Here is a 55,812-nt window from a genome sequence, read left to right as displayed (position 1 = left end):
CGTCGTAACGCCAGACGCACAGCAGCGGGCCAAACACCTCTTCATCCGGCACGCTGCTCGCACCGCTCATCTCAACGATGCCCGGCGTCAGCAGCGAGGTACCCGGCTGAACCTGCTTCGGCTCCAGCAGGGTTTTCGCCCCACGCGCTACGTGGTCCTGCCAGGCGTTGAGCACGTTCAGCGCGGCCTGTTCGGAGATCAGCCCGCCGATAAACGGCTGCGGATCGGCATCCCACGCGCCAGGCACCAGCCGCGCGCTCACCTCTACCAGACGCTTCAGGAAGGCATCCCCCTGCGCGCCGCGCTTGACCAGCAGGCGGCGGGCGCAGGTACAGCGCTGTCCGGCGGTAATAAAGGCGGACTGGATCGTCAGGTGCACCGCAGCGTCGATATCGTCGGGATCTTCGACAATCAGCGGGTTGTTGCCGCCCATCTCCAGCGCCAGAATTTTCTCCGGCTGCCCCGCCAGCTGGCGGTGCAGCTGATAGCCCGTTCCGGCGCTGCCGGTAAACAGCAGGCCATCGATATCGCTCAGCGCGCTCAGCGCCTGGCCGGTTTCCCGTCCGCCCTGCACGAGGTTCAGCACGCCCGGCGGCAGCCCGGCCTGCTCCCACAGCTTCACCACCGCCTCGCCGGTTAACGGCGTAAGCTCGCTCGGTTTGAAGATGACGGTATTGCCCGCCAGCAGCGCGGGCACAATGTGACCATTCGGCAGATGCCCCGGGAAGTTATACGGGCCAAACACCGCCAGCACGCCGTGCGGACGGTGGCGCAGCGTGGCCGCGCCGTCCGGCATCTCGGTATGCTGCTCGCCGGTGCGGGTGTGGTACGCCTTAACCGAAATAGCGATTTTATTGATCATCGCCGTCACTTCGGTCGCCGCTTCCCAGCGCGGTTTGCTGGTTTCGGACGCGATGATGCGCGTCAGCTCGGCCTTGTTGGCCTCCAGCAGTCCGGCAAATTTTTCAATAAGCGCCTGGCGCTCGGCGAATGGCCGTTTTGCCCACGCGGGAAACGCGTGTCGTGCGGAACGGCAGGCCTGCTCGACCTGCGCGACGCTGGCGTCATTTCCCTTCCACAGCACCTCTTTTCCAACTGGATTGGTTTTTACGCGCTGTTCGCCTTCGCCCGTTACCCAGTCACCGTTAATCCATAATGTCATGCTGTTTTCTCCTCAGGGCAGAGACGCACCAGGCGAACCGTATCGCCGGCGTTACATTTCAGGGCATCCAGCTCTGCAGCTGTCAGCACCAGACGTTCACATTTCGGGTTGGTCCGCACCAGCATGGCGCGGAAGTTGGCGTAATTTTCGTTCGCCACCAGGCATGCCGGCCAGTCACCCGGCGCGGGCTGGCCTTCGGATACCTCAACCAGGCGGCTTTTACGGATGGCGCGCACGCGGTCGATATCGCACTCAAGCGTTGGCCCGCCGTCAAAGATGTCGACATAGTTACGGTAGCGGAAGCCCTCTTTCTCCAGCACCGCGCGGGCAGGCGCGGTTTGCGGATGCACTTCGCCAATTACCGCCTGCGCTTCCGGCGTTAAGAAATGGGTATAGATAGGATGTTTAGGCATCAGCTCCGCGATAAACGCTTTCTGGCCGGTGCCGCAGAGATAGTCCGCCCGGCTGAACTCCATCGAGAAGAAGCGCTCGCCCAGGCTCTCCCAGAAGGGCGAGTAGCCTTTGTCGTCGATCACGCCGCGCATCTCTGCCACCACTTTTTCGTTAAAGCGATCGCGAAAAGCGGCCATAAACATAAAGCGCGATTTGGAGAGCAGATAGCCGTTGCCCTCTTTGCGCCACGCCGGGTCGAGGAACAGCGTACAGAGCTCGCTGGCGCCCGTGTGGTCATTGCAGAGAAACAGCGTGGGCAGCGCGTTATAGACGTTTAGCTCTTTCGAGGCGTGAACCATCGTGCCGACGCGGTAGTTGTACCACGGGTCGTTAAGCCCGACGGCCACTTCAATGGCGCAGATCCCGGCCACGCTCCCCGTTTCGGTGTCTTCCAGCACGAACACGTAACCCTGTTCGCTTTTTGGCAACGTCCCCTGCCAGGTTTGCAGGGCGCGCTCAATGCGCGCCGACAGCGTTTTTTCATCGGCAGGAAGCGAGGTCAGCCCGCCTCCCGTCTTACCGGCAAGCTGCATGAGCCCGGCAATATCGCCGCGCTCAACGGGACGGATGACCATCATGATGACACCCCGGATTTCACCTTCTCACACGCCAGCGCAAAACGATCCAGACCGGTTTGTACCTCTTCCTCGCTGACAATCAGCGCAGGGGCAAAACGCACCACGTTGGCACCGGCAATCAGCACCATCACGCCCGCTTTTGCCGCTTCCTGTGAAATAAGCTTCGCTTTTCCGGCAAACTCAGCCGTGAGCTCGCAGCCGATCAACAGCCCCAGGCCGCGAATTTCTTTAAACAGGCCAAGCTTGCCGTTAATGGCGTTCAGGCGCTCAACGAACCACTCGTGACGCTGCTTAACGCCCTTCAGCACCTCAGGGGTGTTAATGATGTCGAGAACCTGTCCGGCGACGGCGGTCGCCAGCGGGTTACCGCCGTAGGTGGTGCCGTGGGTGCCCACGGTCATCACGCTGGCGAATTTATCGGTGGTCAGCGTCGCGCCAATCGGGAAGCCGCCGCCCAGCGCTTTGGCGGTAGAGAGAACGTCCGGCGTCACGCCGTAGTGCATATAGGCATACAGCTCGCCGGTGCGGCCCACGCCGGTCTGCACTTCGTCGAAAATCAGGACCGCGTCGTGACGGTCGCACAGCTCGCGCAGCCCCTGCAGGAATGCCTTTTGCGCCGGAAGTACGCCACCCTCGCCCTGCATCGGTTCGACAATCACCGCGCAGGTGGTGTCGTTAATCAGCTCGCTGGCGGACTGAAGATCGTTATAAACGCCGTGGCGAATATCCGGCGGCAACGGAGCGAAATCCTGCGAATAAGAAGGCTGGCCGCCCGCGCTCACGGTAAAGAGCGTGCGCCCGTGGAAAGCATTTTTAAACGCCACAATCCCGCTCTTGTGCGCCCCAAACTTGTCGTGGGCATATTTGCGCGCCAGCTTCAGCGCCGCTTCGTTGGCCTCCGCGCCGGAGTTACAGAAAAAGACTTTTTCGGCGAAGGTCGCGTCAATCAGCTTTTTCGCCAGGCGCAGTGCGGGCTCGTTGGTAAAGCCGTTACCGGTATGCCAGAACTTCGCCGCCTGGTCGTTCAGCGCCTGACGCAGCGCCGGATGGGCATGACCCAGCGCATTCACCGCAATCCCCCCGGCAAAGTCGATATACTCTTTACCCTGCTGATCCCACAGGCGTGAGCCTTCCCCGCGAACCGGAATAAAAGCCGCCGGAGCGTAAACCGGCATCATCCATTCATCGAAATTTTCACGCGTAATTGACAGAGACATAGCGACCTCATCCGGTAAATAAAAAGTTATTTGAATGTTAAATAATTGAGTGTTTGCACTGTGAATGTAGATTGCAGCCTTCGTGCCAGCCAGCGATAAAAATGCATAAACGGGGTGAGGTAACAGAATATCAATAGGTTACAATATGGAGTTATTCACTGTTAGTGCATAAAAAGTGAATATTTTTACGACAAGCGGCGCTTTGCCGCATGAAAATCAGAAAGAGTATGCACAGGCCAAATATAATTCTGGAATTGTGATCGCTCCCGAAATTTATCGGCCCTTTACGCCCTGTTTGAGGGCGAAGCGCGTCAGAATGGTGCAAATATTGCACCACCGGCATTATCTGTCGCAGTTATTGGTCGAACCCGGTAACAGTTGACGCAAATTCTGCTACCATCCATGCACTATTCACCTTGCACTGGCAGCGACTATGAAATTTGTCTCTTTTAATATCAACGGCCTGCGCGCCCGCCCTCATCAGCTAGAAGCCATTGTTGAGCAACATCAGCCAGATGTGATCGGCCTGCAGGAGACCAAGGTTCACGACGACATGTTCCCTCTCGAAGAGGTGGCGAAACTCGGCTACAACGTCTTTTACCACGGTCAGAAAGGTCACTATGGCGTCGCGCTGCTCACCAAAGACACGCCGGTTTCCGTGCGCCGCGGCTTCCCCGGCGACGGTGAAGAAGCCCAGCGCCGCATCATCATGGCGGAAGTGCCTTCCGCGCTCGGGAATATTACGGTCATTAACGGCTATTTTCCGCAGGGTGAGAGCCGCGATCACGAGACAAAATTCCCGGCCAAAGCGAAGTTTTATCAGGATCTGCAGAACTATCTGACGACCGAACTGAAAAAAGAGAATCCGGTGCTGATCATGGGCGACATGAACATCAGCCCAACGGATCTGGATATCGGCATCGGCGAAGAGAACCGCAAGCGCTGGCTGCGCACCGGCAAATGTTCTTTCCTGCCGGAAGAGCGTGAGTGGATGGAGCGCCTGCTGGGCTGGGGCCTGGTGGATACCTTCCGCAATGCCAACCCGGAAACGCAGGACCGCTTCTCGTGGTTTGACTACCGCTCGAAGGGCTTTGACGACAACCGCGGCCTGCGTATCGATCTGCTGCTGGCGAGTACACCGCTGGCGGAGCGCTGCATCGAAACCGGGATCGACTACGACATCCGCAGCATGGAAAAACCGTCGGACCACGCGCCGGTATGGGCTAAATTCAAGCTGTAATCGCGCGTGAACATACGAAAAACACTCTTCCTGTGCGCCCTTCTGGGCGCATTTCTTATGACATTTGTCATTCTGCCGCCTGACACGCTCTCTCTGGCAGGCATTAAAACCCACCAGCAGACGCTACTCTCCCATGTCGACCACGCGCCGCTGCGTAGCGCGCTGATCTTCTTTGCGCTTTACGTGGCGGTTTCCGCTCTCTCGATACCCGGCGCGGCGGTTCTGACCCTGCTGGGCGGGGCGTTATTTACGCTGTGGGAAGGCACCGTGCTGGTTTCGTTTGCCTCCACGCTCGGGGCCACGCTGGCGATGCTCGCCAGCCGTTACCTGCTGCGCGACTGGGTGCAGCGGCGGTTTGCCCGACAGATGGCAACGGTAAATGCGGGCATGGCGCGCGACGGCGCGGGCTATCTTTTTGCCCTTCGCCTGATGCCGCTGTTCCCGTTTTTCCTGGTGAATTTACTGATGGGGCTGACCCGCATCACGGTCCGGCGCTACTGGTGGGTCAGCCAGCTCGCCATGCTGCCCGCGACGGTTATCTTTCTGAACGCCGGGCGGGAGCTGGGAAATGTGGCATCGCTGCGCGATATTTTGTCGCCGGGCGTGGTATTCGCCTTTACACTACTGGGGTTATTACCGCTGGTTACGCGCCGGCTGTTTTCCCGCTATCTCCCTGCTGATAAAAAGTGAGGCATTATGCGCCGTGTGCGTTTTTGCACGTTTCTGACCGGTCTGCTGCTGGCAGCCCCCCTCTATGCCGCCGACGGCTGGCAAGCTATTCAACAGCAGGCCAAAGGCCAGACCGTCTGGTTTAACGCCTGGGGCGGCGATCCGGCGGTTAACCGCTACCTTGAGTGGGTCAGCGGTGAGATGCAAACGCACTATGCCATCACCCTAAAAATCGTCCCGCTGGCGGATGCCGCCGATGCGGTCAAACGTATTCAGACGGAAGCCGCCGCAGGGCGTAAGACCAACGGCTCGGTCGACCTCCTGTGGGTGAACGGCGAGAACTTCCGCACGCTAAAAGAGGCGAACCTGCTGCAAACCGGGTGGGCGCAGAGTCTGCCCAACTGGCGCTATGTCGATACCCGTAAACCCGTTACGGAAGATTTTGCGATTCCAACCGACGGGGCGGAATCGCCGTGGGGCGGCGCGCAGCTGACTTTTATCGCCCGCAAAGCCAGCATGCCAATGCCGCCGGAGGATCCGCAGGCGCTGCTGGCGTTCGCGCAGCAGCACCCGGGCAAGGTGAGCTATCCTCGCCCACCCGATTTTACCGGCACGGCCTTTCTTGAGCAGCTGCTGCTGACGCTTACAGCGCATCCCGAGGCGTTACAAAAAGCGCCTGATGATACGTTTGCCCAGGTTACGGCGCCGCTCTGGGCCTACCTCGATAAACTGCACCCGCTGCTGTGGCGTGACGGAAAAGACTTCCCTCCCTCACCCGCCCGGATGGATGCCCTGCTCGCCAGCGGAAGTCTGAACCTGTCGCTGACCTTTAACCCGGCGCATGCGCAGCAAAAAGTGGCGAGCGGCGAACTGCCTGCCGACAGCTATAGCTTTGGTTTTCGCGACGGGATGCTCGGCAACGTGCATTTTGTAGCTATTCCGGCTAATGCCAGCGCGAGCGCGGGGGCGAAAATGGTCGCCAATTTCCTGCTGTCGCCGCAGGCGCAGATCCGCAAGGCCGACCCGGCCATTTGGGGGGATCCGAGCGTGCTGGATGCGAAAACGCTGCCTGAAGGTGAAGCGAAACAGCTGCAGGCCCACACGCCTCAGGGGCTGCCGAAGGTGCTCCCGGAGCCGCAGTCCGCGTGGGTGAACGCGCTGGAGCAGGAATGGCTGCGTCGTTACGGCACCCGTTAGGCTGGCTTGTCTGGCTGGCGATGACGGTGATTTATCTGCCGATCCTGCCCGCTGGCACCGTGCTGTTCGCGCCGGCCTTTTCCGTGACGAACTGGCAGCGGCTGCTAAACGATCCTCAGTTGCCGCAGGCAGCCGTTGCCACGCTGGTCTCAACGCTTATCGCTACGCTGGGGGCCTTGTTTATCGCCCTTTCCCTCGTGGCTCTTTTCTGGCCCGGCACCCGCTGGCGGCGCCTCAGCACGCGCCTGCCGTGGCTGCTGGCGATCCCCCACGTGGCCTTCGCCACCAGCGCGCTACTGCTGTTTGCCGAGGGCGGACTGTTTTATCAGGTTTGTACCGTCTGTTCGCCGCCGTTTGACCGCTACGGCGTAGGGCTGGGCCTGACGCTCGCGGTCAAAGAGAGCGCATTCGTGCTGTGGGCCATTTACGCCGTGCTGCCGGAAAAAGGGCTCGCGCAGCAGAAGATCGTCCTGCAAACCTTTGGCTACGGGCGTTTTCAGACGCTCAGCTGGCTGATCCTTCCGGCGATCGCGCCCGTCCTCGGGGCGGTGATGCTGGCGGTGCTGGCGTGGTCGCTGTCGGTTGTGGACGTAGCGATCGTTCTCGGGCCCGGCAACCCGCCCACGCTGGCCGTGCTGGCCTGGCAGTGGCTGAGCCAGGGCGACGCGCAGCAGCAGGTGAAAGGAACGCTGCTGTGCCTGGTGCTCCTTCTTTTGCTGGCCGCGCTTGCCGCGCTGGGGTACGGCCTGTGGAAGGTCTGGCGTCGCGCGATTCCGGACCTGAGCGGGACGCGCCGCAGGTTGCATCTCGTCCTGCCTGAACGCGCATTCAGCGGCTTTTTGCCCGCATGCGGCCTCCTTTGCGCCGCCGTGCTGTTGATGCTGGCGCAGCGGGACGACGTAGGTCCCGTGGGAACCAGCCTCTCCTTCGGTCTGCTTTCGAGCCTTATCGCCCTGATCGTCATTTTTCTCTGGCTGGAATGGGGGCCGCAGCGCGGCGCGGCGTGGGTGTGGCTACCGCTCGCCCTTCCGGCACTGCCGCTCGTCACCGGGCAATACGCGATTGCTTTGCATCTGGGTCTCGACGGAGGCTTTATCGCCGTCCTCTGGAGCCATCTGCTGTGGGTGCTACCGTGGATGCTACTGGTGCTGCAGCCCGCCTGGCGGCGGATCGATCCCCGGCTTATCCTTACCGCCAGAACGCTCGGCTGGCGGCGGGCAAAAATTTTCTGCCTGCTGAAATGTCCCCTGCTGGTGCGTCCTGCGCTGCTGGCCTTTGCCACCGGCTTTTCCGTCAGCATGGCCCAATATATGCCGACCCTGTGGCTGGGCGCGGGACGTTTCGCCACGCTGACCACCGAGACCGTCGCGCTCAGCAGCGGAGGCAGCATCCCGGTTCTCGCTAACCGTGCCCTGGGATTACTGCTTGTTACGGGCGTCGTATTCGGTCTTGCTGCGCTGTTATCCCGGCTCGCGGGCCGCTACCGTCAAGGATTACGTTAATGCTGAAGGTCAACGATCTCACCATCGAACCGCTTTTCCGCAAGGTCAATTTTTGCGTACCCCGCGGGGAGATTGTCACCCTGATGGGGCCGTCCGGCAGCGGCAAATCGACCCTCTTTGCCTGGATGGTCGGCGCGCTGTCAGAGGATTTTCAGGCGCGGGGCGAACTGTGGATCGGCGAACGCCGCTGCGACGGTTTGCCCGTCGAATCCCGCGGTCTGGGGATTCTTTTTCAGGACGCGCTGCTGTTCGACCCTTTCAGCGTTGGGCAAAATTTGCTGCTGGCCTTGCCTGAGCGGATCGCGGGACGCGCACGGCGGGAAGCGGTCAAGCAGGCGCTGGATTCCGCCGGGCTTGGCGGTCATTACGACAGCGATCCGGCCACCCTTTCCGGCGGAGAGCGCGCCCGGGTGAGCCTGCTGCGCGCCCTGCTCGCAGAGCCGCAGGCGCTGCTGCTGGACGAACCGTTCAGCCGCCTTGATAAAGCGTTACGCACGACGTTCCGGGCATGGGTATTTGACGCCGTCCGCGCGCGCAATATTCCGGTGGTGCTGGTCACCCATGACGAGGACGATATTCCGCCCGGCGGCAAGGTGATGGAGATTTCTCGCTGGCAATAATGTGCTAACGCAATGTTTTCCGTTTCGGGAGAGACGACAATGCCCCCCTCTTTTACTGACGTCAGGTTATTCGATGAAACGTGTTTCTCAACTGACCGCGCTGGCCCTGATCTGCGGCCTCGCCTCTTTTTCCTCTCAGGCTGCTGATATGGCCAACGCGATGACGCTGTCTCAGCTTCAGGCGCAGCACGGCGCGGCAATCGACACCCGCCCCAGCGCCTTTTATAACGGCTGGCCTCAGACCCTCAGAGGTCCTTCCGGGCACGAACCCGCTGCGCTCAACCTGGCAGCCGCCTGGCTTAGCGCCATGAGCGACGAGCAGATTGCACTTTGGGCAAAACAGCATCAGCTTACCCCTGCGACGTCCATCGCGCTGTATGGCGACGAGAACGATAACCAGGCGGTGAAAGCCCGTCTGGAGAAAGCTGGTTACCGCCACGTTTCGCTGCTCAGCGATGCTCTGCAGACGCCCGACCGCCTGCAGCGCCTGCCCCACTTTGAACAGTTGGTTTACCCGCAGTGGATCCACCGGCTTCAGCAGGGCAAACCGGTGACCGCCGCGCCGGCGGGCGAATGGAAAGTCATAGAGGCGGCCTGGGGCGCGCCGAAGTTTTACCTGCTTAACCACATTCCCGGCGCGGGCTACATTGACACCAACGAGGTGGAAAGCGAGCCGCTGTGGAACAAAGTCTCCGACGACAGGCTGAAAGCAATGCTGGCAAAGCACGGGATCCGTCACGATACCACCGTCATTCTGTACGGGCGCGACGTGTATGCCGCCGCGCGCGTGGCGCAGATCATGCTCTACGCGGGCGTGAAGGATGTGCGCCTTCTCGATGGCGGCTGGAAGGCGTGGTCAGATGCCGGTCTGCCGGTTGAGCGCGGTACGCCCGGCAAAGTGGCTCCTGCCCCTGATTTTGGCGCGCCGATCCCCGGCCAGCCGCAGCTGATGGTGGATATGGAACAGGCGCGCGGCATGCTGCACCGTCAGGATGCCTCCCTGGTCAGCATTCGTTCATGGCCGGAGTTTATCGGCGAAACCAGCGGCTACAGCTACATCAAGCCAAAAGGTGAAATTGCCGGCGCCCGCTGGGGTCACGCGGGCAGCGATGCCACCCACATGGAGGATTTCCATAACCCGGATGGCACCATGCGCAGCGCTGACGACATCGCCGCCCAGTGGAAGCGCTGGAATATTCTGCCGGAACAGCAGGTCGCGTTTTACTGCGGCACCGGCTGGCGGGCGTCCGAAGCCTTTATGTACGCCCGGGCGATGGGCTGGAAAAATATCGCCGTCTATGACGGCGGCTGGTACGAATGGAGCAGCCACCCGCAGAACCCGGTCACCGCCGGAGAGCGCGGACCAGAGAGTGCTCTCTAACGGGTGAGTGACTTCAGCGTCACGTAGCCGCTCAAGATGCGCGTTGTGGTGGTCAACCAGCACAGCGCGCCGAATATCCACGCGAACAGCGTAAACTGTGCCGGAAACAGGCAGCACAGCACGAACAGCGCGATGGTCTCCGTCCCTTCCGTTAACCCGCCGATATAGTAAAACGACTTATGCGCATAGCCGGGGTTGTCGATATCGTGCTTCGCCGCCAGCGCGGCAAATCCGAGAAAACTGCTGCCGGTGCCGATAAACGCGAACAACAGCCAGGCCGCCGCCAGCGCATTCTCTGCGGGTGCAGCCAGCGCAAAGCCAAACGGCACCAGCGCATAGAACAGAAAATCGAGGGCGATATCGAGAAACCCTCCCGCATCCGTCAGCCCTCTCCGACGCGCCAGCGCGCCGTCCAGACCATCAAGCATGCGGTTCAGGACGATGGCGGCCAGCGCCGCCGGATACCAGCCGAGGGCCAGAAACGGCAACGCCAGCAGGCCGATGGCAAACCCGGCAAGCGTTAATCCGTCGGGCGTAACGCCCGGCTTATCCAGCACGGATACCAGACGGTCCAGAGCGGGCTTTACGCGCGGGTGCAGGTGACGGTCAAGCATCAGGCTTCCCTTTAAACGTGGCGCACAGCCCCTGTGCCGGTATATCCAGCGCGGCATTAAACCGGGCCGAGAGATTCTGAAAGGCAATGAGCGCCGTTATTTCAGTGATGGCATCATCCGTAAAGTGGCGTTTCATCGCCGTTTTGATTGCTTCATCCACCCGGGGCGGCGTGGCGGTCACCGCCTCCGCATAGGCCAGCGCCGCGCGTTCCTGTTCACTGAACACGTCAGAATCAGCCCAGCCGCTTACGGCCTGGACTTTATCCAGCGCGCCGCAGCGCTCGGCCAGACGCAGGCTGTTGGCGTCAATACAGAACGCACAGTGGCACAGCTGCGATACGCGCGTCATAAGCAGCGAGCGCAGCACTGGCGTCAGGCGCGCTTTTCTGCGCTCCAGAAACCCCACAAACAAAGCGACCAGCCAGAACAGACGCGGCATGCGTCCCCACCAGCGCGTGGGGTTCAGCACGGCGCCGAAGTGTTTTTGCTGCATGGCGGCAATGGGTTTTACGCTCGCCGGAAGGGTTGGGATGGGCTCTACCCAGGTGGACGTCTCTTTCACCTGATTCTCCTGATGGCTGGACTCTTTGAAAGGGCACGATAATATGGCGTTTTTCGCTATCAAGTATTGACGACCATGCTAAAAACAGTCGATGTCGTTGCGGCTATCATCGAAAAAGACGACAAAATTTTACTGGCGCAGCGCCCTGCTCACGCCGACCAGCCGGGAATGTGGGAGTTCGCTGGCGGCAAAGTGGAGGCCGGAGAAACCCAGCCTGAGGCGCTTATCCGCGAGCTGCGTGAAGAGCTGGGTATCGAGGCTCAGCCTGAGCAGTACGTGGCGAGCCATCAGCGCGAGGTATCACAGCGGTTAATCAACCTGCACGCCTGGCACGTACCCCGCTTCAGCGGAGAGTTAACGGCGCACTACCACAGCGCGCTGGCGTGGTGTACGCCGGAAGAGGCTTTCAGTTATGCGTTAGCTCCGGCGGATATTCCGCTGCTGGAGGCGTTTATTCTTTTACGCGACGCCAGACCAGCGGATTCGTGCTGATGGTACGTTCATCGCGCTGGCACTGCAGCAGCACGCCATCCGCCTTCACGACGGCCCCTTCAGAATAGTTTTGATCCTGGTAGATGCAGCACTGGTTACACGGCTGCGCGCGCTGGCCGCTGGAGCTAAACACCTCCGGCGGCACGTTCACTTCTACATCCGGGCGAATGCGGTCAGCCTGCGCGCCTGCGGTCAACATCAATGATAACGCGGCCATCACGTAACGGTTCATAGACTTCTCTTCCTGTTGTGTCCTGATAATGACTATAACGGTAAATCGGGCAGAATCTTTAATTTAGCGCGCCATCGCTTTTTGTTATGACGCGGCCCGGGTCATTAATTTCCCTTTCGGTCCACATTTCTGCTTGCTTCACAAAGCGGTACGGGTGGTATAGTCAAAAAAACAACACAAATCGCATAAGCAACATACATTAATGACTATAAGAGGTTCTTATATCTATGGATCAGACACGCTCTCTGGAAAGTTTCCTTGCCTATGTTCAGCAGCGCGACCCGCATCAAAGCGAATTTGCTCAGGCCGTTCGTGAAGTAATGACTACCCTCTGGCCGTTCCTTGAAGAAAACCCGCGCTATCGTCAACTGTCGCTGCTGGAACGTCTGGTTGAACCAGAGCGTGTGATCCAGTTCCGCGTGACCTGGGTGGATGACCGCAACCAGGTACAGGTCAACCGCGCCTGGCGCGTGCAGTTTAACTCCGCCATCGGTCCGTTTAAGGGCGGCATGCGCTTCCACCCTTCCGTGAACCTGTCGATTCTGAAATTCCTTGGCTTTGAGCAGACGTTTAAAAACGCACTCACCACCCTGCCAATGGGCGGCGGTAAAGGCGGGAGCGATTTCGACCCGAAAGGCAAAAGCGAAGGCGAAGTGATGCGTTTCTGTCAGGCGCTAATGACCGAGCTCTACCGCCACCTCGGCCCGGACACCGACGTACCGGCGGGGGATATCGGCGTGGGGGCCCGCGAAGTGGGCTTTATGGCCGGGATGATGAAAAAACTCTCCAACAACAGCGCCTGCGTCTTTACCGGCAAAGGGTTATCGTTTGGCGGCAGCCTGATCCGCCCGGAGGCGACCGGCTACGGCCTGGTTTACTTCACCGAGGCAATGCTCAAGCGTCACGGCTTAGGTTTCGAGGGGATGCGCGTGGCGGTCTCCGGCTCCGGTAACGTGGCGCAGTACGCTATCGAAAAAGCGATGCAGTTTGGTGCCCGCGTGGTGACGGCCTCCGACTCTAAAGGCACGGTAGTGGACGAAGCGGGCTTTACGGCGGAGAAGCTGGCGCGCCTGTGCGAAATCAAAGCCAGCCGCGATGGCCGACTTGCCGATTATGCCGCGGAGTTTGGCCTGACGTATCTGGAAGGCAAACAGCCGTGGGGCGTGCCGGTGGATATCGCCCTGCCGTGCGCCACGCAAAACGAACTGGACGCGGACGCCGCGCGCACGCTGATTAGCAACGGCGTGAAGGCGGTAGCGGAAGGGGCGAATATGCCGACCACTATCGAGGCGACGGATCTGTTCCTGGAGGCGGGCGTGCTGTTTGCGCCAGGCAAGGCGGCGAACGCGGGCGGCGTGGCGACCTCCGGCCTGGAGATGGCGCAAAACGCGGCGCGGCTCGGCTGGAAGGCGGAGAAAGTGGATGCCCGTTTACACCACATCATGCTGGATATTCACCATGCCTGCGTCGAGTACGGCGGCGAGGCATCGCAAACCAACTACGTGCGCGGGGCGAATATCGCCGGGTTCGTGAAGGTGGCGGATGCGATGATTGGGCAGGGTGTAATTTAAGGTTTATATCGTGCGGCCGGGTGCCCTTACCCAGGCCCTCTCCCACAGGGCTGAGGGTTCCCCAGAAAAATGAAAAGCACGATGAAGTGTGATCTACTGGTTGCGCTAACAAATCAGAAGAGACCTCATCGTGCCTTTACAGACAGTCTGCCAGAAATTTTTCTCCGCGTCTTTATCTGACATTCACAGCTTCCGGGTTAATGTCCTTGTTTCCATGGCCGTCGCGCTCACCCACGGCGCATCCCTGACCCTGACCAGCCTGGGGCGAACCCTTCCCGGCAGGGCGCACGTCAAAAATAAAATTAAACGTGTTGACCGTGCCCTGGGTAATGCCGCCCTTCACCGTGATATTCCCCGCATTCAGCACCTGCTCACACATACCATCACCTCCCTGATGCCCTTCTGCGTTATCGCTGTCGACTGGACCGGCTGGCATGACAGGAACTGGCATCTTCTGCGGGCAAGCCTGGTCTGTAATGGTCGTTCACTTCCGCTTATGAGTGAGGTTGTCCCCGCAGAGCTGGCGCAGAACAGTGATGTCCAGTGCCGCTTCCTTGACCGCCTGCATGCTGCCATCCCGAAAGATAAAGCCATTACCATCCTTACGGATGCCGGCTTTCGGACAGACTGGTTCCGGCATGTAAGTCAGCTGGGCTGGAGCTTCACTGGCAGAGTCAGGGGCTGTATCAGCTTCCGGCTGGACGGAGATAAAAAGTGGATGAAAATCAGCGAGCTTGAGGCTACCGGGCAACCGGTCTGCGTGGGTTACGGTGTCCTGTCCCGTAAACACCGTATCCCCTGTTACGGCCGGTTTTATCTGCACAAACGCCCGGAGGCAGGGCGTCGCGGAAAGGGAGGCATGCCAAAAACACAGCGGGAACACCGCAGCAGTGCGCGGGAGCCCTGGCTGCTGTTCAGTAATGCAGAAGGGCTGGAACCGCACCAGATAATGGCCCTGTACAGCCGACGAATGCAGATAGAACAAAACTTCCGGGACGACAAAAGCCCACGCTTCGGGTTCGGTCTGAGGCTGAGCCGGAGCCAGGGAAAAGGGCGACTGGAAGTGCTGAATATGGTCGCGGCGATGGCAAGTCTGGTGATGTGGCTGGCAGGTTACAGGGCAGAAAGGCAGTGTTTACACTGGCATTATCAGGCAAGCAGTATCAGGCACAGGCGGGTGCTGTCTTACCTGAGTCTGGCAGAAGAAGTGCTCCGGCATGAACCTGGAAAAGTGAGGCGGCTGAATATAGGTAACGAGATGAAAAAGCTGGGAAAAGAGTACAGTAATATGGTCATGGAGGCATGACCATATTACTGGGGATCCCTCAGCCCACAGGGAGAGGGAGAAAACCGGGCGTATCAAGCCGCGCTCTTTTTCTTTTTGAACGGTTTCTTCGCGCCACCACCGGGTGCAACCATGCCTCTGAACCGCTTCACCGGCGTGCTGCGCGCCTGATCGATCAGCTGGTAAAGCGTCCCCACCAGCGGCTGCATAAAGTCCTGATAGCGGCACTGCTTTTCGCTGATTTGCGTCAGCACGGATTCCCAGTGCGCGGTCATGTCCGGCCTTGCGGCCAGCTCCGGCAGAGAGTGTATGAGCGCCCGGCCCGGTTCCGTTGAGTGGATGTAGCGCCCCTTTTTCTCAAGAAAACCTCGCTTAAAGAGCAGCTCGATGATCCCCGCGCGGGTTGCTTCCGTACCCAGTCCATCGGTGGCGCGCAGGATCTTCTTCAGATCTTTATCCTGCACAAAGCGGGCGATCCCGGTCATGGCCGACAGCAGCGTCGCATCGGTGAAGTGGCGCGGCGGCTGGGTCTGACGTTCAACCACTTCGCCCTTCTCGCACAGCAGTTCGTCATCTTTAGCGACCACCGGCAGCGGCGTGCCGTCGTTCTCCTCATCGCGCTCTTTGTTACCGAGGAGCGTGCGCCAGCCCGCTTCCGCGAGGAAACGCGCTTTAGCGATAAACTTGCCTTTGGCAATTTCCAGCTCGATGACGCACTTGCGGAACACCGCGTCCGGGCAGAACTGCATCAGGTACTGACGGGCGATCAGGTTATAGACCTTCGCTTCGTTGTCGGTCAGGTTGACGCTGCTGGCGCGCGCCGTCGGGATAATCGCGTGGTGGGCATCGACCTTTTTGTCATCCCAGCAGCGGTTATGGGTGTCCGGGTTAACGACGGACTGCGGGAGCAGATCCGGCGCGTGGACGCCGATGGCATTCATCACCGAGTGGCGTCCGGCAAAGTGCTCTTCCGGCAGATAGCGGCTGTCCGAACGCGGGTAGGTGATCAGCTTGTGGGTTTCGTAGAGTTTCTGGCAGATATCCAGCACGTTCTGCGCGCTGAGGCCAAAGCGCTTCGCGGCCTCAATCTGCAGAGCAGAAAGGGAGAACGGCAGCGGCGCGGGTTCTGATTCCCGTTTATCGTTATAGCTGGTAACGATGGCCGGCTGGCCGGTAATGCGGTTAACCACATGCTCCGCCAGCGGACGATGCAGCAAACGCCCCTCTTCATCCTGGTACGACTCGCAGGCGTCGCTCGGCTGCCAGACGGCGGTAAAGCGCTCGTCTTTAGGCGTGACGATATGCGCTTTCACTTCAAAGAAATCTTTGGCGACGAAGTTCTCGATCTCTTCGTCGCGACGCACCACCAGCCCCAGCACCGGCGTCTGCACGCGGCCCACGGAGAGTACGCCCTGATAGCCCGCGTTGCGCCCGAGGATGGTGTAGGCGCGGGTCATGTTGATGCCGTACAGCCAGTCCGCTCGGGCGCGCGCTAAAGCAGAGACGCACAGCGGAATAAACTCGCTGTTGGAACGCAGGCGCGAGATCGCCCGCTCAACGGCCTGCGGGTTGAGGTCGTTGATCAGGCAGCGCTGCACCTGCTGGCGCTTTTCCGGCGCCAGCTCAAGATAGTCCAGCACTTCGTCCACCAGCAGCTGCCCTTCTCTGTCCGGGTCACCTGCGTGGACCACCTCCGTTGCCTCATGCAGGAAGCGCTTGATGACGTTGAGCTGTTTGGTGACGGACGGACGAGGCTGAAGACGCCACTTTTCCGGCACGATGGGCAGGTCCTTGAGGTTCCAGCGGGCGTAGCGGCTGTCGTAGACGTCCGGCTGCGCCTGTTCAAGCAGGTGGCCGATACACCAGGTGACCACCTGCCCGTTACCGCATTCGATAAAGCCGTCGCCTTTGCGATGCGGTTTAGGCAGCACGTCGGCGATGGCACGGGCCAGGCTCGGCTTTTCGGCAATAAACAACCGCATCGAATTAACGGATCTCAATCATCGGTCGGCCGCCGCGGGCGGTCACCAGTTCGCCGATCGCCGTCAGGGTGATGCCAAACTCGGCGGCGGTTGCCTGAACCTCGGCTTCGGATTCCGGCGTGACGGCCAGCAGCAGGCCGCCGGAGGTTTGCGGATCGCACAGCAGGTTGCGCCACGCCTCAGGCATTTCGCCCATCAGGTGACCGTAGCTGGCGAAGTTGCGCTGGGTACCGCCCGGAACCGCGCCCTGGGCAATGTACTCTTCCACGCCAGGCAGCTTCGGCACGTCCTGATACCAGACCTGCGCCTGCACGCCCGCCCCCTGACACACTTCAGAGAGGTGCCCCAGCAGGCCAAAACCGGTGACGTCGGTCATCGCCTTTACGCCGTCGATATTGGCGAACGCCGCGCCGGCGAGGTTCATCTGGCACATGACTTCCGTCGCCAGACCTTTGTGCTCCGGTTTGAGCAGGGATTTTTTCTCAGCGGTGGTGAGCACGCCAATGCCCAGCGGCTTGGTGAGGAACAGCTTGCAGCCCGCCTGCGCGGTGCTGTTGCGCTTCACGCGCTCGGTCGGCACCACGCCGGTAACGGCCAGGCCGAAGATCGGCTCTGGCGCATCAATCGAGTGGCCGCCGGCAAGCGCAATCCCCGCCTGCTGGCAGGCGAAACGCCCGCCATCAATCACCTCGCGGGCGATTTCCGGTGGAATGGTGTTGATCGGCCAGCCCAGAATGGCGATGGCCATGATCGGCTTACCACCCATGGCGAAGATATCGCTGATGGCGTTGGTGGCCGCGATGCGCCCGAAGTCGAACGGGTTATCAACAATCGGCATAAAGAAGTCAGTGGTGCTGATAATGCTGGTGCCGTTACCTAAGTCATAAACCGCCGCATCGTCACGCGTTTCGTTGCCGACAAGCAGGTTCGGGTCGACAAACTTCGCCTGTTCACTGTGCAGAATGGTCTCCAGCACTTTCGGGGAAATTTTACAACCGCAACCGGCTCCGTGGCTGTACTGCGTTAAACGAATGGTTTGCTCGCTCATGGACGTCTCCTGTCATCTCAATCGCGCTATGGTAGCGCTCATTCCATAAAGAGGTAAGTATGACTGTCTGAATTCTGCGGCGGATGCTCAGAATCCAGACAGTTTAGCGCGTGTAATTAAAAACGGCTGACGAAAGGCGTGGTGTCCGGCACGCTAATGGTGCTGGAGGCTTTAAGCTGCGGGGTGCCGAGGTAAAGGAAACCGACAATTTTGTCGTGCTCACCGCAGGAGAATCCTGCCCGCACTGCGGCGCTCTCGGTCAGCGGCCCGGTGCGCCAGATACCGTTAAAACCCTGCGCAACGGCGGCCATCTGCATCGCCATCACTGCACAGCCGGCAGACATTTCCTGCTCCCAGACCGGCACCTTATGGTCGGCCTGGCATTTCGCCACGACAGCGATAATCATCGGGGCGCGGAACGGCGCGTTACGCGCCTTGTCGATACCTTTCTCATCCTGCCCGGCGGCAACCGCCCCCTGCTCCAGCAGCTGACTGAAGCGATCGCGGCCTTCGCCTTCAATCACAAAGAAGTGCCACGGCTGCAGCGTGCCATGATCCGGCGCACGCATGCCGGCACGCAGAATGTTTTCCAGCTGCTCGCCCGCAGGGGCGGGTTCGGCCAGACGTGACGCGCTACGACGGTTAACAAGCAGTTCGAGTGCATCCATTGGTTAACTCCTTTCTTGAAATTTACTCACAAAATTAACACGACGGCAGATTTTGTTACAGCCTGGCAGGCGATTCCTGCTGACAAGTGGCGGTTGGGTCATTACGATAACCCAACATTACCGTCCAGTGGCGACGGAAACAGTCATTTTCTGGTTAGGGAGAATACATGCGAACCCTTTGGCGAATCTTTGCCGGTTTCTTTAAATGGACGTGGCGACTGCTCAACTTCGTCCGCAACCTGGTGATGAACATCTTCTTCATCCTGCTGGTTCTGGTTTGCGCGGGCATCTGGATGCATATCAGCAACGCGAATCAGGCGCAGCATTCGACTCGTGGGGCCCTGTTACTCGATATCACCGGCGTGATCGTTGATAAACCGTCCACCAGCAATCGTCTGGGGGTGATCGGCCGCCAGCTGTTTGGCGCGACGTCAGACCGCCTGCAGGAGAACTCCCTGTTCGATATCGTCGATACTATCCGTCAGGCCAAAGACGACCGAAACATCACCGGGATCGTGCTGGATCTGAAAGATTTTGCCGGCGGCGACCAGCCTTCTATGCAGTACATCGGTAAAGCGCTGCGCGAATTCCGCGACAGCGGCAAGCCGGTGATTGCCGTGGGCGACAGCTACAGCCAGGGGCAATATTATCTGGCAAGCTTCGCCAATAAGATCTGGCTTTCGCCACAGGGAACGGTCGATCTGCACGGTTTTGCCACCAACGGCCTGTACTACAAATCGCTGCTCGACAAGCTGAAGGTAACCACCCACGTCTTCCGCGTCGGCACCTATAAATCTGCCGTGGAGCCGTTTATCCGCGACGATATGTCCCCTGCCGCCCGTGAAGCGGACAGCCGCTGGATTGGCGAGCTGTGGCAGAACTATCTGGGTACCGTTGCCGCTAACCGTCAAATTACCGCTGAGCAGGTGTTCCCTGGCGCTCGCGGCGTGCTGGATGGACTGCGCAAGGTCGACGGTGATACCGCGAAATATGCGCTCGACAACAAGCTGGTTGACGCGCTGGGCACCAGTGCAGATATCGAAAAAGCCCTGACCAAACAGTTTGGCTGGAGCAAAGAGGACAAAAACTACAGCGCCATCAGCATGTATGACTATGCTGCGAAAAAGCCGGACGACAGCGGCGACAGCGTAGCCGTGGTGTTTGCTAACGGCGCTATCATGGACGGTCAGGAAACCCCGGGGAACGTCGGCGGTGATACTACCGCGTCGCAAATCCGCGATGCACGCCTTGACCCGAAAGTGAAAGCGATTGTCCTGCGGGTGAACAGCCCTGGCGGCAGCGTTAGCGCTTCCGAAGTGATCCGCGCCGAGCTGGCCGCAGCGCGTGCCGCTGGCAAGCCGATCGTCGTATCCATGGGCGGCATGGCCGCGTCTGGTGGGTACTGGATCTCCACGCCTGCCAACTATATTGTGGCGAACCCAAGCACGCTGACCGGCTCGATTGGCATCTTCGGGGTGATTAACACCGTGGAAAACAGCCTGGATTATCTGGGCGTGCATACCGATGGTGTTTCCACGTCGCCGCTGGCGGATGTGTCGATGACCAAATCTCTGCCGCCGGAAGTTTCAGAGATGATGCAGCTGAGCATTGAGAACGGCTATAAACGCTTTATCACGCTGGTTGCCGACTCGCGTAAGAAGACGCCGGAACAGATCGACCAGATTGCTCAGGGCCACGTCTGGACCGGACAGGATGCGAAGAGTAACGGTCTGGTCGACAGCCTGGGCGACTTCGACGACGCGGTGAAGAAAGCCGCCGAACTGGCGAAGCTCAAGCAGTGGCACGTTGAGTATTATCAGGACGAACCGTCGTTCTTCGATATGGTGATGGACAGCATGTCCGTCTCCGTACGCGCCATGCTGCCGGAGGCGCTGCAGGCGTACCTGCCGGCCCCGGTGACCACGGCTGCGAAAGCGATGAAGGCGGAAAGCGATAAGCTTGCGGCCTTTAACGATCCACAAAGTCGTTACGCGTTTTGCCTGACCTGCGCGAACGTCCGTTAAAAACCGTCCCCTCTTCCCGTGAAGAGGGGATTTTTTTCTTTTGAAGAACAAGAACTCACTACCATGCAGAAGAAATCGATTTATGTAGCCTACACTGGCGGTACCATCGGTATGCAGCGCTCTGAAAATGGCTATATCCCCGTCTCCGGCCATCTGCAGCGTCAGCTTGCGCTGATGCCTGAATTCCACCGTCCGGAAATGCCTGACTTCACCATCCACGAATACGAGCCGCTGATGGACTCCTCCGACATGACGCCGGAAGACTGGCAGCACATCGCGGATGACATTAAAGCCCATTACGACCAGTACGACGGCTTCGTGATCCTGCACGGCACCGACACCATGGCGTTTACCGCTTCGGCGCTCTCCTTCATGCTGGAGAACCTGAGCAAGCCGGTGATCGTCACCGGGTCGCAAATACCGCTGGCGGAGCTGCGCTCGGACGGGCAGATCAACCTGCTGAACTCCCTGTACGTGGCGGCGAATTACCCGATCAACGAAGTGTCGCTGTTTTTTAACAATCGCCTGTATCGCGGCAACCGCACCACGAAAGCCCATGCCGACGGTTTTGATGCCTTTGCCTCCCCTAACCTGCAGCCGCTGCTGGAAGCGGGTATTCATATCCGTCGTCTGGGAACGCCTCCGGCACCGAACACCGCCGGCGAGCTGATTGTGCATCCGATTACCCCGCAGCCGATTGGCGTGGTCACCATTTATCCGGGCATCTCCGCGGACGTGGTGCGCAACTTCCTTCGCCAGCCGGTGAAAGCGCTGATCCTCCGTTCCTATGGCGTCGGCAACGCTCCGCAGAACGGCGAATTTCTGAAGGAGCTTCAGGAAGCCAGCGAGCGCGGAATTGTGGTGGTAAACCTGACCCAGTGCATGTCTGGCAAGGTCAATATGGGCGGTTATGCCACTGGCAACGCGCTGGCGCACGCGGGGGTGATCAGCGGCTTCGATATGACCGTTGAGGCGACGCTGACTAAACTTCACTATTTACTGAGTCAGGATCTGGACATTCAGTCCATTCGCCGCGCAATGATGCAAAACCTGCGTGGCGAGCTGACCCCGGACGAATAAGGAGCTCTCATGAAGCAACGCGCCCTGCTACTGGTCGATTTGCAAAATGATTTCTGCGCGGGCGGCGCGCTGGCCGTCGCCGAAGGTGACAGCACCGTTGACGTGGCAAATACCCTGATTGACTGGTGCAAAGCCCGCGGTGAAGCGGTTGTCGCCAGCCAGGACTGGCACCCGGCGAACCACGGCAGCTTTGCCAGCCAGCACAACGTTGAGCCTTTCACCCAGGGTGAACTCGACGGTCTGGCGCAAACCTTCTGGCCGGATCACTGCGTACAGCAGACCGAAGGAGCGGAGCTACACCCGCTCCTGAATCAGAAGGCCATCGACGCGGTGTTCCATAAAGGTGAAAACCCGGCTATCGACAGCTACAGCGCATTTTTCGATAACGGGCATCGCCAGAAGACGGCGCTGGACGCGTGGTTACGTCACCATGAAATCACGGAGCTGATCGTGCTGGGTCTGGCGACGGATTACTGCGTGAAGTTTACCGTGCTGGACGCGCTCCAGCTGGGTTATACCGTTAGCGTCATCACCGACAGCTGCCGTGGGGTGAACATCCAACCACAGGACAGCGCCCAGGCGTTTATGGATATGGCCGCCGAAGGTGCCACGCTGTATACGCTGGCAGACTGGCTGGAAACGCAGGCGTAGCCTTTTAAGCCGGGTGGCGCTGACGCTTACCCGGCAAAACCCCTCCCCAATCCCCATAAAGTGAACTCCCTCGCATCCTCAGCGAAGCGGCAATGCTATTCTCTTCAGGCTGTTTTTTCGCCACGCCTTTTCTGTGGCGTGGTTATTTTTATTAAGTCAAAGAGGAACTTGTATGAAACGTTTGCCCCTGCTGGCAGCATTACCCTTGCTTTGCGCGTCGCTTGCTTCCGCCGCACCTCTGATGTCCGTGGGCTACTTTAACGGGGGTGGCGACGTCACCGCCGGACCGGGTGGCGATATCAATAAACTGGACGTTCGTCAGATCACCCATCTGAACTACTCGTTTGGGCTTGTTTATAACAACGAGAAAGACGAGACCAACCCCGCGCTGAAAGATCCGGCGAAGCTGCATCAAATCTGGCTGTCGCCAAAAGTGGCGTCCGATCTGGCCCTTATCCCGACCCTGCGTAAACAAAACCCGAACCTGAAAGTCCTGCTCTCCGTTGGCGGCTGGGGCGCGCGCGGTTTCTCTGGCGCAGCGGCAACCCAGGAGAGTCGCGCGGTGTTTATCCGCTCCGCGAAGGAAATTGTTGAGAAATACGGTCTGGACGGGATCGATCTCGACTGGGAATATCCGGTCAACGGCGCGTGGGGGCTGGTTGCAAGCCAGCCCGCCGACAGGGAAAACTTCACCGCCCTGCTGAAAGAGATGCGCGACGCGTTCGGGCAGAAAAAGCTGGTGACCATTGCGGTGGGCGCGAATGCGGAAAGTCCGAAAAGCTGGGTGGATGTCAAAGCCATCGCCCCGCTCCTCGACTACATCAACCTGATGACCTACGACATGGCGTACGGGACACAGTACTTCAACGCGAACCTGTATGACTCCAGCGCCTGGCCAACGGTGGCTGCCGCCGACAAATACAGCGTCGATTTTGTGGTGAACAACTATCTGGCCGCCGGACTTAAGCCGAAGCAGATGAACCTCGGGATCGGTTTTTACGGCCGCGTACCGAAACGTGCGGTTGAACCGGGCATTGACTGGAGCAAGCCGGACGCGCAAAAAAATCCGGTCACACAGCCCTACTTTGGACCGCAGGAGATCGCCCTGTTTAAGTCGCTCGGCTATGACCTGGCTAAAGATACCTACGTGAAGTACAACGATATCGTGAAGAAGCTGCTGAACGATCCGCAGAAACGTTTTACCGAGCACTGGGACGACCGGGCGAAGGTACCGTGGCTCTCGGTAAAGGGTGCCGATGGCAACGCGCTGTTTGCGATTTCGTATGAGAATCCGCGTTCTGTCGCGATCAAGGCGGACTACATCAAAGAGAAAGGTCTCGCCGGGGCGATGTTCTGGGAGTACGGAGCGGACGACAATAATCAGTTAGCGAAACAGCTGGCGGAGTCGCTCGGGATCCCGCATAAGTAGTAAGACACCAGGCCCTCTCCCACAGAGAGAGGGCCTGGTGAGAGCATCAACCCGCACCGTTATTGCATTTTGATCGTCGCAATCGGCTTCGGCGTGATGCCAAAATCTTCCTTCAGCTCGCGCTTGCTCTTCATCACCATCTGACCGTTAGTGTCGATAGTCATGTGTTGCGCATCGGTGTTATTGCGCGCCTGCCACAGCATCACCAGCTGCAAACTGTTCTCTTTTTGCTCAGGCGTGAGCGCCACACCGTCCGGCCATTTTCCCAGCTCAACGGCGGTCACCAGACGCTGATAAACTTCCGGGGTCATCCCGTTAATCATGTCCTCAATATTCACGATCTCTCCCTTTCAAAGGAATAATTTGCTGAATCGTTTTTTCAACCCTTAATCTGGTCGCCGTTTTCATCATCGGTGAAGCTCATTGAGGCTGAATTCACGCAGAAACGCTCACCCGTTGGCTGAGGACCATCCGGGAAGACGTGCCCCAGGTGCGCGTCGCAGTTACCGCAGCGAATTTCCGTGCGCACCATACCGTGCGACGAGTCGGTCAGATAGCGGATTGCGTCATCGCTCACCGGCTCGTAAAAGCTCGGCCAGCCGCAGCCGGAGTCGTATTTCGTTTGTGAATTGAACAGCGGGGCATCGCAGACCAGACAGTGATAGACGCCGTCTCGCTTGTTGTGCAGTAATCGCCCGGTAAATGGCGGCTCCGTGCCGTGATTCTGGGTCACGTAAAACTGCATTTCGGTGAGGTTTTTTTTCAGATCGTCAGGGTTATGTTGGTTCGACATATGCTTACATCTCGCTGTAGAAACAGACATCTTTTAACCCGGATTCTAACAAAACATTAACACCCTTGCGTGCACTTTTGTTCTAAACTTATGTGTCGCGAAAAGGCGGTCAGGCAATTGTGATCACGTTCACATTTTTATCCTGCGAGGACTTTAAAATTCCGGGCGCAGCCCCCATGTGGTTGCAAGCTCAAAGGGAAAGTGAGGCGAGTCAGTCGCACAAACGTTAGTCACAGGATTGATTTGTCGCAATGATTGACACGATTCCGCTTGACGCTGCGTAAGGTTTTTGTAATTTTACAGGCAACCTTTTATTCACTAACAAATAGCTGGTGGAATATATGACTATCAAAGTAGGTATCAACGGTTTTGGCCGTATCGGCCGTATTGTTTTCCGTGCTGCTCAGAAACGTTCTGACATCGAAATCGTTGGTATCAACGATCTCCTGGACGCTGAATACATGGCGTACATGCTGAAGTACGACTCAACTCACGGTCGTTTCGACGGCACCGTTGAAGTGAAAGACGGCCACCTGGTTGTTAACGGCAAAACCATCCGCGTTACTGCTGAGAAAGACCCAGCTAACCTGAAATGGAACGAAATCGGTGTTGACGTTGTTGCTGAAGCAACCGGTATCTTCCTGACCGACGAAACTGCACGTAAACACATCACTGCGGGTGCGAAGAAAGTTGTTCTGACTGGTCCTTCCAAAGACAACACCCCAATGTTCGTTCGCGGTGCAAACTTCGAAACTTACGCTGGCCAGGACATCGTTTCTAACGCATCCTGCACCACCAACTGCCTGGCACCGCTGGCTAAAGTGATCAACGACAACTTCGGCATCATCGAAGGTCTGATGACTACCGTTCACGCGACCACCGCTACTCAAAAAACCGTTGACGGCCCGTCTCACAAAGACTGGCGCGGCGGCCGTGGCGCGGCTCAGAACATCATCCCATCCTCTACCGGTGCTGCTAAAGCTGTAGGTAAAGTACTGCCAGAACTGAATGGCAAACTGACTGGTATGGCGTTCCGCGTTCCAACTCCTAACGTATCCGTTGTTGACCTGACCGTTCGTCTGGAAAAAGCTGCTTCTTATGAAGAAATTAAGAAAGCAATCAAAGCTGCTTCCGAAGGCCCAATGAAAGGCGTTCTGGGTTACACCGAAGACGACGTTGTATCTACCGATTTCAACGGCGAAGTGTGCACTTCCGTGTTCGATGCTAAAGCAGGTATCGCACTGAACGACAACTTCGTGAAACTGGTTTCCTGGTACGACAACGAAACCGGCTACTCTAACAAAGTACTGGACCTGATCGCTCACATCTCCAAATAAGTTGAGATGAGTGATTGATCCAAAAAGGCGACTTCGGTCGCCTTTTTTATTGTTTTTTAGACAGAGGATTGCTTAATGATAAATAAAATTTTTGCACTTCCGGTAGTCGAACAACTTACCCCTGTGCTCTCCCGCCGTCAGATTGACGGTGCCGACGTTATCGTCGTTGACCACCCGCGCGTTAAAGCCTCCGTGGCGCTGAACGGCGCGCACCTGCTCTCCTGGAAACCGGAAGGCGAAGCGGAAGCGCTGTGGCTGAGTGACGCCACCTCGTTCAAAAAAGGGGATGCGATTCGCGGCGGCGTACCGATCTGCTGGCCGTGGTTTGGCCCGTCCGTACAGCCGGGTTTGCCTTCTCACGGTTTCGCCCGTAACCAGCAGTGGACGCTGAAAGCGCATAACGAAGATGACAACGGCGCAGTGCTGACCTTTGAGCTGCAGGCTAATGATGAAACCCGCGCCCTGTGGCCGCATGATTTCACCCTGTATGCCCGCTTCAAACTGGGTCAGAGCTGCGAGATTGAGCTGGAAGCCCACGGCGAGTTCGAGACCACCTCTGCCCTGCATACCTACTTCAACGTGGGTGACATCAATGCGGTGAAGGTGAGCGGCCTGGGCGATACCTTTATCGACAAAGTTGATAACGCGAAGGAAGGTAAGCTGAGCGACGGCGTTCAGACGTTCCCTGACCGTACTGACCGCGTCTATCTGCATCCGGAAGCGTGCAGCGTGATCCACGACGGTGCTCTGAACCGCGGCATTGAGGTGGTTCATCACCATCACAGCAACGTGGTGGGCTGGAACCCGGGGCCTGCACTCTCCATCAGCATGGCCGACATCCCTGATGACGGTTACAAAACGTTCGTCTGTGTGGAAACGGCCTGCGTAACCACCCCGCAGAAAGCGAGCGAGGAAAAGCCGTCTCGTTTAGGGCAGACAATTCGCATCGTTAAGCGATAAGGTCGCTGCACCACACCAAAGCAAACGGGGCGCAAGCGCCCCGTTTTGATGCAATGATTGCACCACTATAATGCACAATCAGAACTTGTAGGTCACACCCACCGAGAAGATGCCAGCCCAGGACTTATCAACCATCGGGCTATCCTTCACTTCGTCGCTCAGACGCTCGTAACGGCCGGTACCGTAGACGTTCCAGTCGCCAAGGAAGTTATAGCTCGCGGTCAGCTCCAGGTAAGGATCCCAGCCATCATCGGCGCTGTAGCTTTTCAGCCCACTGCGGCGGGACTCGTTTTTAGAAACGCCGTAGTAATAGTCGTTGTAGTTTTCACTGTTGTACTGCACGCCGATACCCGGCGTCAGGGTGAGCCCACCGTTGGTATAGCGATACAACCACGCCAGATCCCAGATAAAGCCGTTGCTGTTATCCAGCGTATCACCCGCCAGGGCCGTACGGAGGAAGCCATACTGGGTGTTATGCACGTATGAAAGCCCGGCCATCATGGAGCTTTTGCGCTTGTCGAGCTGGCGAAGCGCGTGGCTGTCGCTGTCGCCTGGCTTGAAGTGCGTTGGATCGTAGTAGGCCATGATAGAAAGCTTATCGGCCGTATCGTTCCACAGATAGTAGCCGCCGCCGAGACCGCGGAACCAGAAGTTATCGCCTTCATAGGTGATAACGGGTACAGGATAAACATCGCGGTCATACTGTTTGTATGGGCTGTTAATGACGCCAACGCCCGCACCCACCGTCCACTGACTTTCCGCCTGAGCGGTACTAACTGCGGTCGCGGCAAGGATGCCCAATGCCAGAAGTTTGAGTTTGGTCACAATCCATTCTTTCCTGTAGTCAAATAATCAGCGGGTGAAGTGTAACCGCCATTCCCGTACATCCCAAAATTTTTTGCCTGCTAATCAGTCTGATTAACCCATTATTTTTAACTTTTCAGATGACAACCCGCTTTCATTTATATGACCGCTGAATGAAAAACGTGCTTAAGCCTTATAACCAGGGTGGAAATTTTTGGATGAGTTATTGATATGTCATTGAAATTAGTTTTTCTCAGCATGCAAGTTTGGCAAATGCCATCTACGCTTAAATTTAAGAAGAGTTTTCCTGAACACCTGCGGTTCTTAGCGTCTGACCTGGCACACAGGTTGCTGCTCTGGCAGTGGGGTGCGAGAGATTCTCTTCCGGGAGCCTCCACTACTCATACGAACGGCTCTTATCCTGTGCTAAAAAACGAAAGGACGGCATGCCATGAATATATTCGATCACTATCGCCAGCGCTACGAAGCTGCCAAGGACGAAGAGTTCACACTGCAGGAGTTTCTTACCATTTGTCGGCAAGATCGCAGTGCCTATGCCAATGCGGCAGAACGGCTATTGATGGCTATCGGTGAGCCAAACATGGTTGATACTGCCCTGGAGCCACGGCTTTCCCGTCTATTTTCGAATCGGGTGGTCGCCCGATATCCGGCGTTCGAAGAGTTCTATGGTATGGAAGATGCCATTGAACAGATTGTCTCCTATCTGAAGCATGCCGCCCAGGGTCTGGAAGAGAAGAAACAGATCCTCTATTTACTCGGCCCCGTCGGCGGCGGTAAATCCTCGCTGGCTGAACGCCTGAAGTCGCTGATGCAGCGCGTACCGATTTACGTGCTGAGCGCCAACGGCGAACGCAGCCCGGTGAACGACCATCCGCTGTGCCTGTTTAACCCGCAGGAAGATGCGCAAATTCTGGATAAAGAGTTTGGCATCCCGCGTCGCTACCTCGGCACCATTATGTCGCCGTGGGCGGCAAAACGCCTGCACGAATTTGGCGGTGATATCACCAAATTCCGCGTCGTGAAAGTGTGGCCATCCATACTGGAGCAGATCGCTATCGCCAAAACCGAACCGGGTGATGAGAACAACCAGGATATCTCGGCGCTGGTGGGTAAAGTCGATATCCGTAAGCTGGAAAACTTCGCACAAAACGACCCGGATGCCTATGGCTATTCCGGTGCGCTGTGCCGCGCCAACCAGGGGATTATGGAATTCGTCGAGATGTTTAAAGCACCGATCAAAGTGCTGCATCCTCTGCTGACGGCGACCCAGGAAGGTAACTACAACGGGACGGAAGGTATCTCCGCCCTGCCGTTTAACGGGATTATTCTCGCCCACTCGAACGAATCGGAATGGGTAACCTTCCGTAATAACAAAAACAATGAGGCCTTCCTTGACCGCGTGTACATCGTCAAGGTGCCTTATTGCCTGCGGATCTCCGAAGAGATCAAAATTTACGAAAAACTGCTTAACCACAGTGAGCTGGTGCATGCGCCATGCGCTCCGGGCACGCTGGAAACGCTCTCGCGCTTCTCCATCCTGTCGCGTCTGAAAGAGCCGGAAAACTCCAGCATCTATTCGAAAATGCGCGTCTACGACGGTGAAAGCCTGAAAGATACCGACCCGAAAGCGAAATCGTACCAGGAATACCGCGATTACGCCGGGGTTGATGAAGGGATGAACGGCCTCTCCACGCGTTTCGCGTTTAAGATCCTCTCCCGGGTCTTTAACTTCGACCACGCGGAAGTGGCGGCCAACCCGGTTCATCTGTTCTACGTCCTGGAGCAGCAAATCGAGCGCGAGCAGTTCCCGCAGGAGCAGGCTGAACGCTACCTTGAGTTCCTGAAAGGCTACCTGATCCCGAAATATGCCGAGTTCATTGGCAAAGAGATCCAGACGGCCTATCTGGAATCCTATTCAGAATACGGGCAGAACATTTTCGACCGCTATGTCACCTATGCTGACTTCTGGATACAGGATCAGGAGTACCGCGACCCGGATACCGGCCAGCTGTTTGATCGTGAATCCCTGAACGCGGAGCTGGAAAAAATCGAGAAGCCTGCCGGGATCAGCAACCCGAAAGACTTCCGTAATGAGATTGTGAACTTCGTCCTGCGCGCCAGAGCGCATAATAACGGGCGCAATCCGAACTGGACCAGCTACGAGAAGCTGCGCACGGTTATTGAGAAGAAAATGTTCTCCAATACCGAAGAGCTGCTGCCGGTGATCTCGTTCAACACCAAAACCTCAACCGACGAGCAGAAGAAACACGACGATTTTGTCGACCGTATGATGGAAAAAGGCTACACCCGCAAACAGGTTCGCCTGCTCTGCGAATGGTATCTGCGCGTGCGTAAATCGTCCTAAAACAAGTGCCCGGTAGCGCCTGCGCCTGCCGGGCCAACAAAAACGCAAGTTGGCAAATGCAGTACGGGGGGTATATGACCTGGTTTATTGACCGGCGTCTTAACGGCAAAAACAAGAGCACGGTGAACCGCCAGCGCTTCTTGCGCCGTTATAAAGCGCAAATTAAACAGTCGATCTCCGAGGCCATCAACAAACGCTCGGTGACCGACGTCGACAGCGGCGAGTCTGTCTCCATCCCTACTGATGACATCAGCGAACCGATGTTTCATCAGGGGCGCGGCGGCCTGCGCCATCGCGTTCATCCAGGTAACGACCACTTCGTTCAGAACGACAGAATTGAGCGCCCTCAGGGCGGCGGCGGTGGTTCAGGAAGCGGTCAGGGGCAGGCCAGCCAGGACGGTGAAGGCCAGGATGAGTTCGTTTTCCAGATTTCGAAAGATGAATATCTCGACCTGCTGTTTGAGGACCTTGCGCTGCCGAACCTGAAAAAGAATCAGCATCGTCAGCTTAACGAGTATAAAACCCATCGCGCGGGCTATACCGCTAACGGCGTGCCCGCCAATATCAGCGTTGTGCGTTCGTTGCAGAATTCTCTGGCGCGCCGCACGGCCATGACGGCAGGCAAACGTCGCGAACTGCGCGAGCTGGAGAGCAGCCTGAAGGTCGTGGAAAACACGGAGCCGGCGCAGCTGCTGGAAGAGGAGCGCCTGCGTAAAGAGATTGCCGAGCTAAGAGCGAAGATCGACCGCGTGCCGTTTATCGATACCTTCGACCTGCGCTACAAGAACTACGAAAAACGTCCTGAACCCTCCAGCCAGGCGGTGATGTTCTGTCTGATGGACGTCTCCGGCTCGATGGACCAGGCCACCAAGGATATGGCGAAGCGTTTCTATATCCTGCTCTACCTGTTCCTGAGCAGAACCTATAAGAACGTGGAAGTGGTTTATATCCGCCATCACACCCAGGCCAAAGAGGTGGATGAACATGAGTTCTTCTACTCCCAGGAGACCGGGGGGACCATCGTATCAAGCGCCCTGAAGCTGATGGATGAAGTAGTGAAAGAGCGTTACGACCCGGCGCAGTGGAACATTTATGCCGCCCAGGCGTCGGATGGCGACAACTGGGCCGACGACTCACCGCTGTGTCACGAGATCCTGGCGAAGAAAATTCTGCCGGTGGTGCGTTACTATAGCTATATCGAAATCACCCGTCGCGCCCACCAGACCCTGTGGCGGGAATATGAACATCTGCAGTCCATGTTCGATAACTTTGCCATGCAGCATATCCGCGATCAGGATGATATTTATCCTGTGTTCAGGGAGCTATTCCACAAGCAATCTGCTACCAGCAACGCATAACCCAACAGCCAGCGAATCCGCTGGCTGTTTTCTTTCGACCCCGTTTATCCCGTGCTAATGTAGCAAGCTGCATACTGGATTATCACCGGGAAAATTGTGATGACTGACGACGTTATGGGGACAAGTACCCACCATCAGCTGATTACCTTACTCACCGAGCAGGGCGCGCGTTTTCGCGTCATGGAGCACGAGGCGGTGGGGAAATGCGAAGCGGTGAGTGAAATTCGCGGGACCGATCTGCGCCAGGGGGCAAAAGCCCTGGTCTGCAAGGTGAAGGGCAACGGCGTTAAAAAACACGTACTGGCGATTCTGGCCGCCGACCTGCAGGCCGATCTGAGCCAGCTTGCCAGCCATTTTGGCGGGCTTAAAGCCTCCCTCGCCAGCCCGGCCGAGGTCGATACCCTTACCGCCTGCGTTTTTGGCGCGATCCCGCCCTTTAGCTTCCATCCTGATTTGGCGCTGGTGGCCGACCCGCTGCTGTTCGAGCGTTTCGACGAAATTGCCTTTAACGCCGGTTTACTGGAGAAATCCGTGATCATGGACACCCAGGATTACCTGCGCATCGCCCGTCCTGAGCTTGTAAACTTCCATAAAGCGTCGTCGTGACGGCGCTAGCCTCTTCTTTCCAGAAACAGCACGGAGGCGACGAGAATCACGGCAATAGCGAAAAATGATGAGGAGATAATGAGCGTTTCAACAAACATGTGATCGTTCATGATGGCGATCCCTTTGCGATACCTGCCTTCGTTTTAATCCGCGTAAATGACAGGGTAATGACAGCGATAAAATCTTTTAAACGCTGTCCTCCGCCGCGTTTGCGCGTAAAGTAAGCAGGATAATTATTCTGGCAAGGATCCTCCATGTTTGACCCTACTCTGCTCATTCTTCTGGCGCTCGCCGCGCTCGGCTTTATCAGCCATAACACCACCGTCGCCATCTCGATTCTGGTGCTGATTATTGTGCGCGTGACTCCGTTAAATACCTTTTTCCCGTGGATAGAAAAACAAGGCCTCACCATCGGGATCATCATTTTAACCATCGGGGTGATGGCTCCCATCGCCAGCGGCACCCTTCCCGCCTCAACGCTGCTGCACTCGTTTGTGAACTGGAAATCGCTGGTGGCGATCGCGGTAGGGATTTTTGTGTCGTGGCTGGGCGGACGCGGCGTGACGCTGATGAGCAGCCAGCCCTCGCTGGTGGCGGGCCTGCTGGTGGGCACGGTACTCGGCGTGGCGCTCTTCCGCGGCGTACCGGTAGGCCCGCTGATTGCGGCAGGGCTGGTGTCCCTGTTTATCGGGAAGTCATAGTCAGGCTGGCCATGTAACGCGCCGGCGTCTGGCCCAGCCCCTTTTTGAACATGGTGATAAACGCGGTGGTTGAGTCATAGCCCAGAGACTGTGCCACCTGCTGCACCGATTTCCCGCTAATCAAATGCTGTAACGCCACGATCAGCTGAAGCTGGTGACGCCAGCGGCGAAAGCTTAAACCGGTCTCTTTGACCACCAGCCGCGCCAGGTTGCGTTCACTCATCGCGAAATGGCTCGCCCACTGCGCCAGCGTCTGCCAGGCGGCGGGCTCTTCCGCCATCTTCTCGCTCATCAGCCGGATTTTAGGATGGGGAGAGACGGGCAGCTGCAGATGCTCCTGACGCTGGAGCGGCAGCTCGTCAAACAGGACGTCCACCAGACGCGATGTGGCCGCAAGATGCAACTGTTCTCGCGGTTTTTCCGCCAGGGATAAAATCAGCTCCCGCACCAGGGGAGAGATTTTCAGGGTGCAGCAGCGGTCGGGCAGGCTGGCGGCACCAGGCTCAATAAACAAAAAGCAGAGCTGCGCCCCCGGCGTGGCCCTGTTGCTGTGCGGCATTTGGCCTGGGATCCAGACGGCATACTGGGGCGGTACCATCAGCATCGCATTTTCCACTTCGCAGGTGATCGCGCCGCCAAGGGCCAGAATCAACTGCCCCTTACGGTGTTGATGCTGCGGAATATATTGTTCTTCCGTCACCACGCGGATACGAAACGCGACGGCCGCATCGTGCTGGCTATCAGGATCGTAGCCGTCCAGTCCCAGACCAATCATCAGGTTGTCCGATATTAGCGATAAACTGTCATTTTAGCCTGATTTCAACCGCAGAGAAAATCGGTATTGTGTGCGCTCGCTTGAACGTATGAGAACACAATGACTACTGCTCTTCGCACCTCAGGAAAACAGGGCGCGCTGTTAATTGCAGGCATCCTGATGATTGCCACCACGCTTCGCGTCACCTTTACCGGCGCAGCGCCGCTGCTCGATACCATTCGCCTTGATTATGGCTTAAGCACGGCGCAAACCGGTCTGCTGACCACCCTGCCCCTTCTGGCGTTCGCCCTCGTCTCGCCGCTCGCCGCAGGCGTGGCCCGGCGTATCGGCATGGAACGCAGCCTGTTTATCGCCCTGATGCTGATTTGCATCGGGATTGCGGTTCGCTCCCTGCCTTACGCTACCCTGCTTTTCATCGGAACGGCGGTGATTGGTTGCGGGATCGCGCTGGGGAATGTGCTGCTACCCGGCTTAATTAAGCGTGACTTTCCGGGTCAGGTGGCAAAACTCACCGGCGCCTATTCCCTGACGATGGGTGTCTCTGCCGCGTTAGGCTCGGCGCTGATTGTTCCCCTGGCGCAGGGTGATGCGGGCTGGCATGGCGCGCTGCTGATGCTGATGGCGTTTCCGCTGATCGCGCTGTTGCTCTGGCTGCCGCAGTGGCGTCAAAAACACGTCGCAACGGTAACGGGCGCAGGCGCGCTGCATAACCGAGCGATCTGGCGCTCGGCACTCGCCTGGCAGGTGACGCTCTTTCTGGGGATTAACTCACTGATTTATTACGTCATCATCGGCTGGCTGCCGGCCATATTACTCAGCCATGGCTTTAGCGAAGCGCAGGCCGGCTCGGTGCACGGTCTTTTACAGCTTGCCACGGCCGTGCCGGGGCTTGCCGTTCCGCTCGTCCTCCAGCGCCTGAAGGATCAGCGAACCATCGCCGGAGCGGTTGGGCTGATGTGCGCGGTTAGCGCGGCGGGTTTGTGGTTTATGCCTGAGATGGCGGTGATGTGGACGCTGGTGTTTGGCTTTGGTACCGGGGCAACGATGATCCTCGGCCTGACGTTCATCGGCCTGCGCGCCAGCTCCGCACACCAGGCGGCAGCGTTGTCCGGTATGGCACAGTCTATTGGTTATCTGCTCGCCGCCTGCGGTCCGCCGCTGATGGGTAAAATTCACGATTCGGCTGGAGACTGGCGGATCCCGCTTCTCGCCTGCGCGCTGGCCGCTGTCGTCATGGCCATCTGCGGCGTACTTGCCGGGCGCGACCGGGAAATCGCGCCCCGATAAACACGGTGGCAGACCATCGGGTCTGCCTTTTTTACCCGCGCGCGGCGCGCAGCATTGCCTGCACCAGCACCACCGGACGCCCTTCCAGCGCAGCACGCTCGTGCTGGAATAAGGTGATCACAAAGAACGGATGGGTCACCAGCTCCGCAGCGCGGATTTCCCCCTGCTCGTCCCAGCCTGTCACGCGCATATCACCGCTCTCCAGTTCCTGAGCAAACGCCGCCGATACGCCATAGTTACAGTGATAACCCTCTACGATTTCCGGCTTTCCGTAGGCCTTCGCGATCAGCGTATTATTGCGCAGCTCAATGGCATCGGTTTTCTCCACCAGCGAGCAGGTCAGCGGCGCAATCACCATCATGCCTTCGGTATCCGTCTCAGCATGTGCCGCGTCGCTCCAGCCCAGCACGTTACGGGCATACTCAATTAACGCATGCTGGAACCCACCGCAGGTGCCCAGGAACGGAATGCTGTTTTCACGCGCGTAGCGTGCGGCAATAAAGGCCGCCTCGGTATTTTTATAGGGGCTTGCGGGAACCAGCCAGATGGCATCGTAGCCCACCAGATCCTCAGAACTGGTTAATTCCGTGGTGGCAAGCCAGTCGTAATCGGCGGTGAGGTCAAGGACCGCGGCGGCGTCGTCAATGGCCAGCGGGATCGCCTTGTGTGCAATAACATCAGGATTGTAATCGCCAACCAGCGCAATGCGCAGCGTCGTTTTAACCGGGAGGTGTTCCATGAAAGGTTCCTTATGCCAGAGTATTATCAGATAACATAAGGAACCTCAGACTACCGATCTTCTGCAATTATCACAATACCTTAAATTGGGAGGGTGAAATTATGATTCAGTGCAAACGCGTCTATGAACAGGCGAGCCCGGGCGATGGCTATCGGGTTCTGGTGGACAGGCTCTGGCCCCGCGGGGTGAAAAAAACGGACCTCGCGTATGACGAATGGTGTAAAACGCTCACACCATCCAGCGCGTTACGCAAGGACTTTCATAGCGAAGCGATTGATTTCGCGGCCTTCACTAAAGCCTACAAGGAAGAGCTGGCGCAGCATAAGGACGAAGGAGAGCGTCTGGCGGCGCTGGCGAAAAAGCAGACCGTAACCCTGCTCTACGGCGCGAAGGACACGAAGCAGAATCACGCTCTGGTCTTAGCCGACTGGCTGCGCCATCTGTGATCAGCTGACCGTCAGCTCATCCTGAATTTGCGGAGCTTCGTCCGGGGTGAGCGGCATCAGGTGTTCGGCGCGAACAAACGCAAAGCCGTGCTGATTGTCAAAGGCGTAGACGTCTCCCGTCACCAGCCAGAGCGCGCGGTCCGCGCTTGCGGGTAACTGCGTCATCACGCCGTTGACCGGGTTAACGAAACGCTGGCCGGGTTGGCAAAGACCAAATAGCTCCACAGATTTACCAATATTGCGACGGCCTGACGCCGTGCGGGCACCGACGATCATCGCCACGCTGCCCGGTTTAAGCTGAAACATACTTCTCTCGCGGTAACGGTAGCCAGAAATTGGCTAAGAATAATCCTAAAGAGAAGTGTATCGCAGCTACTGTCCCTCTGTCACCTGGCAGGTTGCGGATGATCGCGACGATAGAGCGTCCATTCGTCGATCACTTCGCCACCGGGCAGCTTGCACTCGGTGCGGACTCCCTGCGGGCTTTGAATTGGGACCTGTTCCCCGCCCTTTTCCAGGCAGTAAACGGAAGCCGGGTTCGCCATGCCCACGGCGTGCGGCGGTTTCGGGGCGTCGGGTGGGGTTGTTTTTGCGGTGCAGGCAACCAGGGGAAGCGCCAGCGCCAGTAGCAGAAATCTCATCTTGTTGATCCTTTTGACATCATCATTGGCTAAGGGTAACGGCTTGTCGCCGCTTTCTCCATGATTTCTCCATTCTAACTGCACTTTTCAACGCTACAGTCTGGCATGTTCTCACTTTGACCAGAGAACATCATTCCGTAATCAAGATGTCTTTGCCCCGTTCTCAACAACGGGGCTTTTTTTCCCGCCTGCTGCCTACCTCTGCATATATTAAATTTTCTATATTCATGTTTTACTATGCCGGAAGCCTAAAAATTCAGCATAACATGCAGATGCAGACGTCTTCTGCCTGGGAGTCATTCTACGTCATGTCGGATCTTATCCTCGCTCGCGTTTCAGAAACCCTTGCCACCGAGCAATCCCTTGAAAGCCTCGTTCGTCAGCTGCTGGAGATGCTGGAAATCGTCACCGACATGGAGTCGACGTATCTGACGAAGGTGGATATAACAGCCCGGCTGCAGCATATCCTCTATGCCCGAAACAGCAAGCAGATGACTATCCCGGAAGGGTTAAGCGTGCCATGGGATGAAACGCTGTGTAAGCGCGCGCTGGATAGCGACACATTATTCAGTAACGATGTCCCCGAACGTTGGCCGAAGTGTGAAGCGGCGAAAGCTCTCGGCATCACCACATATATGAGCATCCCCGTTCATCTTGCCGATGGCTCACTTTACGGTACGCTCTGCGCCACCAGCACGGCAAAAAAACCGCTCAGCGCGCGCGGCGAGCAGATGCTAAAACTATTCGCCGGGTTGATTAGTCAGTACATTCAGAAAGAGTCTCTGGTGACCCAACTCCGTGAAGCCAACGCGGCACTTATCGCCCACTCCTACACAGATGCCCTTACAGGGTTACCCAACCGTCGCGCCATTTTTGAGGATCTGACCACCCTGTTTTCGCTGGCGCGGCATCTGAAACGTAACGCCATCATTGCCTTTATCGATCTGGATGATTTTAAACTGATTAACGATCGATACGGGCATGAAGCAGGCGACCAGTTCCTGATTGAAGTGGGCAAGCGTTTGACCGCAGAAAAACAGCAGGACGATATCATCGGCCGGCTGGGCGGCGATGAGTTTCTGGTGGCCACTCTGAGCAACGTCGAGAATGAGGAGCAAATCCACCTTCTCAGAACGCGCCTCAGCGCCCGAATTGCGGGGGAATACTGGCTGGGTAGCATCAGCATCATTTATCCTGGCGCCAGCCTCGGCGTTATCGAAGTGGATCCCGGCGTAACCGATCCGGACAGTGCGTTACGAGCCGCGGATATCGCGATGTATCAGGATAAGAAAGGAAAAAGCAAAACAGGCTTTCTCGCGATGGATTAACCCCGTACACTCTACGGCGTTATAAAAACCGAAACAGGTGATGATATGAGAATAGGGATCCTCTTCCCGGTCGTTATTTTTATAACGGCGGTGGTATTTCTGGCGTGGTTTTTTGTCGGTGGTTACGCTGCTCCGGGGGCATAAATGAGAAAAACCACCCTTATAATGTTGATCGTTGCCGTCGTGGCGTTTGCCGGCACGCAGTTTGGCTGGTGGTAAGCCCGTTACGTAAAAAGGCCGCCATATGGCAGCCTTTTTAACGCTTCAGTATTAGCTTTTGATCTTTCTGTAGATAAACAGCACAACCAGCGCGCCGATCACCGCGACCGCGAAACTGCCGAAGTTAAAGCCATCGACTTTACCAAAACCGAACAGCGTACTGATCCAACCGCCGACTACCGCGCCGACAATACCCAGTATTATGGTGACGATAAACCCACCGCCATCTTTGCCCGGCATGATCCACTTCGCCAGAATACCCGCAATAAGCCCAAAGATAATCCAGGATAAAATTCCCATAACTTTCCTCTCTGTATGGTTTTTGTCATTAAATCAACGACACAAAAAGGATAGCACAGGATCTGAGAAAGGAAATTTGTGATAAGCCTCACAGAGAGAGTCTGCGCATTTCTTCATCAACATGCCCTTCCACAAGAACTGTGGGGTTGCATCTTTTGTTGAGAAAGATTATCTTTCTCAACACTGAATAGTTGAGATAAACACTCAGGTATTCAGTACGACATTGCTCACATTGCTTCCAGTATTTCTTGCCCACTCATGAGTGGGCTTTTTTTTGATCAAGCCCCAACGAAAGCGTGCCGGTTGCGCCCGCCGCGTTTTGCCTGATAGAGCGCCTGGTCGGCAGCATTAATAATATTCTGCTGGCTACCCGCGATGTTGACAGCACGCGCACTGGAGACCCCTACGCTTACCGTGACCCGCCCGAAGGGGCTAAACGCGTGTTCAATTTGCTGAGAGAAAACATAGCGAATAATCGTCTGCGCAAGGCAGAGCGCCTCCTGGATATCCGTTTCAGGCAAAATCAGCGCAAACTCCTCCCCGCCATACCGCGCCACAATCTGGTTGTCGCGGGTGAGACTTTCCCTGAGGCAGTTTCCCAGCAACGCCAGGCATCTGTCTCCTTCCGGATGACCGTAGTTATCGTTGTACTTTTTGAAGTAGTCCACATCCACAAGGAGCAGCGAAACCGGCGCGTCCTTTGCCGCACACGCCGCAATTTCCGAGAGGATTTTTTCATCAAAGATGCGCCTGTTATAAAGCCCTGTCAGCGCATCCTCTGAGGCAATAATCTTTAGCGCTTTGTTATCCCGTGCTTTTCTGGATAAGTCGGAATAGAGGAAACAGGACGCCACGATGAGCGTCGCGGTAAACACCAAAATAAGTGCGGCAAGCTGAATCGCCTGCTTGCGCCACGGTGAAAGGGCTTCATCAATGCTTACCGCTACCGTCGTAACCAGTCCGTAGCGCCTGTTTTTCTCATAGGCATAAATGCGTTCGATTTTATCAAACCTGGAGACAGAGCTGGCTATCCCTGTATTTTGTACCTTGAGGTATTTTCTGAAGAGAGGTGAGTCAGAAAAAATCGTACCGATATAGTTATTTTTAAAGGGATAACGAATCAGTAAAACGCCTGCTTGCGTCGTTAAACCAATAACGCCCGCGTGACCAATATTAATCTGTCCATAAAGTGCCAGAAAATTTTCGATACCCAGCGTCACCACCACAACACCGTTAAATGCACCGGTGTGGGTTTCAAGGCGTCGGCTAAGAGTAATAACCCATTTACCATTGGTTCTGCTTATCACCGGCTCACCAATATAAATCTGCTGACTTTTATTTTCCTTGTGATAGACAAAAAATGCCCTGTCCGTGCCATTATGGGGACCCGCAAAATTTTTGTGCAATGCAGTGAAGATATCCCCATGCGCATCATAGACAACCACATTATTAATCTGAGTAAGAAGATTATCCTGATTGCTTATCATTCGCTGAATATTGATCGCCTGTTGCGGGGTCATACCATAAATTTCGATTGTGTCGGAAACGGTGGTAATCAACATTTCACTTTGGCGAATGATCCCTTCCGTGTAGACGTTAAGGGTATGGCTCAGGTTGGCAACGCTGGTATTGATTTGCTGGATTGACTGCTGTCGGGACGTGGCAATCTGGACGGCAAGCGACAATGAAACAATCAATGAGACAATGATGACGGTAATGGTTGTTGTGTAAAAAGTATTTTTCACATGCACGAGCTTTTCCACCTTATCACGCCTGGCCCCTGGCTGACAACTCTTGTCACTGTAACAAAGCTCAGGTTAAGAGGAAAACAAATTGCACTTAAGCATAACGGCTGCCGTTATTATCAGGCTTGTAGCTTGCACTGCCTGTGATAAGATTTGAGAGATGAGGGAGCGGACAGGGTATCTGGAAAATGAAAAAGATCATTGCCGTTACTATCGTTTCAGCGTTTCTGGTCTTCCTGTCTCTTTTTGCGGTTAATGCAGTTATCGGGAGCCAGCAGAAAAGCAAACAGCTTGAGATTTCCCGAACCCTTTTACAGCATTCAGAAAGTCTGACCCAGAGCATAGCGCAGACGCTCAAAAACCTGACCACACAGGGATGCGACAGAGACAGCCTCGATCGCTACCGGCAGGTCAAGCTCGAAAGCCGCTATGTCGCTGACGTCGGTTTTATTGAAAAGGGAAAAATAGTCTGTACCGCTTTTTGGGGTAAACTCGTGAATCCTGTCTCGCTTCCTGAAGAGCTCCATGAAACGCCCAGAGGATTTATCCTCGCGCAATTTTCGAGAAAAGATTTTTTTACCGGCAATGCGGCCATCTATAATAATCACATTATCTTCACCTCCCGCTATGCTTACGATAAATTCACCCCGGTTACGGAGAGCTATTCTCTGAGCACCACCACCAGGGACTTAAGTAGAACGTTTTTTTCGGCTACGCCTGAATTAAACCAACAGAGCGAACTGAATTCCTCCTTGTTTACCCTGACCCTCACCCGGTGCAGCACCACATGGGATTTGTGCGTCATTGTGAAGCATCACAACGCGGGACTGGCCTCGTTATCTCCCGTTCTATTTATCGTTCTCGCGGTCATTTTATGTTTTATCTGGATTGCGATAACGCTCTTTTTCTTTCGACTCAACGAGGACCGGTTCTCCCTGGAGCGGACGTTGGTCAAAGCTGTTATCACTAATACCATCGGCGTTCATTACCAGCCCATTGTTCGGATTGAGGATAAAAAAATTGTAGGCGTGGAGGTCTTGTCGAGATGGCGTGACGCAAGATACGGTGACGTCTCCCCGGAACTGTTTATTCCATTAATCAAAAAAATTGGCCTGTATAAAAATTACTATATAAATATTCTCCAAAAATCCCTTTCGGATATCGCGCCACTTATTATTAAATATCATCTGGTTGTTTCGCTCAATGTTGGCCGAACGGAAATTGAAGACGGACAGTTTATCAGCATTTTGCGCCGTAGCTGTTTAGCTAATAATATTCCGCTCTCTCTGATCAAAATCGAGCTTTCTGAAAAAGCCATTTCAACGGGGAATATTCTGGAAGATTTCTGCAAGGATTTAAAAAACCTTGGCGTGAGAATATCCATTGATGACTTCGGGGTGCAAAACTCAAACCTGGCAAGGCTTTCGCTGCTTGAATATGATGAGATCAAAATCGACAAGTCGCTGGTCGATGGCATCAGTGAACATTACAAGCAGAACATTTTTGTCATCTTTAGCGACGCCCTCGCAAAACTGAATAAAACGCTTGTTTTCGAAGGCGTAGAGAGCGAAATACAGTATCGCTTTATTGCTGAAAGATACCCCGAGGCGCTGATTCAGGGATGGTATTTCTCAAAATCCGTCACCCGAAGCGAGCTTGCGAAGCGACTCGCTGGGATCGCGCGGTAGGTTACTCGTTTCCCCACTGATTGAGAAAGTTCGCAATATCATCAATACGTTCGGCACGAACCCCGGCTTCACGCGCCATCTCCTGCTGAGCTTCCTCATCGATCTCCTCATTATTCGACAAACGCGTGAGAAGCAGCTGGAAATAATGCGCCAGCGAGTCCTGCTCTGACTCACTCACGGGCTTTGTGGCTTCCGTCGCGTACTCTTCGACGATGTCATAATACTTCAGTGGGATTTCGTTATTCATAACAGCGTTAATCTCTGAGGGTGAAGCCACAAGTATATCCGACGACGTACGGTTAACCAACGCGTTGCGTCAGATAAGCAGGGCAAGCAGGGCTGCAAGAGCAGGTATGGCCTGAACGTACAGTATCTTTCGGCTGGCGGTCGCTGCGCCAAAGAGTCCGGCAATCAACACGCAGGTCAGGAAGAAGATGGCCACAGATATACCCTTTTCACCAAGCCAGAGGCTCCAGAGCAGACCCGCAGCCAGAAAACCATTATACAGCCCCTGATTCGCGGCCAGCACGCGGGTGTCGCGCGCAAAATCGGGACGCAGATTAAAGGCCTTGTGCCCCGTTCTGGTGTTCCACAGGAACATTTCCAGCACAAGAATGTAGATATGGATGAATGCAACGACAGCGATAAGAACAGTAGCGAGCATCGTGTTATTTCCTGCAGGCAGAAGCAAAAAAAACGGGAACCCTCAGGCCCCCGCTCTTGTTTAACCCAGAATCTGGATTACATGTTCGCGATAATCGCGTCGCCAAACTCTGAGCATTTCAGCAGCTTAGCGCCTTCCATCAGACGTTCGAAATCGTAAGTTACGGTTTTCGCGTTGATCGCGCCTTCCATACCCTTCACGATCAGGTCTGCGGCTTCGAACAATTCCATATAACACAGTAGTATTTCATTAAATCAATCATGATGCATTTATTTTTCAGTTAAAAATTCATATTTGTCGCGTTCATCACACTTTATTGACTAGAAGCTAACCTATTGATTAGTTATAATGATTTTTGGGTTTTGATAACTACTTTTGGCTTTATTAATTAATTTCTTAATGGGTTCGCTGCGATCCTCCTTCTCTCCCTCCCCTATACTTTGAGTTTGACACTTGGCTGGAGGTTTCTATGTGCGGACGTTTTGCACAAGCCCAAACTCGTGAAGAATACTTGGCTTATCTAGCCAATGAAGCTGACCGCGACATTGCATTTGACCCGGAACCAATTGGACGCTACAACGTCGCTCCCGGTACAAAAGTCCTACTGCTTAGTGAACGTGATGATCAACTGCATCTCGATCCATTGTTCTGGGGTTACGCGCCAGAGTGGTGGAATAAGCCGCCACTGATTAACGCGCACGTCGAAAATGGGGCCGCCAGCAGAATGTTTAAACCTTTGTGGCAGCATGGCCGGGCTATCTGTTTTGCTGATGGCTGGTTCGAATGGAAGAAGGAAGGCAACAACAAACAGCCCTACTTCATTCACCGTGCTGACGGCCAACCCATATTTATGGCGGCGATCGGCAGCACGCCTTTCGAACGCGGCGATGAAGCAGAAGGTTTTCTGATAGTGACGTCTGAAGCTGATAAAGGCCTAGTCGATATCCACGACCGCCGTCCACTTGTTCTTTCACCGGAAGCTGCCCGGGAGTGGATGCGCCAGGATATAGGCGGAAAAGAAGCTGAGGATATAGCGGTCGATGGGGCTGTACCCGCTAACAAGTTGATCTGGCACGCAGTTACGCGCGCTGTGAGTAACGTGAAGAATCAGGGACCGGAGCTAATCGAGGCAGCACAATAAAAGGTAAAAGAAACCAAGCACGTCCGAAATGAGCGAGGAGCGGAAGTACAAAACTGTTTGTACAATTAATGCGCGTTACTAACACGCTAATCCTAATCCACTTCTTCCGAGCGACCTCAATGGCAGAAAGAGGTGCACAAGTAAAGTCGAACACAATAACAATGAATGTCAGCAAAGCTCGTGATAAAGCAGAAATTGATTGGGGTGATGGCACACCAGCTACTTTCGATGAACAACGCTCTTTATCAGAACGTCTTTATAAAGCTCAAGGTATCGATACTCAAAAATTGCTGGGACATAAATCGCCTAATCAGACAGCCCGGTATCACGATGATCGTGGAAAAGGTTGGGTTAAGGTTTTTCTATAAAGGAGCAAATGCTCCTTTATATTTTTTTAATAAAAATCCCCTTTAACTAAAAAAGATTATGCCATTTTATTACTTTTAAAGTTCACCTTCATTTATCCATGAACATAATAAAAGCTTCCCTACTTAATTCCACTCAATGATTTTAGGCTGTGGTCAATCAGCTTTTATCTAATTTGAGGACACAAAAAAAAGTCCGCATTCTTACGTAAATAATTTTTAACATCTCTAAATGCACTAACAATATAAAACCTTGCATAAACATATAATTAATGACAGTTAGAGAAAAAACTTCTGTGATGATCACCGCTGAGGCAGCGCCAATCAACCCGAACTTGAGAGAAAGAAAATAAGAAAGAACTATACTCAAAACCAATATGAATATAGTTTTATATAGTAAGAATTTATATCCAGAATACTTAATAATGATTTTTGACGAAGCCATACCAAGTGTCGACAGCAATGTAGCAAAGCATAATAAAATGCAGGGTGTTATTGATCCTTTATACGCTACTCCGTATATCCAAAGAATCACATAGTTTATCACGAATGTCATTGCCAATATTACTGGGATTGACAATAAAATTATATTTAAGTGAATCCTTGCCCCTAAGTTAATTATTTTTGAATTATTTTTTTCTCTAAATATTGATGGTAGGCAAGAAGTTAATAACGATAACAAAATGAAACTCCAACTAGTAGCAAGAGTTTGAGAAACCGAATATATACCTACATCATGATTACCATACAAACACGAGATTACAATTACATTCAATCTCGGATAAATTGATGCAATGATCGAAGGAATAACGAGAATGCTACCAGCATAACTCAGATAAAAAAAACGTCTCCTTAAAATTTTATATTTCATTGCTCCTGTAATTTTATATTCTCGATGGAATAAGTATAACTTAATAAAATAAGGAACGGCACTTATTATTACAAGCGGCAATCCAAAATAGATAGCCTGTACTTTATATTCAACCATTAATGACCTAATTACTAAACCTGAAATAAGGCCTGTTACGTTTGCAAGGGCATTTACTCTAGAGTTCAGTAATGACTCATTAAAACTTGTATAAGTGTCAATGGTGTAAAAATAATAAGCTAAACATATTGACAGCACTAGTATCATACCTGTTAAATCCAGGCTCGCATTTAAAAGCATAATACAAGCACTTGCAAAAAACATATAAATTATACTTCTCAATATAAATATAGGCATCATTAATTGAATGCCGCCCATCAAGTTAGTGTTTATTCTTTTGTAAAAAATACTATCGCTACCAAAAACTCCGCCAACTTGAATAATTTGGAAAATAGCAGTAGCTATTGCTATTTGCCCAATTATAATAGGCCCCAAATATTTAGCGACTAAAGCATTTATGAAGAAAAGACCAACTACGCCAATTGATTTTTCTGTTACCATCCAAAAGAAATTTTTTTGAGTTTTAGTCAACACTTACTCAACCTCATTTAAAGTTTAATTCTCTTCATCATCTTTATAAAGTAAATCGATGAATTTATTTACATCCATACTATCTTTATATAATCGGATATAATACCAAACAGCACCCAACAACAGTAATACAATACATATAAATATAATCAACATATTCAACCCTCGTTTTAAGACTAAATAAAAAACCAACCTAAAAACATAATCATTGTATGGCATTAAATAATTAAATATAGAGAATTTGAGGTTTCATTATTAAAAATGCTTATTTAACACAAGTACGGATATATGATTGTTATATCAAAGTTCCTTGCCATATACTTTATTAACAATATATACGAAGCTCAGTTAACACAAAACCACCATCGTGGTCGACTATGAAGTATGATAGGTTGATAAATTTTAATGTTCACAGCACTAACTCATGATGATTTGATACATAAAAAAACTAAATAAATTATGTAGAATTACACAAAAACATGCTTAAATTTAAACTTGCCATCTTCCAGAAAGATTATATGATTACCTAACATCAAACTTTAAGAATGAAATTAGTAGCAGAGGCATCAAATCATGTTCAACCATATCTTAGAGATTGTTGAAGGATCTAACAAATTCATGCGCATTTATGCGTCAAATGGACAACGAATAAACTTCACGCTTAATAATAAACCACATGTATACTTTCTCACTGAAGGCAGAGTAGACATTTATAGAAAAGCAGACGACATTGTAATATTCACTGTATATGCACCTTATATTTTAGATATAATCTTCATGTTCGAAAAGGATGATTATCATTATTTTCGAGCTTCAACGGATGCAACTTTCACAGCAATTCCAGCTAAAGAATTAGATAGTTTGGCTGATAGTAATAATTTGTGGAAACATTTTTTTTAATGACTTGTGAAATTACTTTAAACTTTTTCAAAAGAGATCAGAGATTTTCATCAAAAAATGCCTACGACATTATAAAAAATAACTTAGAATCTATATGGGAGCTACCAGAGAATGAAAGAACTCAAATTTCTGTATTTAAGTTCATTTTGTCTAGAAGCACAATTTCTCGTAGCTCATTAAATAAAGTATTAAAAGACCTCCATGATGGGGGTTATATTAATATTCACAGAGGAAAACTTTTAAACATTAAAAACCTACCACTAAAATATTAATCATTTAGGGGGCAGGAAAATTTTTCGCCATAATGGTGTTGTCTCTGATGCAATTCTCTTCTTTTCATTGATGCGATAATTAGCATAAAAACAATAGATTGCAATTGGAATCAATACCATTATAGCTAATATAGAGACCACATTAAACATGTTCATATAGACCTTCTTTTGTTGCCAAAGCATACATATACAGTTCATGTCTATTCTTTAAATTTAACTTTTGCAAAATATTTCGCCGATGTGAACTTATTGTCTTTTTGGTTATGTTAAGCATAATTGCAATTTTATCATCCGTTGTTCCTTCAGAAAACAAAGTAAAAAGAAGAGTCTCTTTTTCTGAAAGTTTTTTAAAACAAATTTCATCGAAGAAGTAACTTTGGTTTGTTAAGTCATTAAAACATTCAATATATTTATCTAGGTCATAATTACATGGCAAAATCAAAGTTTTTTCTGGTCTATATTTTGACACTGCATAGCAATGTAAATAGTTATCTGTGATAATAATGTCTTGCGTATGGTACTTGTGATAAGAGATTAGGGTCGGAAGTTTCGATGTTTGTTCAATGCAGTATGTATAAGATTTAAAAACCTTCGAATCTTCAATAAGTTCCCTGATGCCATGATATAAAAAATAGTTATCAGTAATAACGTATATTCTTATTATTTTTTTTGAAAACATTTTATTCACCATGAAAGTCAGAACAAATAGCCTATACCAATGATGAAAGTATTCACTTCTTTTTTATCAACAATGCCAAGTTCATATCCTGAATTTAATTGAATGTGGTCTGTTAGGTCGTAAAACAAACCAGCACCAAAAGCACCTCCATAAATCTCATGGCTTTGATTGGGTTTCATTTTTGAACCACAAGAAAGACCAGCAAGCCCATATAAACTTATGTCTTGTGTGATGTTAAAGGCTATCCCGGGCATAATAGATGCATATTTGTTTTTTAAATATGCTTCCCCAGCTCCAGTTGTGTTCTGTATATAAGTACCTGATGCGACCAGAGCGAAATTATTCATATCGTGTTTAAACATTACATTTACGCCATGCATCATTTCCGCCCCATTTTCTTTGCCTAGCGCATAATTCATAGATACTGAATTACTAGCAAATACAGGCGTTGCAATAGTGCTAAATAAAACACAAACAGCTGCAAGATTAAATTTATTCATATTTCCTCCATATATTCACTTTAAATATACAGAGATAAAATAGTGTTACCAGCATATAAATACACATGCAAAAGTTTTAATAGCATAATAGAATGTTTATTTTTGTATATTAGGTAAGGTTGTGAGCACTAAACCGTCATCCCAGATGAAGGAATTTAAGGTCAGGGTAACCAGATTTTTCATTCCTAATACTTAGGGCAGTAAAACGATCAATCACTTAAAGTGAATAATATGCCATGCGTGAAATTGTTATGGCTGATGAGGGAGGAGCAGGGAATTACATCAGCTAAAGAGAGGGTTTTGTTAACCTTTTTTGATAAATTTTTGATAACCGTTCGAAAACAAATAATAAAAACGGGAACCTATCGGCTCCCGTTCGTGCTTAACCCAGCGAGTGGATTACATGTTCGCGATAATCGCGTCGCCAAACTCTGAACATTTCAGCAGCTTAGCGCCTTCCATCAGACGTTCGAAATCGTACGTTACGGTTTTCGCGTTGATCGCGCCTTCCATACCTTTGACGATCAGGTCTGCGGCTTCGAACCATTCCATATGGCGCAGCATCATCTCTGCGGAGAGGATGATAGAGCCTGGGTTCACTTTGTCCTGGCCTGCGTATTTTGGTGCAGTACCGTGGGTTGCTTCGAACAGGGCGCACTCGTCGCCGATGTTCGCGCCAGGGGCGATACCGATACCGCCAACCTGTGCCGCCAGGGCGTCAGAAATGTAGTCACCGTTCAGGTTCATACAGGCAATGACGTCGTATTCAGCAGGACGCAGCAGGATCTGCTGCAGGAACGCATCGGCGATCACATCTTTAATGATGATCTCTTTGCCGGTGTTCGGGTTCTTGATCTTCTGCCACGGGCCGCCGTCGATCAGCTCACCGCCGAACTCTTCGGTCGCCAGCTGATAGCCCCAGTCTTTGAACGCGCCTTCGGTGAACTTCATGATGTTGCCCTTGTGAACCAGGGTCACAGAATCACGGTCGTTGGTGATCGCGTATTCAATGGCCGCACGCACCAGGCGCTTGGTCCCTTCTTCAGAGCACGGCTTAATGCCGATACCGCAGTGTTCAGGGAAGCGAATTTTCTTCACGCCCATCTCTTCGCGCAGGAATTTAATCACTTTTTCTGCATCAGCAGAGTCCGCTTTCCACTCGATGCCCGCGTAGATGTCTTCAGAGTTTTCGCGGAAGATAACCATGTCGGTCAGTTCAGGGTGCTTAACCGGGCTTGGGGTGCCCTGATAGTAACGAACCGGACGCAGACACACGTACAGGTCCAGCTCCTGACGCAGCGCCACGTTCAGAGAACGGATGCCGCCGCCGACCGGAGTGGTCAGTGGGCCTTTAATAGCAACGCGGTAGTCGCGGATCAGGTCCAGCGTTTCTGCTGGCAGCCAGACGTCCTGGCCATAAACTTGCGTCGATTTCTCACCGGTGTAAATTTCCATCCAGGAAATTTTACGCTCGCCTTTGTAGGCTTTCTCAACAGCGGCATCAACCACTTTCAGCATTGCCGGGGTAACGTCTACACCGATACCGTCGCCTTCGATGAACGGAATAATCGGATTGTGAGGAACGTTAATCTTGCCGTTTTGCAGGGTGATCTTTTTACCTTCCGCCGGAACAACTACTTTGCTTTCCATTAACCTCTCCTTCGAGCGCTTCTGGTTGTTACTGATCTTATGTTAATAAATTGTAATGAGCCCTTCGATAGTACCTGATTGTCCTGCGCCATGAAAGGTCTTCGTTATTAGGCTATAATGCGGCAATTGATAACGCCTGAAAATACCATGAAGAAAACTTCTTTTACAAAACACCGGGTTGAGCGATTCAGCTCACGACAAGCCGCCAGACGACCGCAAGAAACCCAGCCAAAGCGGGTTATTCTGTTCAATAAACCCTACGATGTTTTGCCGCAGTTTACCGATGAGGCCGGACGCAGCACGCTCAAGGATTACATCCCTGTTCAGGGCGTCTACGCCGCCGGTCGCCTGGACCGGGACAGCGAAGGACTTTTGGTCCTAACCAACGACGGCGTCCTACAGGCAAAGCTTACACAACCGGGCAAACGCACCGGCAAAATTTACTTTGTGCAGGTTGAAGGCGAGCCGGACGAAGAGACGCTGGCGAAACTGCGCAGCGGGGTGACGCTGAACGACGGTCCCACCCTGCCCGCCGGTATTGAACGCGTGAATGAGCCGGAGTGGCTGTGGCCGCGTAACCCGCCCATTCGCGAGCGCAAATCCATCCCGACAAGCTGGCTCAAAATCACCCTGTATGAAGGCCGCAACCGCCAGGTGAGACGAATGACCGCGCACGTCGGCTTCCCTACCCTACGTCTGATTCGCTACGCCATGGGCAGCTACACGCTGGATACGCTGGCAAACGGCGAATGGCGCGATGCTGCCCCTTAAGGAGAAACGATGTTTAAACCTCATGTTACGGTCGCCTGCGTGGTGCACGCGCAGGGAAAATTCCTCGTTGTGGAAGAGAGCATCAACGGCAGGGCGCTGTGGAATCAGCCTGCCGGGCATCTTGAAGCCAATGAAACGTTGCTGCAGGCCGCGAAGCGCGAGCTCTGGGAAGAGACCGGCATTCGCGCTGAGCCCCAGCACTTCATTCGCATGCACCAGTGGATTGCGCCCGACAGCACCCCATTCCTGCGCTTTTTATTCGCCGTTGAGCTTAGCGAAACGTGCGCCACAGAACCGCATGATGACGATATCGATCGCTGCCTGTGGGTCACCGCTGAGGAGATCCTGAACGCGCCAAACCTGCGCTCACCGCTGGTTGCGGAAAGCATCCGCTGCTGGCAGTCAGGCGCACGCCTGCCGCTGGGTGTCATCGGAGAATTTAACTGGCCGTTTACAGAGGGTGTCAACGGTGGGGGGGCGTGATAGAATACGCCGCCTTGAAGTTCAATGTCGTGAGTATTCCATGTCAGATAACAGCCAGAAAAAAGTGATCGTCGGCATGTCCGGCGGTGTCGATTCCTCCGTTTCCGCCTACCTGTTGCAGCAACAGGGCTATAAGGTGGAGGGCCTGTTCATGAAGAACTGGGAGGAAGACGATGGCGAGGAATACTGCACTGCCGCAGCGGATCTCGCCGACGCGCAGGCCGTATGCGACAAGCTCGGCATTGAACTGCACACCGTTAACTTTGCCGCAGAATACTGGGACAACGTCTTTGAACTGTTCCTGGAAGAGTACAAAGCGGGCCGTACCCCGAACCCGGATATTCTGTGCAACAAAGAGATCAAATTTAAAGCTTTCCTGGAATTCGCCGCGGAAGATCTGGGCGCTGACTACATTGCGACCGGTCACTACGTGCGTCGTGCGGACGTGAATGGCAAAAGCCAGTTGCTGCGCGGCCTCGACGGCAATAAAGACCAGAGCTACTTCCTTTATACGCTGAGCCACGAACAGATTGCGCAAAGCCTGTTTCCGGTCGGCGAACTGGAAAAGCCGGAAGTGCGTAAAATTGCCGAAGAGCTGGACCTGATCACCGCGAAGAAAAAAGACTCCACCGGTATCTGCTTTATCGGCGAGCGCAAATTCCGTGATTTCCTGGGCCGCTACCTGCCTGCACAGCCAGGTAAAATTGTCACCGTTGATGGCGACGAGATTGGTCAGCATCAGGGGCTGATGTACCACACCTTAGGCCAGCGTAAAGGCCTGGGTATTGGTGGGACGAAAGAAGGCAGCGAAGATCCGTGGTACGTGGTCGACAAAGACGTCGAAAACAATATTCTGGTGGTGGCTCAGGGTCACGACCACCCGCGTCTGATGTCCGTTGGCCTTATCGCACAGCAGTTGCACTGGGTCGATCGCGAGCCCCTGAAAGGCACGCTGCGCTGCACGGTGAAAACGCGCTACCGCCAGACCGATATTCCTTGCACCATCACCGCGCTTGATGATGACCGTATTGACGTCCGTTTCGACGAGCCGGTCGCCGCCGTTACCCCGGGCCAGTCTGCTGTCTTCTACAGCGGCGAAATCTGCCTGGGCGGCGGGATCATTGAACAGCGCCTGCCGCTGCCCGCTGTTTAACCGATTGCACACATAAAGGAGACCGTGTGGCGAAGAATTATTATGACATCACCCTTGCGCTGGCAGGAATTTGCCAGTCTGCTCGTCTGGTGCAACAGCTGGCGCATCAGGGTCACTGTGACGCTGATGCCCTGCACGTTTCGCTCAACAGCGTTATCGACCTCAACCCCGGTTCAACCCTGGGCGTGTTCGGCGGCAGCGAAACCAATCTTCGTCTCGGTCTTGAAACCCTGCTTGGCGTGCTTAACGCCAGCAGCCGTCAGGGGTTAAACGCGGAACTGACCCGCTACACCTTAAGCCTGATGGTGCTTGAGCGTAAGCTGAGCGCGGCAAAAGGCGCGCTCAATACCCTGGGCGATCGCATCGCCGGGCTACAGCGTCAGCTCGACCATTTTGACCTGCAGTCTGAAACGCTGCTGAGCGCCATGGCGGGCATTTACGTTGACGTCATCAGCCCGCTGGGCCCGCGCATTCAGGTCACCGGCTCCCCTGCCGTACTGCAAAGCCCGCAGGTGCAGGCGAAGGTCCGCGCTTCCCTGCTGGCTGGGATCCGCGCCGCCGTGCTGTGGCATCAGGTTGGCGGTGGCCGCCTGCAGTTAATGTTTTCTCGTAATCGCCTGACCACTCAGGCAAAACAAATTCTTGCTCATTGTTAACCTCCCGGAGTTGCGAATTATGGAATTATCCTCACTGACCGCCGTATCCCCTGTCGATGGACGCTACGGCGATAAAGTCAGCGCGCTGCGCGGGATCTTCAGCGAATATGGTTTGCTGAAGTTCCGTGTTCAGGTTGAAGTACGCTGGCTGCAGAAGCTGGCCGCCCAGGCAGCAATCAAGGAAGTTCCTGCTTTTGACGAAAAGGCAAACGATTACCTTGATAAAATCGTTGCTGAGTTTAGCGAAGAAGATGCCGCGCGCATTAAGACCATTGAACGCACCACCAACCACGACGTGAAAGCGGTTGAGTACTTCCTGAAAGAGAAAGTGGAAAGCGTCCCGGCCCTGCATGCGGTATCCGAGTTCATTCACTTCGCCTGTACGTCCGAAGATATCAACAACCTGTCTCACGCGCTGATGCTCTCCACCGCGCGTAAAGAAGTGGTTCTGCCTTACTGGCGTAAAATCATCGACGCGGTGAAAGCGCTGTCCGTGGAATACCGCGACATTCCGCTGCTTTCCCGTACTCACGGCCAGCCAGCCACCCCATCCACGATGGGTAAAGAGATGGCGAACGTGGCGTACCGCATGGAGCGCCAGTATCGTCAGCTGGAGCAGGTTGAAATTCTGGGTAAAATCAACGGCGCGGTCGGTAACTACAATGCCCACATTGCCGCGTACCCGGAAGTGGACTGGCATCAGTTCAGCGAAGAGTTTGTGACCTCTCTGGGGATCCAGTGGAACCCGTACACCACCCAGATTGAGCCGCACGACTACATTGCAGAGCTGTTTGACTGCATCGCGCGCTTCAACACCATCCTGATCGACTTCGATCGCGACGTGTGGGGCTACATCGCGCTGAACCACTTCAAGCAGAAGACCATCGCCGGGGAAATTGGCTCCTCCACCATGCCGCACAAAGTGAACCCAATCGACTTCGAAAACTCCGAAGGCAACCTGGGCCTGGCGAATGCCGTGCTGCAGCATATGGCGAGCAAGCTGCCGGTATCCCGCTGGCAGCGTGACCTGACCGATTCCACCGTGCTGCGTAACCTGGGCGTGGGCATTGGCTACGCGCTGATCGCGTATCAGTCCACCCTGAAGGGCGTGAGCAAGCTCGAAGTGAACCGTGACCGTCTTCTGGACGAGCTGGATCACAACTGGGAAGTATTGGCAGAGCCGATTCAGACCGTGATGCGCCGCTACGGTATCGAAAAACCGTACGAGAAGCTGAAAGAGCTGACACGCGGTAAACGCGTCGATGCCGAAGGCATGAAACAGTTTATCGACGGTCTGGCACTGCCGGAAGAAGAGAAAACCCGCCTGAAGGCCATGACTCCGGCGAATTATATTGGCCGCGCCATCACTATGGTTGATGAGCTGAAGTAATGTTCCTTCCCCCCTTTCCGCCCGGAAAGGGGGTTGCTTTTCCCCGGTTTACTGAATGTTTATCCCCACAGCAACATAATCAGCGTTAAACTATTCATACTATTTATTCTGGGAGAAAAGATGATGCGCGTACTGGTTGTTGAGGATAACGCATTGCTACGCCACCACCTGAAGGTTCAGCTTCAGGAGATGGGACATCAGGTGGATGATGCTGAAGATGCAAAAGAAGCCGATTATTATCTCAATGAACACCTGCCGGACATCGCCATTGTCGATTTAGGCCTGCCTGATGAAGACGGCCTGTCGTTAATTCGTCGCTGGCGCAGCCATGACGTTTCCCTGCCTGTTCTGGTTCTCACCGCCCGCGAAGGCTGGCAGGACAAAGTTGAAGTGCTCAGCGCCGGTGCGGATGATTACGTCACCAAACCGTTTCACATTGAAGAAGTGGCGGCGCGCATGCAGGCGCTGTTACGCCGCAACAGCGGGCTGGCTTCACAGGTTATCTCCATTCCGCCTTTCCAGGTGGATCTCTCCCGTCGCGAGCTGTCGATTAACGATGAAGTGATCAAGCTCACCGCGTTCGAATACACCATTATGGAAACGCTGATCCGTAACAGCGGAAAAGTAGTGAGCAAAGACTCCTTGATGCTCCAGCTCTACCCTGACGCTGAGCTGCGCGAGAGTCACACCATAGACGTGCTGATGGGCCGTTTGCGTAAGAAAATTCAGGCGCAGTATCCGCAGGACGTGATTACGACCGTCCGCGGCCAGGGCTACCTGTTCGAATTACGCTAAATGAGACGGATTTTGCGCCACATTCTGCCCCTCTCGCTGCGGGTTCGTTTTTTACTGGCAACGGCCGCGGTGGTGCTGGTGCTGTCGCTCTCCTACGGTCTGGTCGCCCTGGTGGGCTACAGCGTCAGCTTCGATAAAACGACCTTTCGACTGTTACGCGGCGAAAGTAATCTGTTTTATACCCTGGCCACATGGAAAGACAACCACATCACCGTTGAAATGCCAGAGAACCTGGATCAACAGAGTCCTACTTTAGCCCTGATTTACAATGAAAAGGGAAAGTTGCTTTGGGCGCAACGCGATATTCCGTGGCTGGCGAAAAGCATTCGTCCGGAGTGGCTCAAAACCAACGGGTTTCATGAGATAGAAGCCGATCTCAATACCACCAGCACGCTGATTCGCGAAGATCGCTCGATGCAGCAAAAGCTCAATGAAATCCGGGCTGACGATGCCGAGACGGAAATGACGCACTCGGTGGCGATCAATATCTACCCGGCGACCATGAACATGCCGCAGTTAACCATTGTGGTGATCGACACCATTCCGGTTGAGCTAAAACGTTCCTATAAGGTCTGGGGCTGGTTCGTTTATGTTCTGGCCGCAAACCTGCTGCTGGTGATCCCGCTGCTTTGGGTGGCGGCGTGGTGGAGCTTGCGCCCTATTGAGTCCCTGGCGCGAGAGGTGCGCGAGCTTGAGGAACATCATCGTGAAAAGCTCAATCCGGAAACCACCCGTGAGCTGACCAGCCTGGTGCGTAACCTCAATCGCCTGCTGAAAAGCGAGCGTGAACGCTATGATAAGTACCGTACGACCCTGACCGACCTCACCCACAGCCTGAAAACGCCGCTGGCCGTAATGCAAAGCACCCTGCGTTCCATGCGCAGCTCAAGGCTGAGCGTCGACGATGCCGAGCCGGTGATGCTGGAACAAATCAGCCGAATCTCGCAGCAAATTGGCTACTATCTGCATCGCGCCAGCATGCGTTCCGGCAGCGCGCTCCTGAGCCGCGAGCTGCACCCGGTGGCCCCGCTGCTGGATAATCTCACGTCCGCACTTAACAAGGTGTATCAGCGTAAAGGGGTGAACATCAGCCTCGATATTTCGCCTGAAATTAGCTTTGTAGGCGAAAAAAATGACTTTATGGAAGTGATGGGCAACCTGCTG

At 54.2% G+C, this 55,812-nt stretch carries 59 protein-coding genes and 2 pseudogenes (2 of these 61 only partly in view); 35 read left to right on the top strand and 26 right to left on the bottom strand.

Going from position 1 to position 55,812, the window contains the following annotated elements; genetic code table 11:
• The 3 genes in view from astD to astC are tightly spaced (each overlapping or abutting the next) and all read right to left on the bottom strand, a layout consistent with a single transcriptional unit that may run on beyond the window.
• On the bottom strand, positions 1-1,162 hold the 5' portion of the coding sequence (gene astD, locus OKF39_RS10135) for a succinylglutamate-semialdehyde dehydrogenase (RefSeq protein WP_248177792.1). Its footprint begins 326 nt before the window's first position; only the first 1,162 of its 1,488 coding nucleotides appear in the window; its start codon is at positions 1,160-1,162; the stop codon falls past the left edge of the window.
• On the bottom strand, positions 1,159-2,193 hold the full coding sequence (astA, locus tag OKF39_RS10130; protein ID WP_041910463.1) for an arginine N-succinyltransferase: 1,035 nt from the start codon (positions 2,191-2,193) through the stop codon (positions 1,159-1,161). Before astA ends, astD begins: the two co-directional genes overlap by 4 nt.
• Complete coding sequence (gene astC / locus OKF39_RS10125) at positions 2,190-3,410, bottom strand: succinylornithine/acetylornithine transaminase (RefSeq protein ID WP_479983740.1); 1,221 nt, start codon at positions 3,408-3,410, stop codon at positions 2,190-2,192. Before astC ends, astA begins: the two co-directional genes overlap by 4 nt.
• Before the next feature lie 433 nt (positions 3,411-3,843).
• On the opposite strand from astC, the gene xthA reads away from it, so the two are divergent.
• The 6 genes from xthA to OKF39_RS10095 all read left to right on the top strand — a co-directional run bounded on the left by xthA (position 3,844) and on the right by OKF39_RS10095 (position 10,019).
• Positions 3,844-4,650, top strand: a complete 807-nt coding sequence (xthA, locus tag OKF39_RS10120; RefSeq protein ID WP_032644863.1) for an exodeoxyribonuclease III — start codon at positions 3,844-3,846, stop codon at positions 4,648-4,650.
• Positions 4,651-4,656: 6 nt separating this feature from the next.
• On the top strand, positions 4,657-5,340 hold the full coding sequence (locus OKF39_RS10115) for a TVP38/TMEM64 family protein (protein ID WP_479983739.1): 684 nt from the start codon (positions 4,657-4,659) through the stop codon (positions 5,338-5,340).
• 15 nt (positions 5,341-5,355) lie between these two features.
• Positions 5,356-6,516 (top strand): ABC transporter substrate-binding protein, encoded by a 1,161-nt coding sequence (locus OKF39_RS10110; protein WP_479983804.1) that lies wholly within the window; start codon positions 5,356-5,358, stop codon positions 6,514-6,516.
• The gene (locus OKF39_RS10105) at positions 6,489-8,018 is read left to right on the top strand and encodes an ABC transporter permease family protein (RefSeq protein WP_045261597.1); all 1,530 of its coding nucleotides are present in this window, start codon (positions 6,489-6,491) and stop codon (positions 8,016-8,018) included. Before OKF39_RS10110 ends, OKF39_RS10105 begins: the two co-directional genes overlap by 28 nt.
• A complete protein-coding gene (locus OKF39_RS10100; RefSeq protein WP_063438321.1) occupies positions 8,018-8,638 on the top strand; it encodes an ATP-binding cassette domain-containing protein in 621 nt (206 codons plus the stop codon). Before OKF39_RS10105 ends, OKF39_RS10100 begins: the two co-directional genes overlap by 1 nt.
• A 73-nt stretch (positions 8,639-8,711) precedes the next feature.
• A complete protein-coding gene (locus OKF39_RS10095; protein ID WP_479983738.1) occupies positions 8,712-10,019 on the top strand; it encodes a sulfurtransferase in 1,308 nt (435 codons plus the stop codon).
• Here the strand turns inward: OKF39_RS10095 and OKF39_RS10090 are convergent.
• Entirely contained in the window at positions 10,016-10,633 is a 618-nt protein-coding gene (locus OKF39_RS10090) for a CDP-alcohol phosphatidyltransferase family protein (protein ID WP_479983737.1), read from the bottom strand. The genes OKF39_RS10095 and OKF39_RS10090 overlap by 4 nt on opposite strands.
• The gene (locus OKF39_RS10085) at positions 10,626-11,195 is read right to left on the bottom strand and encodes a carboxymuconolactone decarboxylase family protein (protein WP_047368340.1); all 570 of its coding nucleotides are present in this window, start codon (positions 11,193-11,195) and stop codon (positions 10,626-10,628) included. Before OKF39_RS10085 ends, OKF39_RS10090 begins: the two co-directional genes overlap by 8 nt.
• A 75-nt stretch (positions 11,196-11,270) precedes the next feature.
• Here OKF39_RS10085 and OKF39_RS10080 point away from each other — a divergent pair, with 75 nt between their 5' ends.
• Positions 11,271-11,687, top strand: coding sequence for a pyrimidine (deoxy)nucleoside triphosphate diphosphatase (locus OKF39_RS10080; RefSeq protein WP_063153846.1), 417 nt, complete (start codon positions 11,271-11,273; stop codon positions 11,685-11,687).
• On the opposite strand, the gene OKF39_RS10075 is transcribed toward OKF39_RS10080, so the two are convergent.
• A complete protein-coding gene (locus tag OKF39_RS10075) occupies positions 11,647-11,919 on the bottom strand; it encodes a YnjH family protein (protein WP_028012780.1) in 273 nt (90 codons plus the stop codon). The genes OKF39_RS10080 and OKF39_RS10075 overlap by 41 nt on opposite strands.
• Before the next feature lie 227 nt (positions 11,920-12,146).
• On the opposite strand from OKF39_RS10075, the gene gdhA reads away from it, so the two are divergent.
• Positions 12,147-13,490: an NADP-specific glutamate dehydrogenase gene (gene gdhA / locus OKF39_RS10070; RefSeq protein WP_028012779.1), complete on the top strand. Its 1,344-nt coding sequence runs from the start codon at positions 12,147-12,149 to the stop codon at positions 13,488-13,490.
• Positions 13,491-13,620: 130 nt separating this feature from the next.
• The gene (locus OKF39_RS10065) at positions 13,621-14,796 is read left to right on the top strand and encodes an IS4 family transposase (protein WP_232929599.1); all 1,176 of its coding nucleotides are present in this window, start codon (positions 13,621-13,623) and stop codon (positions 14,794-14,796) included.
• Positions 14,797-14,849: 53 nt separating this feature from the next.
• On the opposite strand, the gene OKF39_RS10060 is transcribed toward OKF39_RS10065, so the two are convergent.
• The 3 genes from OKF39_RS10060 to OKF39_RS10050 all read right to left on the bottom strand — a co-directional run bounded on the left by OKF39_RS10060 (position 14,850) and on the right by OKF39_RS10050 (position 18,473).
• Positions 14,850-16,757, bottom strand: coding sequence for a DNA topoisomerase III (locus OKF39_RS10060; RefSeq protein WP_479983736.1), 1,908 nt, complete (start codon positions 16,755-16,757; stop codon positions 14,850-14,852).
• 4 nt (positions 16,758-16,761) lie between these two features.
• On the bottom strand, positions 16,762-17,805 hold the full coding sequence (gene selD / locus OKF39_RS10055) for a selenide, water dikinase SelD (protein ID WP_028012777.1): 1,044 nt from the start codon (positions 17,803-17,805) through the stop codon (positions 16,762-16,764).
• A 116-nt stretch (positions 17,806-17,921) separates the two neighbouring features.
• On the bottom strand, positions 17,922-18,473 hold the full coding sequence (locus OKF39_RS10050; RefSeq protein WP_045261605.1) for an NAD(P)H nitroreductase: 552 nt from the start codon (positions 18,471-18,473) through the stop codon (positions 17,922-17,924).
• Positions 18,474-18,640: 167 nt separating this feature from the next.
• Here OKF39_RS10050 and sppA point away from each other — a divergent pair, with 167 nt between their 5' ends.
• The 4 genes from sppA to chiD all read left to right on the top strand — a co-directional run bounded on the left by sppA (position 18,641) and on the right by chiD (position 23,657).
• The gene (gene sppA, locus OKF39_RS10045) at positions 18,641-20,497 is read left to right on the top strand and encodes a signal peptide peptidase SppA (RefSeq protein ID WP_028012775.1); all 1,857 of its coding nucleotides are present in this window, start codon (positions 18,641-18,643) and stop codon (positions 20,495-20,497) included.
• A 63-nt stretch (positions 20,498-20,560) separates the two neighbouring features.
• Positions 20,561-21,577, top strand: a complete 1,017-nt coding sequence (ansA, locus tag OKF39_RS10040; RefSeq protein WP_028012774.1) for an asparaginase — start codon at positions 20,561-20,563, stop codon at positions 21,575-21,577.
• 9 nt (positions 21,578-21,586) lie between these two features.
• A complete protein-coding gene (gene pncA / locus OKF39_RS10035; RefSeq protein WP_479983735.1) occupies positions 21,587-22,228 on the top strand; it encodes a bifunctional nicotinamidase/pyrazinamidase in 642 nt (213 codons plus the stop codon).
• Positions 22,229-22,400: 172 nt separating this feature from the next.
• Positions 22,401-23,657 carry a chitinase ChiD gene (gene chiD, locus OKF39_RS10030; RefSeq protein ID WP_479983734.1) on the top strand — a complete coding sequence of 419 codons (1,257 nt, stop codon included), beginning with the start codon at positions 22,401-22,403 and terminating at the stop codon, positions 23,655-23,657.
• 59 nt (positions 23,658-23,716) lie between these two features.
• Here the strand turns inward: chiD and OKF39_RS10025 are convergent, their stop codons facing one another.
• On the bottom strand, positions 23,717-23,995 hold the full coding sequence (locus OKF39_RS10025) for a YeaC family protein (RefSeq protein WP_028012771.1): 279 nt from the start codon (positions 23,993-23,995) through the stop codon (positions 23,717-23,719).
• A gap of 41 nt (positions 23,996-24,036) precedes the next feature.
• Entirely contained in the window at positions 24,037-24,450 is a 414-nt protein-coding gene (gene msrB / locus OKF39_RS10020; protein ID WP_028012770.1) for a peptide-methionine (R)-S-oxide reductase MsrB, read from the bottom strand.
• A 341-nt stretch (positions 24,451-24,791) separates the two neighbouring features.
• On the opposite strand from msrB, the gene gapA reads away from it, so the two are divergent.
• On the top strand, positions 24,792-25,787 hold the full coding sequence (gene gapA / locus OKF39_RS10015; RefSeq protein WP_006809136.1) for a glyceraldehyde-3-phosphate dehydrogenase: 996 nt from the start codon (positions 24,792-24,794) through the stop codon (positions 25,785-25,787).
• Between the two features lie 75 nt (positions 25,788-25,862).
• On the top strand, positions 25,863-26,747 hold the full coding sequence (locus OKF39_RS10010) for a D-hexose-6-phosphate mutarotase (protein ID WP_219258962.1): 885 nt from the start codon (positions 25,863-25,865) through the stop codon (positions 26,745-26,747).
• 78 nt (positions 26,748-26,825) lie between these two features.
• Here OKF39_RS10010 and OKF39_RS10005 read toward each other — a convergent pair whose 3' ends face one another.
• Positions 26,826-27,572 (bottom strand): MipA/OmpV family protein, encoded by a 747-nt coding sequence (locus tag OKF39_RS10005; protein WP_041910477.1) that lies wholly within the window; start codon positions 27,570-27,572, stop codon positions 26,826-26,828.
• Between the two features lie 430 nt (positions 27,573-28,002).
• Between OKF39_RS10005 and yeaG the strand changes: the two genes are divergently transcribed.
• The 3 genes from yeaG (at position 28,003) to OKF39_RS09990 (ending at position 31,901) form a co-directional block, all read left to right on the top strand.
• The gene (gene yeaG, locus OKF39_RS10000) at positions 28,003-29,937 is read left to right on the top strand and encodes a protein kinase YeaG (protein ID WP_014883443.1); all 1,935 of its coding nucleotides are present in this window, start codon (positions 28,003-28,005) and stop codon (positions 29,935-29,937) included.
• Positions 29,938-30,011: 74 nt separating this feature from the next.
• Entirely contained in the window at positions 30,012-31,295 is a 1,284-nt protein-coding gene (locus OKF39_RS09995; protein ID WP_028012767.1) for a YeaH/YhbH family protein, read from the top strand.
• 99 nt (positions 31,296-31,394) lie between these two features.
• A complete protein-coding gene (locus tag OKF39_RS09990) occupies positions 31,395-31,901 on the top strand; it encodes a YbaK/prolyl-tRNA synthetase associated domain-containing protein (RefSeq protein WP_028012766.1) in 507 nt (168 codons plus the stop codon).
• Between the two features lie 5 nt (positions 31,902-31,906).
• On the opposite strand, the gene yoaI is transcribed toward OKF39_RS09990, so the two are convergent.
• Positions 31,907-32,011: a small membrane protein YoaI gene (yoaI, locus tag OKF39_RS09985; protein ID WP_088205013.1), complete on the bottom strand. Its 105-nt coding sequence runs from the start codon at positions 32,009-32,011 to the stop codon at positions 31,907-31,909.
• A gap of 144 nt (positions 32,012-32,155) precedes the next feature.
• On the opposite strand from yoaI, the gene OKF39_RS09980 reads away from it, so the two are divergent.
• Complete coding sequence (locus OKF39_RS09980) at positions 32,156-32,602, top strand: DUF441 domain-containing protein (RefSeq protein WP_008500737.1); 447 nt, start codon at positions 32,156-32,158, stop codon at positions 32,600-32,602.
• Here the strand turns inward: OKF39_RS09980 and OKF39_RS09975 are convergent.
• Positions 32,586-33,377, bottom strand: a complete 792-nt coding sequence (locus tag OKF39_RS09975) for an AraC family transcriptional regulator (RefSeq protein ID WP_045261611.1) — start codon at positions 33,375-33,377, stop codon at positions 32,586-32,588. The genes OKF39_RS09980 and OKF39_RS09975 overlap by 17 nt on opposite strands.
• Before the next feature lie 99 nt (positions 33,378-33,476).
• Between OKF39_RS09975 and OKF39_RS09970 the strand changes: the two genes are divergently transcribed.
• On the top strand, positions 33,477-34,664 hold the full coding sequence (locus OKF39_RS09970) for a CynX/NimT family MFS transporter (RefSeq protein ID WP_048959709.1): 1,188 nt from the start codon (positions 33,477-33,479) through the stop codon (positions 34,662-34,664).
• Positions 34,665-34,695: 31 nt separating this feature from the next.
• Here the strand turns inward: OKF39_RS09970 and OKF39_RS09965 are convergent, their stop codons facing one another.
• Positions 34,696-35,403, bottom strand: a complete 708-nt coding sequence (locus OKF39_RS09965) for a CTP synthase C-terminal region-related (seleno)protein (RefSeq protein ID WP_479983733.1) — start codon at positions 35,401-35,403, stop codon at positions 34,696-34,698.
• 101 nt (positions 35,404-35,504) lie between these two features.
• Between OKF39_RS09965 and OKF39_RS09960 the strand changes: the two genes are divergently transcribed.
• Positions 35,505-35,849 (top strand): DUF488 domain-containing protein, encoded by a 345-nt coding sequence (locus tag OKF39_RS09960; RefSeq protein ID WP_041910484.1) that lies wholly within the window; start codon positions 35,505-35,507, stop codon positions 35,847-35,849.
• Here the strand turns inward: OKF39_RS09960 and OKF39_RS09955 are convergent, their stop codons facing one another.
• Both OKF39_RS09955 and OKF39_RS09950 read right to left on the bottom strand, forming a co-directional pair.
• A complete protein-coding gene (locus tag OKF39_RS09955; RefSeq protein ID WP_045630116.1) occupies positions 35,850-36,155 on the bottom strand; it encodes a nuclear transport factor 2 family protein in 306 nt (101 codons plus the stop codon).
• Positions 36,156-36,235: 80 nt separating this feature from the next.
• Positions 36,236-36,490 carry a putative hemolysin gene (locus OKF39_RS09950; protein WP_045261615.1) on the bottom strand — a complete coding sequence of 85 codons (255 nt, stop codon included), beginning with the start codon at positions 36,488-36,490 and terminating at the stop codon, positions 36,236-36,238.
• 308 nt (positions 36,491-36,798) lie between these two features.
• Between OKF39_RS09950 and OKF39_RS09945 the strand changes: the two genes are divergently transcribed.
• A complete protein-coding gene (locus tag OKF39_RS09945) occupies positions 36,799-37,818 on the top strand; it encodes a sensor domain-containing diguanylate cyclase (protein WP_479983803.1) in 1,020 nt (339 codons plus the stop codon).
• Between the two features lie 45 nt (positions 37,819-37,863).
• Complete coding sequence (locus tag OKF39_RS09940) at positions 37,864-37,962, top strand: YoaK family small membrane protein (RefSeq protein ID WP_014883431.1); 99 nt, start codon at positions 37,864-37,866, stop codon at positions 37,960-37,962.
• Between the two features lie 126 nt (positions 37,963-38,088).
• On the opposite strand, the gene OKF39_RS09935 is transcribed toward OKF39_RS09940, so the two are convergent.
• Together OKF39_RS09935 and OKF39_RS09930 are read right to left on the bottom strand one after the other, a co-directional pair.
• A complete protein-coding gene (locus OKF39_RS09935) occupies positions 38,089-38,337 on the bottom strand; it encodes a GlsB/YeaQ/YmgE family stress response membrane protein (protein ID WP_028012758.1) in 249 nt (82 codons plus the stop codon).
• A 278-nt stretch (positions 38,338-38,615) separates the two neighbouring features.
• Positions 38,616-40,100: a sensor domain-containing diguanylate cyclase gene (locus OKF39_RS09930; RefSeq protein ID WP_479983732.1), complete on the bottom strand. Its 1,485-nt coding sequence runs from the start codon at positions 40,098-40,100 to the stop codon at positions 38,616-38,618.
• Between the two features lie 170 nt (positions 40,101-40,270).
• Here OKF39_RS09930 and OKF39_RS09925 point away from each other — a divergent pair, with 170 nt between their 5' ends.
• Positions 40,271-41,770 carry an EAL domain-containing protein gene (locus tag OKF39_RS09925; protein ID WP_479983731.1) on the top strand — a complete coding sequence of 500 codons (1,500 nt, stop codon included), beginning with the start codon at positions 40,271-40,273 and terminating at the stop codon, positions 41,768-41,770.
• A 1-nt stretch (position 41,771) separates the two neighbouring features.
• Here the strand turns inward: OKF39_RS09925 and OKF39_RS09920 are convergent, their stop codons facing one another.
• The 3 genes and pseudogenes from OKF39_RS09920 to OKF39_RS09910 form a co-directional block, all read right to left on the bottom strand.
• Positions 41,772-42,017, bottom strand: coding sequence for a DUF2543 family protein (locus OKF39_RS09920; RefSeq protein ID WP_028012755.1), 246 nt, complete (start codon positions 42,015-42,017; stop codon positions 41,772-41,774).
• Between the two features lie 69 nt (positions 42,018-42,086).
• Positions 42,087-42,434, bottom strand: a complete 348-nt coding sequence (locus tag OKF39_RS09915; protein WP_028012754.1) for a DUF1304 domain-containing protein — start codon at positions 42,432-42,434, stop codon at positions 42,087-42,089.
• Positions 42,435-42,511: 77 nt separating this feature from the next.
• A pseudogene (locus tag OKF39_RS09910) lies at positions 42,512-42,664 on the bottom strand (isocitrate/isopropylmalate family dehydrogenase); the annotation flags it as partial.
• 239 nt (positions 42,665-42,903) lie between these two features.
• Here OKF39_RS09910 and OKF39_RS09905 point away from each other — a divergent pair.
• Both OKF39_RS09905 and OKF39_RS09900 read left to right on the top strand, forming a co-directional pair.
• Positions 42,904-43,575 (top strand): SOS response-associated peptidase, encoded by a 672-nt coding sequence (locus tag OKF39_RS09905; RefSeq protein ID WP_479425341.1) that lies wholly within the window; start codon positions 42,904-42,906, stop codon positions 43,573-43,575.
• A gap of 92 nt (positions 43,576-43,667) precedes the next feature.
• Positions 43,668-43,943: pseudogene (locus OKF39_RS09900) on the top strand (site-specific integrase); the annotation flags it as partial.
• A 157-nt stretch (positions 43,944-44,100) separates the two neighbouring features.
• Here the strand turns inward: OKF39_RS09900 and OKF39_RS09895 are convergent.
• A complete protein-coding gene (locus tag OKF39_RS09895) occupies positions 44,101-45,402 on the bottom strand; it encodes an MATE family efflux transporter (protein WP_479983730.1) in 1,302 nt (433 codons plus the stop codon).
• Positions 45,403-45,972: 570 nt separating this feature from the next.
• On the opposite strand from OKF39_RS09895, the gene OKF39_RS09890 reads away from it, so the two are divergent.
• Together OKF39_RS09890 and OKF39_RS09885 are read left to right on the top strand one after the other, a co-directional pair.
• The gene (locus OKF39_RS09890) at positions 45,973-46,299 is read left to right on the top strand and encodes a cyclic nucleotide-binding domain-containing protein (protein WP_479983826.1); all 327 of its coding nucleotides are present in this window, start codon (positions 45,973-45,975) and stop codon (positions 46,297-46,299) included.
• Positions 46,299-46,571, top strand: coding sequence for a helix-turn-helix domain-containing protein (locus tag OKF39_RS09885; RefSeq protein ID WP_395302685.1), 273 nt, complete (start codon positions 46,299-46,301; stop codon positions 46,569-46,571). Before OKF39_RS09890 ends, OKF39_RS09885 begins: the two co-directional genes overlap by 1 nt.
• Positions 46,572-46,713: 142 nt before the next feature.
• On the opposite strand, the gene OKF39_RS09880 is transcribed toward OKF39_RS09885, so the two are convergent.
• From OKF39_RS09880 to icd, 3 genes are all read right to left on the bottom strand, one after another.
• Positions 46,714-47,250, bottom strand: a complete 537-nt coding sequence (locus OKF39_RS09880) for a response regulator transcription factor (protein ID WP_479983729.1) — start codon at positions 47,248-47,250, stop codon at positions 46,714-46,716.
• A gap of 17 nt (positions 47,251-47,267) precedes the next feature.
• Positions 47,268-47,750: an outer membrane beta-barrel protein gene (locus OKF39_RS09875; RefSeq protein WP_069732433.1), complete on the bottom strand. Its 483-nt coding sequence runs from the start codon at positions 47,748-47,750 to the stop codon at positions 47,268-47,270.
• 399 nt (positions 47,751-48,149) lie between these two features.
• Entirely contained in the window at positions 48,150-49,400 is a 1,251-nt protein-coding gene (gene icd / locus OKF39_RS09870) for an NADP-dependent isocitrate dehydrogenase (protein WP_003857898.1), read from the bottom strand.
• A 117-nt stretch (positions 49,401-49,517) separates the two neighbouring features.
• On the opposite strand from icd, the gene rluE reads away from it, so the two are divergent.
• The 7 genes from rluE to phoQ all read left to right on the top strand — a co-directional run.
• Positions 49,518-50,171 carry a 23S rRNA pseudouridine(2457) synthase RluE gene (gene rluE / locus OKF39_RS09865; protein WP_153656052.1) on the top strand — a complete coding sequence of 218 codons (654 nt, stop codon included), beginning with the start codon at positions 49,518-49,520 and terminating at the stop codon, positions 50,169-50,171.
• Between the two features lie 9 nt (positions 50,172-50,180).
• Positions 50,181-50,654 (top strand): NUDIX hydrolase, encoded by a 474-nt coding sequence (locus OKF39_RS09860; protein WP_028012752.1) that lies wholly within the window; start codon positions 50,181-50,183, stop codon positions 50,652-50,654.
• A 40-nt stretch (positions 50,655-50,694) separates the two neighbouring features.
• Complete coding sequence (gene mnmA / locus OKF39_RS09855) at positions 50,695-51,807, top strand: tRNA 2-thiouridine(34) synthase MnmA (RefSeq protein ID WP_028012751.1); 1,113 nt, start codon at positions 50,695-50,697, stop codon at positions 51,805-51,807.
• 26 nt (positions 51,808-51,833) lie between these two features.
• Positions 51,834-52,463, top strand: a complete 630-nt coding sequence (gene hflD, locus OKF39_RS09850; protein ID WP_013097081.1) for a high frequency lysogenization protein HflD — start codon at positions 51,834-51,836, stop codon at positions 52,461-52,463.
• Positions 52,464-52,482: 19 nt separating this feature from the next.
• Entirely contained in the window at positions 52,483-53,853 is a 1,371-nt protein-coding gene (gene purB, locus OKF39_RS09845; RefSeq protein ID WP_014883421.1) for an adenylosuccinate lyase, read from the top strand.
• Between the two features lie 123 nt (positions 53,854-53,976).
• Entirely contained in the window at positions 53,977-54,648 is a 672-nt protein-coding gene (gene phoP / locus OKF39_RS09840) for a two-component system response regulator PhoP (RefSeq protein WP_025911763.1), read from the top strand.
• On the top strand, positions 54,649-55,812 hold the 5' portion of the coding sequence (phoQ, locus tag OKF39_RS09835; protein ID WP_028012749.1) for a two-component system sensor histidine kinase PhoQ. Its footprint extends 300 nt past the window's final position; the window shows 1,164 of its 1,464 coding nt (coding positions 1-1,164); it begins with the start codon at positions 54,649-54,651; its stop codon lies off the right edge, out of view. It begins immediately after the preceding gene.

The sequence above is a fragment of the Enterobacter cloacae complex sp. HYC042_NIDB genome (genome assembly GCF_056673315.1).
The sequence above is the reverse complement of the archived record's forward strand: the minus strand, read 5'-3'. Positions and strand labels throughout refer to the sequence as shown.

Bases quoted from the DNA above. Each gene is read 5' to 3' on its own strand.
- OKF39_RS09880 (WP_479983729.1), bottom strand. From the start codon at position 47,250: ATGTTTTCAAAAAAAATAATAAGAATATACGTTATTACTGATAACTAT.
- purB (WP_014883421.1), top strand. From the start codon at position 52,483: ATGGAATTATCCTCACTGACCGCCGTATCCCCTGTCGATGGACGCTAC.
- OKF39_RS10105 (WP_045261597.1), top strand. From the start codon at position 6,489: ATGGCTGCGTCGTTACGGCACCCGTTAGGCTGGCTTGTCTGGCTGGCG.
- OKF39_RS10050 (WP_045261605.1), bottom strand. From the start codon at position 18,473: ATGGATGCACTCGAACTGCTTGTTAACCGTCGTAGCGCGTCACGTCTG.
- yoaI (WP_088205013.1), bottom strand. From the start codon at position 32,011: ATGAACGATCACATGTTTGTTGAAACGCTCATTATCTCCTCATCATTT.
- astC (WP_479983740.1), bottom strand. From the start codon at position 3,410: ATGTCTCTGTCAATTACGCGTGAAAATTTCGATGAATGGATGATGCCG.
- OKF39_RS09920 (WP_028012755.1), bottom strand. From the start codon at position 42,017: ATGAATAACGAAATCCCACTGAAGTATTATGACATCGTCGAAGAGTAC.
- OKF39_RS09990 (WP_028012766.1), top strand. From the start codon at position 31,395: ATGACTGACGACGTTATGGGGACAAGTACCCACCATCAGCTGATTACC.
- OKF39_RS09860 (WP_028012752.1), top strand. From the start codon at position 50,181: ATGTTTAAACCTCATGTTACGGTCGCCTGCGTGGTGCACGCGCAGGGA.
- OKF39_RS10100 (WP_063438321.1), top strand. From the start codon at position 8,018: ATGCTGAAGGTCAACGATCTCACCATCGAACCGCTTTTCCGCAAGGTC.
- astA (WP_041910463.1), bottom strand. From the start codon at position 2,193: ATGATGGTCATCCGTCCCGTTGAGCGCGGCGATATTGCCGGGCTCATG.
- OKF39_RS09875 (WP_069732433.1), bottom strand. From the start codon at position 47,750: ATGAATAAATTTAATCTTGCAGCTGTTTGTGTTTTATTTAGCACTATT.
- OKF39_RS09975 (WP_045261611.1), bottom strand. From the start codon at position 33,377: ATGATTGGTCTGGGACTGGACGGCTACGATCCTGATAGCCAGCACGAT.
- OKF39_RS09955 (WP_045630116.1), bottom strand. From the start codon at position 36,155: ATGTTTCAGCTTAAACCGGGCAGCGTGGCGATGATCGTCGGTGCCCGC.
- OKF39_RS09980 (WP_008500737.1), top strand. From the start codon at position 32,156: ATGTTTGACCCTACTCTGCTCATTCTTCTGGCGCTCGCCGCGCTCGGC.
- rluE (WP_153656052.1), top strand. From the start codon at position 49,518: ATGCGGCAATTGATAACGCCTGAAAATACCATGAAGAAAACTTCTTTT.
- chiD (WP_479983734.1), top strand. From the start codon at position 22,401: ATGAAACGTTTGCCCCTGCTGGCAGCATTACCCTTGCTTTGCGCGTCG.
- OKF39_RS10095 (WP_479983738.1), top strand. From the start codon at position 8,712: ATGAAACGTGTTTCTCAACTGACCGCGCTGGCCCTGATCTGCGGCCTC.
- OKF39_RS09925 (WP_479983731.1), top strand. From the start codon at position 40,271: ATGAAAAAGATCATTGCCGTTACTATCGTTTCAGCGTTTCTGGTCTTC.
- OKF39_RS09995 (WP_028012767.1), top strand. From the start codon at position 30,012: ATGACCTGGTTTATTGACCGGCGTCTTAACGGCAAAAACAAGAGCACG.
- OKF39_RS09945 (WP_479983803.1), top strand. From the start codon at position 36,799: ATGTCGGATCTTATCCTCGCTCGCGTTTCAGAAACCCTTGCCACCGAG.
- msrB (WP_028012770.1), bottom strand. From the start codon at position 24,450: ATGTCGAACCAACATAACCCTGACGATCTGAAAAAAAACCTCACCGAA.
- pncA (WP_479983735.1), top strand. From the start codon at position 21,587: ATGAAGCAACGCGCCCTGCTACTGGTCGATTTGCAAAATGATTTCTGC.
- OKF39_RS09940 (WP_014883431.1), top strand. From the start codon at position 37,864: ATGAGAATAGGGATCCTCTTCCCGGTCGTTATTTTTATAACGGCGGTG.
- yeaG (WP_014883443.1), top strand. From the start codon at position 28,003: ATGAATATATTCGATCACTATCGCCAGCGCTACGAAGCTGCCAAGGAC.
- OKF39_RS10090 (WP_479983737.1), bottom strand. From the start codon at position 10,633: ATGCTTGACCGTCACCTGCACCCGCGCGTAAAGCCCGCTCTGGACCGT.
- OKF39_RS09970 (WP_048959709.1), top strand. From the start codon at position 33,477: ATGACTACTGCTCTTCGCACCTCAGGAAAACAGGGCGCGCTGTTAATT.
- OKF39_RS09890 (WP_479983826.1), top strand. From the start codon at position 45,973: ATGTTCAACCATATCTTAGAGATTGTTGAAGGATCTAACAAATTCATG.
- icd (WP_003857898.1), bottom strand. From the start codon at position 49,400: ATGGAAAGCAAAGTAGTTGTTCCGGCGGAAGGTAAAAAGATCACCCTG.
- phoP (WP_025911763.1), top strand. From the start codon at position 53,977: ATGCGCGTACTGGTTGTTGAGGATAACGCATTGCTACGCCACCACCTG.
- OKF39_RS10075 (WP_028012780.1), bottom strand. From the start codon at position 11,919: ATGAACCGTTACGTGATGGCCGCGTTATCATTGATGTTGACCGCAGGC.
- OKF39_RS09965 (WP_479983733.1), bottom strand. From the start codon at position 35,403: ATGGAACACCTCCCGGTTAAAACGACGCTGCGCATTGCGCTGGTTGGC.
- OKF39_RS09915 (WP_028012754.1), bottom strand. From the start codon at position 42,434: ATGCTCGCTACTGTTCTTATCGCTGTCGTTGCATTCATCCATATCTAC.
- OKF39_RS10080 (WP_063153846.1), top strand. From the start codon at position 11,271: ATGCTAAAAACAGTCGATGTCGTTGCGGCTATCATCGAAAAAGACGAC.
- OKF39_RS09885 (WP_395302685.1), top strand. From the start codon at position 46,299: ATGACTTGTGAAATTACTTTAAACTTTTTCAAAAGAGATCAGAGATTT.
- OKF39_RS09960 (WP_041910484.1), top strand. From the start codon at position 35,505: ATGATTCAGTGCAAACGCGTCTATGAACAGGCGAGCCCGGGCGATGGC.
- mnmA (WP_028012751.1), top strand. From the start codon at position 50,695: ATGTCAGATAACAGCCAGAAAAAAGTGATCGTCGGCATGTCCGGCGGT.
- OKF39_RS10060 (WP_479983736.1), bottom strand. From the start codon at position 16,757: ATGCGGTTGTTTATTGCCGAAAAGCCGAGCCTGGCCCGTGCCATCGCC.
- selD (WP_028012777.1), bottom strand. From the start codon at position 17,805: ATGAGCGAGCAAACCATTCGTTTAACGCAGTACAGCCACGGAGCCGGT.
- gapA (WP_006809136.1), top strand. From the start codon at position 24,792: ATGACTATCAAAGTAGGTATCAACGGTTTTGGCCGTATCGGCCGTATT.
- OKF39_RS09935 (WP_028012758.1), bottom strand. From the start codon at position 38,337: ATGGGAATTTTATCCTGGATTATCTTTGGGCTTATTGCGGGTATTCTG.
- OKF39_RS09950 (WP_045261615.1), bottom strand. From the start codon at position 36,490: ATGAGATTTCTGCTACTGGCGCTGGCGCTTCCCCTGGTTGCCTGCACC.
- xthA (WP_032644863.1), top strand. From the start codon at position 3,844: ATGAAATTTGTCTCTTTTAATATCAACGGCCTGCGCGCCCGCCCTCAT.
- ansA (WP_028012774.1), top strand. From the start codon at position 20,561: ATGCAGAAGAAATCGATTTATGTAGCCTACACTGGCGGTACCATCGGT.
- sppA (WP_028012775.1), top strand. From the start codon at position 18,641: ATGCGAACCCTTTGGCGAATCTTTGCCGGTTTCTTTAAATGGACGTGG.
- gdhA (WP_028012779.1), top strand. From the start codon at position 12,147: ATGGATCAGACACGCTCTCTGGAAAGTTTCCTTGCCTATGTTCAGCAG.
- OKF39_RS10010 (WP_219258962.1), top strand. From the start codon at position 25,863: ATGATAAATAAAATTTTTGCACTTCCGGTAGTCGAACAACTTACCCCT.
- OKF39_RS09905 (WP_479425341.1), top strand. From the start codon at position 42,904: ATGTGCGGACGTTTTGCACAAGCCCAAACTCGTGAAGAATACTTGGCT.